This is a genomic window from [Micrococcus luteus] ATCC 49442 (assembly GCF_010367585.1).
GTDB lineage: Bacteria > Actinomycetota > Actinomycetes > Actinomycetales > Micrococcaceae > Arthrobacter > Arthrobacter luteus_A.
Map to the genome: position 1 here is coordinate 1 of NZ_JAAAXP010000001.1, position 57048 is coordinate 57048.

54 protein-coding genes and 1 tRNA gene (1 of these 55 only partly in view) are annotated in these 57048 nt (G+C 64.6%); 35 read left to right on the forward strand and 20 right to left on the reverse strand.

Translation table 11 applies throughout. From position 1 onward, the window contains the following. Nucleotides 1–177: 177 nt before the first annotated feature. Nucleotides 178–444 (reverse strand): FmdB family zinc ribbon protein, encoded by a 267-nt coding sequence (locus tag GUV69_RS00005; RefSeq protein ID WP_164198708.1) that lies wholly within the window; start codon nt 442–444, stop codon nt 178–180. A gap of 137 nt (nt 445–581) precedes the next feature. After that, on the reverse strand, nt 582–1202 hold the full coding sequence (locus tag GUV69_RS00010) for a 5-formyltetrahydrofolate cyclo-ligase (protein WP_164198709.1): 621 nt from the start codon (nt 1200–1202) through the stop codon (nt 582–584). A gap of 119 nt (nt 1203–1321) precedes the next feature. On the opposite strand from GUV69_RS00010, the gene galU reads away from it, so the two are divergent. From galU to GUV69_RS00030, 4 genes are all read left to right on the forward strand, one after another. After that, complete coding sequence (gene galU / locus GUV69_RS00015; RefSeq protein WP_164198710.1) at nt 1322–2227, forward strand: UTP--glucose-1-phosphate uridylyltransferase GalU; 906 nt, start codon at nt 1322–1324, stop codon at nt 2225–2227. A 5-nt stretch (nt 2228–2232) separates the two neighbouring features. Beyond that, nucleotides 2233–2850 carry a GNAT family N-acetyltransferase gene (locus tag GUV69_RS00020; protein ID WP_164198711.1) on the forward strand — a complete coding sequence of 206 codons (618 nt, stop codon included), beginning with the start codon at nt 2233–2235 and terminating at the stop codon, nt 2848–2850. A 132-nt stretch (nt 2851–2982) separates the two neighbouring features. After that, complete coding sequence (locus GUV69_RS00025) at nt 2983–3882, forward strand: hypothetical protein (RefSeq protein WP_164206057.1); 900 nt, start codon at nt 2983–2985, stop codon at nt 3880–3882. Nucleotides 3883–3964: 82 nt separating this feature from the next. Then, nucleotides 3965–4037, forward strand: a tRNA-Ala gene (locus tag GUV69_RS00030). A gap of 112 nt (nt 4038–4149) precedes the next feature. Here the strand turns inward: GUV69_RS00030 and GUV69_RS00035 are convergent. The 3 genes from GUV69_RS00035 to GUV69_RS00045 form a co-directional block, all read right to left on the reverse strand. Next, nucleotides 4150–4860 (reverse strand): DUF4397 domain-containing protein, encoded by a 711-nt coding sequence (locus GUV69_RS00035; protein ID WP_164198712.1) that lies wholly within the window; start codon nt 4858–4860, stop codon nt 4150–4152. Nucleotides 4861–5008: 148 nt separating this feature from the next. Beyond that, nucleotides 5009–5395 (reverse strand): Hpt domain-containing protein, encoded by a 387-nt coding sequence (locus GUV69_RS00040; RefSeq protein WP_164198713.1) that lies wholly within the window; start codon nt 5393–5395, stop codon nt 5009–5011. A gap of 214 nt (nt 5396–5609) precedes the next feature. Next, nucleotides 5610–6857, reverse strand: coding sequence for an NAD(P)/FAD-dependent oxidoreductase (locus GUV69_RS00045; RefSeq protein ID WP_164198714.1), 1248 nt, complete (start codon nt 6855–6857; stop codon nt 5610–5612). Between the two features lie 170 nt (nt 6858–7027). Here GUV69_RS00045 and GUV69_RS00050 point away from each other — a divergent pair, with 170 nt between their 5' ends. The 4 genes from GUV69_RS00050 to GUV69_RS00065 all read left to right on the forward strand — a co-directional run bounded on the left by GUV69_RS00050 (nt 7028) and on the right by GUV69_RS00065 (nt 10835). After that, the gene (locus GUV69_RS00050) at nt 7028–7486 is read left to right on the forward strand and encodes an Lrp/AsnC family transcriptional regulator (protein WP_244292575.1); all 459 of its coding nucleotides are present in this window, start codon (nt 7028–7030) and stop codon (nt 7484–7486) included. A gap of 78 nt (nt 7487–7564) precedes the next feature. Further along, entirely contained in the window at nt 7565–8401 is an 837-nt protein-coding gene (locus GUV69_RS00055; protein ID WP_164198716.1) for an alpha/beta fold hydrolase, read from the forward strand. A 148-nt stretch (nt 8402–8549) separates the two neighbouring features. Continuing rightward, nucleotides 8550–9038, forward strand: a complete 489-nt coding sequence (locus tag GUV69_RS00060) for a DUF805 domain-containing protein (protein ID WP_191079406.1) — start codon at nt 8550–8552, stop codon at nt 9036–9038. A 201-nt stretch (nt 9039–9239) separates the two neighbouring features. Beyond that, nucleotides 9240–10835 (forward strand): ABC-F family ATP-binding cassette domain-containing protein, encoded by a 1596-nt coding sequence (locus GUV69_RS00065; protein WP_164198717.1) that lies wholly within the window; start codon nt 9240–9242, stop codon nt 10833–10835. A gap of 19 nt (nt 10836–10854) precedes the next feature. Here the strand turns inward: GUV69_RS00065 and corA are convergent, their stop codons facing one another. Genes corA through GUV69_RS00080 form a run of 3 tightly spaced genes read right to left on the reverse strand, consistent with a single transcriptional unit; the run spans nt 10855 to nt 12772 of the window. Then, entirely contained in the window at nt 10855–11850 is a 996-nt protein-coding gene (gene corA, locus GUV69_RS00070) for a magnesium/cobalt transporter CorA (RefSeq protein ID WP_164198718.1), read from the reverse strand. Nucleotide 11851: 1 nt separating this feature from the next. After that, a complete protein-coding gene (locus tag GUV69_RS00075) occupies nt 11852–12277 on the reverse strand; it encodes a DUF1761 domain-containing protein (RefSeq protein ID WP_164198719.1) in 426 nt (141 codons plus the stop codon). A gap of 9 nt (nt 12278–12286) precedes the next feature. Next, on the reverse strand, nt 12287–12772 hold the full coding sequence (locus GUV69_RS00080) for an Lrp/AsnC family transcriptional regulator (protein ID WP_164198720.1): 486 nt from the start codon (nt 12770–12772) through the stop codon (nt 12287–12289). Nucleotides 12773–12943: 171 nt separating this feature from the next. On the opposite strand from GUV69_RS00080, the gene GUV69_RS00085 reads away from it, so the two are divergent. Then, nucleotides 12944–14188: an MFS transporter gene (locus GUV69_RS00085; RefSeq protein ID WP_164198721.1), complete on the forward strand. Its 1245-nt coding sequence runs from the start codon at nt 12944–12946 to the stop codon at nt 14186–14188. 24 nt (nt 14189–14212) lie between these two features. Here the strand turns inward: GUV69_RS00085 and GUV69_RS00090 are convergent, their stop codons facing one another. Further along, complete coding sequence (locus GUV69_RS00090; RefSeq protein ID WP_164198722.1) at nt 14213–14716, reverse strand: Lrp/AsnC family transcriptional regulator; 504 nt, start codon at nt 14714–14716, stop codon at nt 14213–14215. Between the two features lie 167 nt (nt 14717–14883). Next, entirely contained in the window at nt 14884–16140 is a 1257-nt protein-coding gene (locus GUV69_RS00095) for an MFS transporter (protein ID WP_164198723.1), read from the reverse strand. 104 nt (nt 16141–16244) lie between these two features. On the opposite strand from GUV69_RS00095, the gene GUV69_RS00100 reads away from it, so the two are divergent. Beyond that, nucleotides 16245–17267, forward strand: coding sequence for a LysR substrate-binding domain-containing protein (locus GUV69_RS00100; protein ID WP_164198724.1), 1023 nt, complete (start codon nt 16245–16247; stop codon nt 17265–17267). 4 nt (nt 17268–17271) lie between these two features. Then, entirely contained in the window at nt 17272–18246 is a 975-nt protein-coding gene (locus GUV69_RS00105) for an N-acetylglucosamine kinase (protein WP_208786560.1), read from the forward strand. 66 nt (nt 18247–18312) lie between these two features. On the opposite strand, the gene GUV69_RS00110 is transcribed toward GUV69_RS00105, so the two are convergent. Then, nucleotides 18313–19341 carry a pirin family protein gene (locus GUV69_RS00110; protein WP_164198725.1) on the reverse strand — a complete coding sequence of 343 codons (1029 nt, stop codon included), beginning with the start codon at nt 19339–19341 and terminating at the stop codon, nt 18313–18315. Between the two features lie 262 nt (nt 19342–19603). Here GUV69_RS00110 and GUV69_RS00115 point away from each other — a divergent pair, with 262 nt between their 5' ends. The 6 genes from GUV69_RS00115 to GUV69_RS00140 all read left to right on the forward strand — a co-directional run bounded on the left by GUV69_RS00115 (nt 19604) and on the right by GUV69_RS00140 (nt 25359). After that, nucleotides 19604–20692 carry an ABC transporter ATP-binding protein gene (locus GUV69_RS00115; RefSeq protein WP_164198726.1) on the forward strand — a complete coding sequence of 363 codons (1089 nt, stop codon included), beginning with the start codon at nt 19604–19606 and terminating at the stop codon, nt 20690–20692. Beyond that, the gene (locus GUV69_RS00120; protein ID WP_164198727.1) at nt 20692–21402 is read left to right on the forward strand and encodes an ABC transporter permease; all 711 of its coding nucleotides are present in this window, start codon (nt 20692–20694) and stop codon (nt 21400–21402) included. The genes GUV69_RS00115 and GUV69_RS00120 overlap by 1 nt, the downstream gene beginning before the upstream one ends. Continuing rightward, the gene (locus GUV69_RS00125) at nt 21399–22145 is read left to right on the forward strand and encodes an ABC transporter permease (protein WP_164198728.1); all 747 of its coding nucleotides are present in this window, start codon (nt 21399–21401) and stop codon (nt 22143–22145) included. Before GUV69_RS00120 ends, GUV69_RS00125 begins: the two co-directional genes overlap by 4 nt. Beyond that, nucleotides 22142–23101: an ABC transporter substrate-binding protein gene (locus GUV69_RS00130; RefSeq protein WP_164198729.1), complete on the forward strand. Its 960-nt coding sequence runs from the start codon at nt 22142–22144 to the stop codon at nt 23099–23101. Before GUV69_RS00125 ends, GUV69_RS00130 begins: the two co-directional genes overlap by 4 nt. A 133-nt stretch (nt 23102–23234) precedes the next feature. Next, nucleotides 23235–24455 (forward strand): pyridoxal phosphate-dependent aminotransferase, encoded by a 1221-nt coding sequence (locus GUV69_RS00135; protein WP_164198730.1) that lies wholly within the window; start codon nt 23235–23237, stop codon nt 24453–24455. 49 nt (nt 24456–24504) lie between these two features. After that, a complete protein-coding gene (locus GUV69_RS00140; RefSeq protein WP_164198731.1) occupies nt 24505–25359 on the forward strand; it encodes a polyphosphate kinase 2 family protein in 855 nt (284 codons plus the stop codon). A gap of 92 nt (nt 25360–25451) precedes the next feature. On the opposite strand, the gene GUV69_RS00145 is transcribed toward GUV69_RS00140, so the two are convergent. Then, the gene (locus GUV69_RS00145; RefSeq protein WP_164198732.1) at nt 25452–25670 is read right to left on the reverse strand and encodes an exodeoxyribonuclease VII small subunit; all 219 of its coding nucleotides are present in this window, start codon (nt 25668–25670) and stop codon (nt 25452–25454) included. Next, nucleotides 25651–26976, reverse strand: a complete 1326-nt coding sequence (xseA, locus tag GUV69_RS00150) for an exodeoxyribonuclease VII large subunit (protein WP_164198733.1) — start codon at nt 26974–26976, stop codon at nt 25651–25653. Before xseA ends, GUV69_RS00145 begins: the two co-directional genes overlap by 20 nt. A 220-nt stretch (nt 26977–27196) precedes the next feature. Here xseA and GUV69_RS00155 point away from each other — a divergent pair, with 220 nt between their 5' ends. Continuing rightward, nucleotides 27197–28048: a hypothetical protein gene (locus tag GUV69_RS00155; protein ID WP_164198734.1), complete on the forward strand. Its 852-nt coding sequence runs from the start codon at nt 27197–27199 to the stop codon at nt 28046–28048. 9 nt (nt 28049–28057) lie between these two features. Continuing rightward, nucleotides 28058–29137: a 4-hydroxy-3-methylbut-2-enyl diphosphate reductase gene (locus tag GUV69_RS00160; protein WP_164198735.1), complete on the forward strand. Its 1080-nt coding sequence runs from the start codon at nt 28058–28060 to the stop codon at nt 29135–29137. 14 nt (nt 29138–29151) lie between these two features. Here the strand turns inward: GUV69_RS00160 and GUV69_RS00165 are convergent, their stop codons facing one another. Continuing rightward, the gene (locus tag GUV69_RS00165; RefSeq protein WP_164198736.1) at nt 29152–30384 is read right to left on the reverse strand and encodes a DNA recombination protein RmuC; all 1233 of its coding nucleotides are present in this window, start codon (nt 30382–30384) and stop codon (nt 29152–29154) included. A 152-nt stretch (nt 30385–30536) separates the two neighbouring features. Here GUV69_RS00165 and ychF point away from each other — a divergent pair, with 152 nt between their 5' ends. Together ychF and GUV69_RS00175 are read left to right on the forward strand one after the other, a co-directional pair. Further along, nucleotides 30537–31622 (forward strand): redox-regulated ATPase YchF, encoded by a 1086-nt coding sequence (ychF, locus tag GUV69_RS00170; protein WP_164198737.1) that lies wholly within the window; start codon nt 30537–30539, stop codon nt 31620–31622. Between the two features lie 172 nt (nt 31623–31794). Next, a complete protein-coding gene (locus GUV69_RS00175) occupies nt 31795–32448 on the forward strand; it encodes an SDR family NAD(P)-dependent oxidoreductase (protein ID WP_164198738.1) in 654 nt (217 codons plus the stop codon). Nucleotides 32449–32709: 261 nt separating this feature from the next. Here GUV69_RS00175 and GUV69_RS00180 read toward each other — a convergent pair whose 3' ends face one another. Next, a complete protein-coding gene (locus tag GUV69_RS00180; protein WP_164198739.1) occupies nt 32710–33750 on the reverse strand; it encodes an LLM class flavin-dependent oxidoreductase in 1041 nt (346 codons plus the stop codon). Between the two features lie 176 nt (nt 33751–33926). Here GUV69_RS00180 and GUV69_RS00185 point away from each other — a divergent pair, with 176 nt between their 5' ends. The 5 genes from GUV69_RS00185 to GUV69_RS00205 all read left to right on the forward strand — a co-directional run bounded on the left by GUV69_RS00185 (nt 33927) and on the right by GUV69_RS00205 (nt 41382). After that, a complete protein-coding gene (locus tag GUV69_RS00185; RefSeq protein ID WP_164198740.1) occupies nt 33927–35690 on the forward strand; it encodes an ABC transporter family substrate-binding protein in 1764 nt (587 codons plus the stop codon). 276 nt (nt 35691–35966) lie between these two features. Then, nucleotides 35967–37652: a peptide ABC transporter substrate-binding protein gene (locus tag GUV69_RS00190; RefSeq protein ID WP_164198741.1), complete on the forward strand. Its 1686-nt coding sequence runs from the start codon at nt 35967–35969 to the stop codon at nt 37650–37652. A 133-nt stretch (nt 37653–37785) separates the two neighbouring features. Next, a complete protein-coding gene (locus tag GUV69_RS00195; protein ID WP_164198742.1) occupies nt 37786–38715 on the forward strand; it encodes an ABC transporter permease in 930 nt (309 codons plus the stop codon). Continuing rightward, nucleotides 38705–39655, forward strand: a complete 951-nt coding sequence (locus tag GUV69_RS00200; protein ID WP_164198743.1) for an ABC transporter permease — start codon at nt 38705–38707, stop codon at nt 39653–39655. The genes GUV69_RS00195 and GUV69_RS00200 overlap by 11 nt, the downstream gene beginning before the upstream one ends. Nucleotides 39656–39666: 11 nt before the next feature. Further along, nucleotides 39667–41382, forward strand: coding sequence for a dipeptide ABC transporter ATP-binding protein (locus GUV69_RS00205; RefSeq protein ID WP_164198744.1), 1716 nt, complete (start codon nt 39667–39669; stop codon nt 41380–41382). Nucleotides 41383–41455: 73 nt separating this feature from the next. Here GUV69_RS00205 and GUV69_RS00210 read toward each other — a convergent pair whose 3' ends face one another. Then, on the reverse strand, nt 41456–42304 hold the full coding sequence (locus GUV69_RS00210; protein WP_164198745.1) for an SGNH/GDSL hydrolase family protein: 849 nt from the start codon (nt 42302–42304) through the stop codon (nt 41456–41458). A 275-nt stretch (nt 42305–42579) separates the two neighbouring features. Here GUV69_RS00210 and typA point away from each other — a divergent pair, with 275 nt between their 5' ends. Continuing rightward, nucleotides 42580–44508 (forward strand): translational GTPase TypA, encoded by a 1929-nt coding sequence (typA, locus tag GUV69_RS00215; protein WP_164198746.1) that lies wholly within the window; start codon nt 42580–42582, stop codon nt 44506–44508. 1054 nt (nt 44509–45562) lie between these two features. Here the strand turns inward: typA and GUV69_RS00220 are convergent. Then, on the reverse strand, nt 45563–45805 hold the full coding sequence (locus GUV69_RS00220) for a putative acetyltransferase (RefSeq protein ID WP_244292576.1): 243 nt from the start codon (nt 45803–45805) through the stop codon (nt 45563–45565). 135 nt (nt 45806–45940) lie between these two features. Here GUV69_RS00220 and fdxA point away from each other — a divergent pair, with 135 nt between their 5' ends. From fdxA to GUV69_RS00235, 3 genes are all read left to right on the forward strand, one after another. Then, on the forward strand, nt 45941–46267 hold the full coding sequence (fdxA, locus tag GUV69_RS00225) for a ferredoxin (protein WP_013601705.1): 327 nt from the start codon (nt 45941–45943) through the stop codon (nt 46265–46267). Between the two features lie 13 nt (nt 46268–46280). Continuing rightward, entirely contained in the window at nt 46281–47417 is a 1137-nt protein-coding gene (gene dapC / locus GUV69_RS00230; protein WP_280113730.1) for a succinyldiaminopimelate transaminase, read from the forward strand. A gap of 229 nt (nt 47418–47646) precedes the next feature. Further along, a complete protein-coding gene (locus tag GUV69_RS00235) occupies nt 47647–48933 on the forward strand; it encodes a citrate synthase (RefSeq protein WP_164198747.1) in 1287 nt (428 codons plus the stop codon). A 67-nt stretch (nt 48934–49000) separates the two neighbouring features. Here GUV69_RS00235 and galE read toward each other — a convergent pair whose 3' ends face one another. Then, nucleotides 49001–50014 (reverse strand): UDP-glucose 4-epimerase GalE, encoded by a 1014-nt coding sequence (galE, locus tag GUV69_RS00240; protein WP_164198748.1) that lies wholly within the window; start codon nt 50012–50014, stop codon nt 49001–49003. Nucleotides 50015–50079: 65 nt separating this feature from the next. On the opposite strand from galE, the gene GUV69_RS00245 reads away from it, so the two are divergent. Then, nucleotides 50080–50691 (forward strand): TetR/AcrR family transcriptional regulator, encoded by a 612-nt coding sequence (locus tag GUV69_RS00245; RefSeq protein ID WP_164198749.1) that lies wholly within the window; start codon nt 50080–50082, stop codon nt 50689–50691. A gap of 93 nt (nt 50692–50784) precedes the next feature. Further along, nucleotides 50785–51396, forward strand: a complete 612-nt coding sequence (locus GUV69_RS00250) for a hypothetical protein (RefSeq protein WP_164198750.1) — start codon at nt 50785–50787, stop codon at nt 51394–51396. Between the two features lie 40 nt (nt 51397–51436). Here the strand turns inward: GUV69_RS00250 and GUV69_RS00255 are convergent, their stop codons facing one another. Both GUV69_RS00255 and dapD read right to left on the reverse strand, forming a co-directional pair. Next, the gene (locus GUV69_RS00255) at nt 51437–52261 is read right to left on the reverse strand and encodes a transglycosylase SLT domain-containing protein (RefSeq protein WP_431197082.1); all 825 of its coding nucleotides are present in this window, start codon (nt 52259–52261) and stop codon (nt 51437–51439) included. A 40-nt stretch (nt 52262–52301) separates the two neighbouring features. Further along, nucleotides 52302–53330 carry a 2,3,4,5-tetrahydropyridine-2,6-dicarboxylate N-succinyltransferase gene (gene dapD / locus GUV69_RS00260; protein WP_164198752.1) on the reverse strand — a complete coding sequence of 343 codons (1029 nt, stop codon included), beginning with the start codon at nt 53328–53330 and terminating at the stop codon, nt 52302–52304. 51 nt (nt 53331–53381) lie between these two features. On the opposite strand from dapD, the gene dapE reads away from it, so the two are divergent. From dapE to GUV69_RS00275, 3 genes are all read left to right on the forward strand, one after another. After that, on the forward strand, nt 53382–54518 hold the full coding sequence (dapE, locus tag GUV69_RS00265; protein WP_164198753.1) for a succinyl-diaminopimelate desuccinylase: 1137 nt from the start codon (nt 53382–53384) through the stop codon (nt 54516–54518). A 318-nt stretch (nt 54519–54836) separates the two neighbouring features. Then, the gene (locus tag GUV69_RS00270; RefSeq protein WP_164198754.1) at nt 54837–56114 is read left to right on the forward strand and encodes an Nramp family divalent metal transporter; all 1278 of its coding nucleotides are present in this window, start codon (nt 54837–54839) and stop codon (nt 56112–56114) included. 31 nt (nt 56115–56145) lie between these two features. Then, on the forward strand, nt 56146–57048 hold the 5' portion of the coding sequence (locus GUV69_RS00275) for an L-idonate 5-dehydrogenase (protein ID WP_164198755.1). 141 nt of this gene lie beyond the right edge of the window; the window shows 903 of its 1044 coding nt (coding positions 1–903); the start codon lies at nt 56146–56148; the stop codon falls past the right edge of the window.

A 57048-nucleotide genomic window follows, 5' to 3' on the forward strand; every position in this document is an offset into this window, starting at 1 on the left:
TGGGGCGGAAAAGGGTGGCGGGCATGGCACCCACGCTACGTTCGCGGGGCAGCGCCAGACAGCAGCAATGGTGCCTATGTGGACAACTCTCCCGGCGGCGTCGGACGCGTCCTTCCGGAGCGCGGAGGCACCAGCCTTAGCGCGGGCTGATCAGCCCGCGCCAGAGTGGGTGAAAGGTCAGCTGGCGGCGGCAGCAGCGGCGGGTGCCGGTGCAGCTGCCGGGGCGGGTGCCGCGGCCGGGGCAGCGGAAACGGTGCTTCCCTTGGCGTCCCGGGAGTCCGTCCGGTAGAAACCGGAGCCCTTGAACACCACACCAACGCTGTTGAACTTTTTGCGCAAGGCTCCCTGGCACTCCGGGCAGGACGTCAGGGTGCTGTCCGTGAACGACTGGAAAACGTCGAAGGCGTGGCCGCAATCCTTGCAGGCGTAGGCGTAAGTGGGCACTGATGCTCCTCCTCTTGGGCAAACGAGAGGTCCTGTGTTGCCGTGAACGGACGGGTCGTCCATTAGCAGTCGCAGGGCCTGAGTGCCAATTCTATCACCCCCGGCGCGTGGCCCTCCAGAGTGCCGCGGGGCGCCCCTCAGGAAGGGACGGTAAGTGCCACCAGGCCTGAGGGGGTCAATGCCAAAGGGATCTTCCGGTCAAACTCTTCGGCGGGAATTGTTCCGGCGGGCAGCACTTCGGATTCAAAGACGATAGCGGCCAGCGGGATGTCCAGCCCCCTGCTGTCCAGGGAGCCCAGCAGGACATCGTAATAGCCGCCACCCTGGCCGATCCGGTTCCCGCTGCGGTCCAGCGCGGTGGCAGGGATGAAGAGCCCCGCCACGGAGGCCAGGATGTCGTGGTCGTGGCGGGTGCCGGCGGGTTCCATGACGGGGGCGTAGCGGCTTCGGACCAACTCGGCTTCCGGGGCCCAATGTGCCCAGCTGAGCCGCCGGCCCGGCTCGCAGACAGGGAGCAGGACGGTGTGGCCGTGGCGGTGGAGTTCGCGGATCAGGGGCAGGGTGGGAGGCTCGGGTTCCACCCCAAAGTAGGCGCAAAAGGTCGACGGCGTTCCACCCGTCAGCTGATTGGCCCAGGCGGCGCCGTGGGCCGCAAGGGCGGCACCTGCCTCATCGCGCTGGTCAGGGTTGGTCGCGGTGCGGCGCTCGCGATGGAGCGCACGGATGCCGGCCTTTGCCGCCCTGTCGCCGTCGGACATGCCGTTCCCTCTTTCCTATGCCGGCGCCGCCGTGCCAACCGGGGGTGCGCTGATGCAGTGTGCCAGGTTTGGGTGGCCAACAATTATTGAATGACCAGCCCCTCCGTTAGATTAGTCCAGTGACTACCTCTCAGCAGACTGTACGCAAGGCCGTAATTCCCGCCGCAGGGCTCGGAACCAGGTTCCTGCCAGCCACAAAGGCGATGCCAAAGGAAATGCTCCCGGTGGTGGACAAGCCAGCCATCCAGTACGTGGTTGAAGAGGCCGTCAATGTTGGTCTCAACGACATCCTGATGATCACAGGCCGCAACAAGCGCGCCCTGGAGGACCACTTCGACAGGGTTCCCTCACTGGAGGACACCCTCGAAGCCAAGGGTGACCTGGCCAAGCTTGAGTCGATTCAGGCAGCAAGCAACCTCGGCGACATCCACTATGTGCGGCAGGGCGATCCCAACGGCCTGGGCCACGCTGTCCTTCGTGCAAAGCAGCACGTGGGCCGCGAGCCCTTTGCTGTCCTGCTCGGCGACGACCTGATCGATGCCCGGGACGAACTCCTCAGCACCATGATTGAAGTCCAGGCCAAGACTGGCGGATCCGTGGTGGCCCTCATTGAGGTTGAGCCCTCCCAGATCAGTGCATACGGCTGCGCGGACGTTCAGGCCATCGACGGCGAAGGGTTCGTCAGGATCAACAAGCTCGTCGAAAAGCCTGACGCGGATGAGGCACCCTCCAACCTCGCAGTCATTGGCCGCTACGTTCTCCACCCTGAAGTTTTCGAGGTGCTTGAGCGGACCGGTCCAGGCCGCGGCGGTGAAATCCAGCTGACCGACGCGCTGCAGGAACTGGCAGCCGGAAGCGGTGAAGGCTACGGCGTTTATGGAGTGGTCTTCCGCGGCCGCCGTTACGATACGGGCGACAAACTCAGCTACCTTAAAGCCTGCGTCCAGCTTGCCATTGACAGCGACGACCTCGGCCCGGGCCTGCGCGACTGGCTCCCGAGCTTCACTGCCGGCCTCACTAAATAGCTGCCGTGCGTTCCGGACCCGTCTGGCCCACAACCCTGGAATGCGGTGACCTGGTCCTGCGTCCCATCAGGTACCGGGACAAGAGGGAATGGACAGAGGTCCGGTCACGCAACCGGGACTGGCTGGCACCATGGGAAGCTTCCAACCCGGCTCCCGGCGGGGTGCTTCCGGATTACCGGCAAATGGTTCGGTCCCTAAAAATTCAGGCCGCCCAGGGCACCGCCTTGCCGTTTCTTATCACCGAACGCACGCCGCGCTCGGCGTCACCGGTCATCGTGGGCCAGCTGACTGTCTCATCGATTGTGTGGGGCTCCGCCATGATGGCAACGCTGGGGTATTGGGTTGACCAGGCCCGGGCAGGTCATGGCATTGCGCCCACAGCCGTGGCCCTGGCCACGGATCACTGCTTCCAGGCGCTGGGCCTGCACCGGATGGAGATCAACATCCGGCCTGAGAATGGTCCCAGCCTGCGGGTGGTTGAAAAGCTGGGTTTCCGCGACGAAGGCTACCGGCCGCGCTTCCTTCATATCAATGGGGAATGGGCTGATCACAGGTCTTTTGCCCTGACGGCGGAAGAAGTGCCGGAGGGGTTGCTGAACCGGTGGCTTGCAGCCCGGTCCTGACCTGCAAGGGCCCTTCCCGAGTCATAAATCCATTGATTTGCCACGTTGCCCGCGACACACCGAGGCTAATGCCGCAGCGGCCGGTCGAATGCTCATACGGTTTTGATTGTGGACATCCCCCTCAGCAGCTCAGTGATCCTTGTGGTTGCCGTCGTGCTCTGGATCGTATGGGTAGCGCCGTACGTCCTGCGAAACCGCCGGCACCAGGCCCAGGCCGCCGGCGAGTATTTCGCGGACGTCCCAGCTGTTGAATCATCGGACCCGAGAGCCGGGACGGTCATGAACATCACCGCCCAGCAGGAGAAAGCCATGGATATCAGGAAGAGCCCAGGAACCGCAGCCGAAACAGCCGGCCGTGCGACGACAGGCGGGTTCCGGATCCGATATGGCCGAACTGGCATCGCCCTCGTTGGAGTTGTCGCACTGCTGACTGCCTTTGTGTCGGGCGTTCTGCTGCTCTTCGGACTTGGGGCGGCATGGCTGCCCGTCACCGGGCTGGCCATTACTGTTTTTGCCGTGGCGTTGCTGCGTTTCCTGGCTGTGCGTGACCGCAAGGCCAAAATGAACGCCGCCTTCCGCGCCGCGATGAGCGCTCCCGTGCGCCGCCAGTCTCCTGTCACGCCGGCCGTGGCCACGCCACAGCCGGCCGCCCGGCCGGAAAGCCGGCTCTTCGACGCTGAAGCGCACCAGCCCAAGCCAAAACCCCTGACCGCCATGGAACTCCGGGAAGCGGCTTTGGCTGTCGCTGTTGCGGCGGGGGACACCAGCGCTGCAGCCGCCGAAAAGCCTGCTGAAACTACGTGGGAACCTGTTGACGTGCCGAAGCCCGTCTACGTCGAGGCCGCGAAGGCCGAGCGTCCGGCGCCCCGGCCGCTTGACCTGCCTGAAGCGCCGAAGGCCACGGGCAAGCCGTCCCTGAAGCAGGGCGCACCGGCAACCGCACCGGCTGCCGCACCTGCCGACAAGCCCCTGACGAAGGCGCAGAGCGCCCTCAGCACCCTCGACGACGTCCTGCAGCGCCGTCGCGCCTGATTCTCAATTGGTAATGGGCAGGGAATATTTGTAGCCTAAGTTCAACCGGCCCTGCCGTTCCTTCCGGGACTCAGGCTGTTCCGGGGCTATAGCTCAGTTGGTAGAGCGCTTCGTTCGCATCGAAGAGGTCAGGAGTTCGAATCTCCTTAGCTCCACAAAGTCCTTGCGTCACCCCGGGGTGGCGCACAAACAGCGGGGCCACCCGGAGGTGTCCCCGCTGTAAATGCCGGCGAGTGCCGGCGCATTGAGTTGCTGCGTACGCCGTTGTCAGTGGCGGCCACGCTTTTGCTTCTCGGAGTCAACAACTTGGACAGCGGTGGCCAGGGTGCCATCTGCCAGACTTCCCCAGGCGTACACGATCGTGTTTTTGCCGCCCTCAACCGTGAAGTCGGCCGGCCCGATGACCGGGGCGGTGGTCCCCGCTGCGGCGACGGAAGCTGAAACTGTTCCGGCCTTCAGCTTCAGGGTGGCCTCGTCAGGATTGCTGAGCCCCTCAATTACTGCCGTATCACCGGCGAGGACGTCGACTGCCGGGGCTGCGGCTATGTGCCTGACCGTCAGCTTGCCTTTGTTGTCGTTGCGGGGAGCCCTAGTGTCGTTAGTGAAGAGCGTGGCTGTGGGGGCGCCGTCAGCGTCGAGGTGGGCTGCCGCGGTGTAGTTCTTGCCCTCATCGAGTTCAACGGTGACCGGTCCGATCGCCGGGTTGTCGGCGCTGGTGGCGTCCGAGGCGGTGATGGCGATCTCGTACTCACCGGCTTCGAGTTCCAGCGGACCGGCCAGGTCCCCGGGCTTGAAGTTGTCGAGTGTGAGGTTGCCGTCCACCCAGACATCCACGATCAGGCCGGGCACACCGTGGAGGACCGAGAGCTTGGCGGGGTCATCGCCGTGGTGGTGCCAGCCGCCGGCCTGGGCTGGAGCAGCGAAGGCCAGTGCGGCCGCGAGCGACAGTGCTCCGGCGGCGTAGGTTGTTTTGCGCATTTCAAACTCCTCATAGGGACGCCCGGGGGACGGGCTGTGCTTGTGCTGACACCTGTACTACCGGCGGAGCGCCCCTTGTGGATGCACGTCGTGAAGTCTTTTTTGGCGGAACATTGTTGGCCCGCCAACCAGAAGATCTTGCCGCGGTTTATGACAGGTACTTCAGCAGCAGGTCTGTGGTCTGGCGGCTGCATCGCGTGATCCGGGGGAGATGGTCCGCCGCAAGCCGGGGCAGCAGCCTCTCCGGTTCAGCGTGGCGGGTGTCGAGCCGGATGGAACGCTCCAGCCCCGCCGCAAGGTCCGCCAGGCGTTCGGCCCCGACCATCTGGCTGGAGGTTTTGAGGCTGAGCACAGCATCCAGGGCGCCGCTCAGGTCCCCGGTAGTCAGGGCAAGCCGGAGTTTCTGGAGCCGGGTTGGCAGGAGAGCGATGAAATTGTGGATGAACACCTTCCACACTCCGCCATCGTCATCGAGCCCCTCCCGCAGCCTGTCCAAAACCGCGGGGTCCAGCAGTGGCAAGGCATTGCCGCCCATAATCCATCCCGAGAATCGTTTTCACCGTCAACGTCCCCCAGGACTTTTTATTGACGATACGAGGCAGGGCGGGTGAGCGCACGAGTAGCCGGTACTCGAATTTCCCGCAGCCACGCCTCCGGCTCATTGCACAGCCGGAGGTGTGGCTGCCGGGCTTGGTCCGGCGTCCCGGCACAGTGCCGGAGGCGGGGCAACGGACATTCCGGGCTGACAGTTACCGGAGCGGGTCGAAGGGGCGGATCTGCTCAGGAATGTGGCCGGTGGCGATCTGCTCGGCCAGCAGCTTGCCGGTGGCCGGACCAAGCACGATGCCCCACATTCCGTGACCGCCGGCAACGTAAACACCGGGGGAGCGGGTGGCGCCGACAACCGGCAGCCCGTCGGGAGTGACGGGGCGCGCGCCCACCCAAATGTCCTCCAGGTTCTCCAGGTCCATGTTGGTGAACAGCGGCCGGACCGAAGCCAGGATGGCATCGATGCGTCCCGTCTGCAGTGGCTCGTCCGGGCCGCGGAACTCCATGGTGCCGGCAATCCGAAGCCGCCCCTGATATGGCGTGCACGCTACGCGGCGGGCGGGGAAATAGATGGGGAACTCGGCGGGATGGTCGGTCGCGACGCTGAAGGAATAGCCACGTCCGGCCTGGATCATGGTCTTCACTCCGAGCGGTTTGGCCAGCGCCGGAAGCCAGGCACCGGTGGCCAGCACCACGACGTCGGCGTTAACCGGTTCCTGCCCGTAACTCTCCACGGAAATCCCGTTCGGGCCGTGACGCAGTGATCGTACGTCCATTCCGCTCAGGATCCTTCCACCCCGGGCCCGCACGGCATCTGCCAGCGCCTGAACGAATGGCCCGGGTTCGATGAAGCGCTGTTCGTCCATCTCGTAGACCGTTGAGACGCCGGCCGAGAGCTGGGGCACCTTGACTTGCGGGTTGTCCAGCCGTGTAAGGGGTACCCTCTGGCCGGCTTTCTCCACCTGCTGGATCTCGTGGATGAACGGCCCGCTTTCTTTTTCTCCCTCGAATCCGATGATGAAGGGTCCCTTGCGGGTCCATGCGTCCACGCCGCTGGAAGTCAGTTCATCGAACGCGTCCAAGGCCATCCGGTCGATCGGCGTCAGGGCTGCCATGGCCTTCCTCCAGGCCTTAGCAGTGGCATGGAGGCCGAAGCGGGCCAGGAATGCCCACAACTTCGGATCCAGCCGGGCCGGGATGTGCAGCGGGGCAGTGGCATCGAGCAGCGCCTTCGGGGCATAGGACCACAGTGTCGGATCCGCGAGCGGCATGGCCATGCCCGGCGTGAGCCAGCCGGCGTTGCCCCACGAAGCGCCGGCGCCGACGCCGGAGCGATCCAGGACTGTCACCTCGATGCCGCGTTCCTGCAGATGCCAGGCCGTAGCCAGGCCAACCATTCCAGCACCGGCAACGACGGCGGTGCGCGGCGACTGTGCGCGTGAATACATTCGACTCTCCCTCACCATGACTTATGCCACCTGGCATTGGCACCAGTGTGAAGAATATTAAAACGAAGCTCAATTGATTCGGCGATGATTCTAAGGAATGGTTGCTTATGCCAATTGATTCAAATACTGGCGGAGTTTTGACTCGTGGTCCGAATAACGCTCGGCCTTCCGTGCTGGACGAAACGGACCACCTCATCGTCCAGATGCTGCAGGCCGACGCGCGGACGCCGAACAACGCCGTTGCCGCGGCAGCCGGCATCGCCCCCTCCACATGCCACGGCCGCATCCGCTCCCTTCAGGAGCGGGGCGTCATCCGTGGGTTCCATGCGGACGTGGATCCGGCGGCGGTAGGGCGCGGACTTCAGGCCCTGATCGCCATCCGGCTGCAGGCCCACGCGCGGGCCAACCTGACCAGGTTCGAAAACTACCTGGCCGGACTCCCCGCGGTGGAGAGCATCTTCTTCGTCACCGGGGACCGGGACTTCCTCATCCATGTCGCCGTCGCGGATTCAGCCGCGCTCCGTACACTGGTGGCCGACAACCTCAGCCTCAGGCCGGAAGTGGCCGGCACGAATACCACCGTGATCTTTGAATACTTGCGACGCGCCGACAGTTCCCTCACTGCTTGAGAGCATGGAGTAGCTGGCCGCTGCACCACGTGCAGTGTCAGGATTGAAGCCCACGCGCAGGCCAAAGGAGGCCCGGACATGACCGACCTGACAGCAGCGGCACCCGAAACCGGCTACGCCCGGGTCAACGGGCTCCAGATGTACTACGAGCTGCACGGCGAGGGCGGTACCCCGCTGTTGCTCCTGCACGGCGGGCTCTTCGACATCGGGCAGCAGTTCGGCTCTCTCATCCCGAGCCTTTCGGAGGGTCGGCGGGTCATCGCCACGGACTTCCAAGGGCACGGACGCACCAACGACATCGATCGGCCGCTGGGAACTCACCACCTGGCGTCCGATGTCATTGGGCTTCTTGGGCACCTTGGTGTCGACAACGTGGACGTGTTCGGCTTCAGCATCGGCGGTGCGGTCGCTCTGGACCTGGCGATCAACCACCCCGAACTCGTGCGGAAGCTCATCGTGTCGTCCGTGTCGTTCCGGCCGGAGGGGGAGCGCGGCGGAAATGCTGAAGCGGTGGCGGAGATGACGGTGGATATGATCGCGGGCACACCGATGGAAGGACGCTATCTCGCCGTGTCGCCGCACCCCGATCGCGGGCACCTGCAGGGCCTGCTCGACAAACTCGCCCGCTACGGGGCGGGTGAAAGCGGATGGAGCGACGACGAGATCCGCGGGATCGCCGCACCGACGCTCATTACCGTGGGTGACTGTGACATGGTCAGGCTCGACCACGCAGTAAAGTTTCTCCAACTGCGCGGTGGAGACGTGAACGGCGACTTCGAGGGTGTGCCCGCATCGCAGCTGGCAGTTTTCCCGGGCACAACGCACTTCTTCGGGCTTGCGCGGACCGGCCTCGTACGCGACGTCGTCATCACGTTCCTGGATGCGCCCCCGCCCACCGGCTGGGCCGATCGGTGACGCGTGCCGGTCCGAAGTTCCGCCGCCCGGAACCAAGCCTTGCGGTCTTAGGAAAGAATTCAGCCACAGTTTATCCATCGGATGGAGTTTTGACGCTGCCGCAGCATAGGATGGGCCCGTCTCATACATCAAATTAACTGGGGGAACCTTGAGCTATCCGCAATACCCGCAACAGCAGACGCCGCCGCAGACCATGCCAGCCGGCGAGCCGCCTCTCTGGGCACCGCACTACGGTGCATCGTTCCCGGTAGCCGCCAAGCGCTTCTTCACGAAGTACGCTACGTTCTCAGGCCGGGCGAGCAGAAGCGAATACTGGTGGTGGACCCTGGCCGCAGTCGCCGTCAGCATCGTCCTGAACATCATCATCGGATTGGGCACAACCACTTCGAGCCTCAGCAGCACCCCGGACTTCGGCCCGGCTGCCATCTTCGGATACGTACTGCTGGGAATCTGGGGCCTGGCCACGCTGGTTCCCTCACTGGCGCTGTCAGTGCGCAGGCTGCACGACGGAAACTTCAGTGGCTGGCTGCTCCTGCTTCTGCTGATCCCCTTCCTGGGTGCGATTGCCGTCCTGGTTTTCATGATTCTGCCGTCCAACCCGGCCGGACAGCGGTTCGACCGGCCCGCCGGCTACTAAGGGCACTGCCGGTCCAGCCATTGCTGGCACCATTAAGCAACGCCAAAGGGCCCGTCATATGACGGGCCCTTTGTGCTGCGCGCTGAGGGCCGATGGCAGGAACGTGCGGTCGGGCCAGGGCGGGCACCGGTTTCATGAGAGAGTGGATGCGGCCGAATCGCTGGCCTGCCGCCACTAACAAGACTGGATTGGACAGCACCGATGAGTTTGATCCGGCTGAATGACGTCAACGTCAGCTTCGACAACACCCAGGTACTCCGCGAAGCCTTCTTCAAACTTGAGGCCGGAGACAGGGTGGGGCTGATCGGGAAGAACGGATCCGGCAAGTCCACCATCCTCAAGCTGATCCAGGGCCAGGTTGCCCCCGATGCCGGAACGGTCGCCGTCGAGCTCGGAACCAGGACAGCCTACTTTTCCCAGTTCTCGGAGCTCAACGGCGAATCCACCATCCTGGAGGTCCTGGACGGACTATTCGCCCACGTCAAGCAGATCGAAGCCGAGCTGGCCCATATTGACGCAACCATCGCCGCTGACTCCTCCGACGCCGCCCGCCTGGATGAGCTGATCCACCGCCAGTCAGAGCTCTTTGAGGCCATGGACCGGCTCGATGGCTGGGACTACGCCCGCAGCATCGACAAAGTCCTGACTACCCTGGGATTCAGCGACCACCACCGCACCTGCGCCATCGACGAACTGTCCGGCGGCTGGCGCAACCGGGCCGCCCTGGCAAAGATCCTGCTCGAAGCCCCGGACGTGCTGCTGCTGGATGAACCCACGAACTACCTGGACGTGGCCGGCGTCGAATGGCTGGAAGGGTGGTTCCGGACGTTTAAGGGTGCCGCGATCATCGTCTCGCATGACCGGAAGTTCCTGGACTCCGTTGTCACCCGGATCATCGAGGTGGAGAACTTCCACCTGCATGAGTACCCGGGGAATTTTGCCGAGTACGTGGTGGCCAAGCAGTTCCGGCTCAAGAGCCTTGAGAGCCAGTTTGTGCATGAGTCCGAACTGCTTGCCTTCGAGGCAGAGGGCATTTCCGACCGCCGCGAGGCAGCCAAGGCAGCCGGCAAGGGACTGGCAAACCAGCTTGCCAGGATCAAGAAGAGCAGGACGCCCCGGCCCGTTGACCAGATCATCACGGAGATCTATGGAGGCCTCTACGTCAAAGACGTCCTGTGCCGCGTGGAATCACTGAGTAAGGCCTACGGCGGCAGGACACTGTTCAGCGGCCTCAGTTTCGAAATCGGGCGGGGCCACCGGATCGCCGTCATCGGGGCCAACGGCAGCGGCAAGACCACACTGCTCCGCGCGCTGACGGGCGAGGAACCGGCAGACTCGGGCACCGTGGCATGGGCCAAAGGGGCGGGAATGGTCTCCTACAACCAGGTCCTGGCCGAACTGGACGACGCCGATACAGTCACCCATGCGGTCAACGCGATGCCGGACAGCCTGGCCCTGACGGCGACGAAAAAGTCCGTCAACAGGTTCCTGGCGATGTTCCAGTTCTCCGAAGCAGACCTCAAGCAGCGGATCGGCAACCTTTCGGGTGGCCAGCGTGCCCGGGTGGCCATGGCCCAGTGCTTGCTTTCAGGCGCCTCCGTGCTCCTGCTTGATGAGCCCACCAACCACCTCGACCTCTCCAGCACCCAGGTTATGGAGCGCGCACTGCTGCATTTCCCGGGCGCGGTGGTGGTGGTCAGTCACGACCGCTTCTTCACGGACAAGATTGCCAACCGCCGGCTTGTCTTCAGTGCTGCCGAGTCGGGGCACGGCGCCGTCGCCCTGCAGGCCAGCTGACTCCTGGAGTCCAGCCGGGTCAGAGCCAGCCCTTCTTCTTGAAGATGATGTACATCAGGGCGGCGGTACCTGCCATCAGGCCGATGGCGAAGGGGTAGCCGGCAGTCCAGTGGAGTTCGGGCATGTGTTCGAAATTCATACCATATATCCCCGCCACAATGGACGGCGCGAAGAAGATCGCCGCCCAGGACGAGATCTTCTTGACCTGTTCGTTTTGTTCAGCGCCGGCCTCGTTCTGGCGGTTGGCAGTCAGCGTCCCGTCCAGTGTGAGGGCGTTCTGAAGCAGGTCGCGGAAGGAGTCGGCACGGGAAATGACCCGGGCCACGTGGTCCTCCACGTCCCGCAGGCTGTGTTGCAGCTCGGAATTCACCCCATACTTTTCGAAGCCGCGCTTAAGTTGGTGCATCATCTCCGGCAGGGGATGGATGGCGCGCTGGAACTGGATGACTTCACGCGCAAGTTCATAGATCCGGCGTGAGACTGTGCTGTCGCCGCTGAACAGTTGGTCTTCAATCTCGTCGATATCGTTTTCCAGCCCGGCAACAACCGGCGCGTAGTCATCCACCACCATGTCCAGCAGGGCATACAGGACGGCTTCGGGACCGTGCCGGAGCAGGTCCGGGCGGTCTTCCAGACGGCGCCGCACCCGGGCCACCCCTGCCGTTTCGGCATGGCGGATGGTGACGACATAGTTCTTGCCGGTGAAGATGTGCAGCTCCCCGAACTCCACGGTTTCGGTCGCATCCAGGTACCGGGCCGGACGGAGAACGGTGAACAGGTGGTCCGGATAGCGCTCCAGCTTGGGGCGCTGGTGCGCTGAAATGGCGTCCTCCACCGCGAGGTCATGCAGTCCGAATTCGGCGGCGACCGCTGCCATCTCCGTCGCCGTGGGCCTGTATAGCCCGATCCATGCCATCCCGCCATGGTGGGCGAGCACCTCGAAGGTCTGTTCGAGATTCTCCGGTTCAGCACTGCGGACGCCATCCACGTATACGGCGTTATCGATGATGGTCACGTCAGGACATGGCTCCGATAATGGCACCGGCCACCGTCATGGCGAGCACGTCGTGCCCGGAATCAATAAACGTAACGGCCGCTGGCCTTCCGGCGAACCCGTTGTGGATGACATGGCCGCCGGCGCGGAACACCAGTGCCAGCACCAGGGCGAAAAAGCCGCCTGCCACGGCAGTGTCCAGTCCGAGCTTGCTGATCAGGACAGCAAGCAGGACTGCGGTCAGCGCGGCGGCCACCATCATGGGAACCCAGATTCCCGGGCCGCCCTCGATGTTCTTGAGGTCCTCTTCAGTCTTGCCAATGGCTGCCATCCACCGTTTACCAAGGACTGCAGGCATGTACCAGACAAAGCCGATGAGCATGGTCGAAACGAAGGCTAAAAGTACGGCGAGCCAGTTGATCTGTGAGATGTGTGAGAGCCAATCCATCCTCGAATCCTAGCCTTTGCCCGGTACAGCCTGAGCGAGGCGGCTGATGAGCGGCTCGGTCCGGTAGGGAATGTGCGTGTGGAGCGCCAGCACCGTCTCGGTCCGGATAACACCCTTGATGCGGAGGATCTGGCGGAGCGCGGACTGCAGGTTATGCGTGTCGGTGGCCACCACCCGGCACCAGACGTCGCCCCTGCCGGAAATCTCGTGAACCTCCAAAACCTGCGGCAGCAGGCGGAGGGCCGCCACCACTCCGTCCAGCTCCCGGTGGGTCACCTCGATGGTGACGAACGCGACGACGTCGTAGCCCACCGCCGCGAGATCCACCTCGCGTCCGCCGCTGTGGAGTAAGCCGGCGCGGAGCAGGCGCCTGACGCGCGACTGCGCTGTGTTGCGGGCTATGCCCAGCGCCTCGGCGATCTCACCGATCTGTATGCGGGGATCGCGGATGAGTCCCAGCAGGATCTTCAGATCAGTGGAGTCCAGACTATTCAAATTGTTGCTTTCGGCTAGCAGTGCTCTAACTTCTTGACTGTTTTGCTCAATTCTTTCATAAGGAACAGCTCCATCCAGCAGGATTGGCCCAGAATTTGGTTATCCCTATTTACCCCCGGAGCGGCGTCCCACAAGGAGTTTCCCGTTCCGGCAGATGCCAAGGCAGAGCGAATGACAGTCTTCAGTGAACTCCGCATGCGCCCGGTTACCGCCGGTCGCCGGGGCTGGAACGCATCCACCACCGCACGGCTGGTGATGGCCGGCGCCGTCATCTCCCTGCTGCTGGTGGGTGCAAACCTGGCCACACCCCTCTATCCGCTGCTCCAGGCAAACCTGGGACTCTCACCGCTCGGGGTTACGGCGGCGTTTGCCAGCTATGTCCTGGCACTGGTGGCCACGCTGATGCTGGCCGGCCACTGGTCGGACCATATCGGCAGGCGGGCCGCCCTTATCCTGGCCGTCCTCGCAGGCCTGGCAGGAGGCTGGGTGTTCTCACAGGCGGAGACCCTCCTGGCGCTATCGGCCGGCCGGGCGATGCAGGGTGTAGCAGTCGCCCTGGCCACCGGCGCCAGTGCTGCCGCGCTGCGGGAGCTGCTGCCGTCCCGCCCGGAATGGGCGTCCCGTTTTACGCTGCTGGCGACGGCAGGCGGCGTGGCGGCAGGCCCCGTCATCGGCGGCCTGCTTTCCCTGCTGCCGGGACCCACCACCGCGCCGTACTACGTTCACTCGGTGGTGCTGGCCGGAATGCTTGTGCCGCTGTTCCTGTTGAACGCCCGGCCTGCCATCAGGCCACCTGCCGGACCGCGGCCCATCCTGGTCCTGGCTCCACGCCGGCCATCGGTGTCCACTGAGGCCCGGGGCGCGTTCTGGCTTGCAGCCGGTGTCGGCTTCCTGAGCTTCTCCGTATTTGGTTTCTGCCTGTCGCTGGCACCCGGCTACTTTGCCCAGATCGTGGATACGGGCTCGCGTCCGGTGATCGGCGCCCTGGCAGGGATGACGCTCGGGGCTTCGGCGCTGAGCCAGCTGATGGCGGTGCGGGGCCGCTTCGTGGTTCCGGCCGGTCTGGCGGTCCTGGGTATCTCCGTCCTGCTGCTGGCGGCAGCAGCGTCGTGGCACAGCCTGCCGCTGCTGGTGGCGGCCAGCGTCTGTGCCGGCCTGGGGCAGGGTGTCGCCTTTCGCACTGTTTTCAACGACGTGGCGGCCAAGGTGGAGGTTTCGCACCATGCGCAGGTCATCAGCACGGTCTACGTCATCACGTACCTGGGCAGCGCGGTACCGGTCATCGGGCTGGGATGGGCAACCTCAGCGTTCGGGCTGCAGGCAGCGGTGTTGGGCTTTGTCCTGGTGTGCTGTGCAGCGGCGCTGACGCTCGCCGCCCTCACCTTCAGGACCGCGCGGCGCCAGCGGACTGCCTAGCGGAGTTCTGCCCGGGTGCGGCTCCTACTCCGGCAGCGGGCCGTGGTTGCCCTGGATGTGCTCGAAGACGAGGGTGGTTTCGGTGTGGCCCACCACGGGGTCGGTGGCGAGGTTGTCGAGCACCCAGTCCCTCAGGTCCTCGGTGCTTCCGACGGCGATATGCAGCAGGTAGTCCACGGAACCTGATGTGTGGAACGTGGAGAGAACCGCTGGCAGGTGCGGCACGCGTGCGGTAAAACGATCGATCTGGTCCCGGTCGTGGGCCCGGAGCCGGACAGCCACGAGGGCCTGGACCGACCTGCCGATTGCCGAGAGGCTGAGCTTGGCTTCAAAGCCCTGCACGATGCCGCGCTCGGACAGGGCGCGGGTCCGCATCAGCGCGGTGGACGGGGCGATGCCCACCAGTTCAGCGAGCTGTTTGTTAGAGATCCTGGCATCGTCCACCAGGGCGGCCAGAAGCCGCTCATCAATGGCGTCCAGCGGTTCGAAGTGGCTGCCCGGCCGGATGTTTTTGGGGTTGGTGCTCATGGGATCTCCTCACGTGTCCTTGAGTTCATCCTAGACGCCTGATTCCGTCCCATCACCTCCGCTCGAGCCGTTTGGCCGAATAATCGCCACGGGCAGGGCCGGTTTCCTGGCGGATTGTTCTGCGGGTGAGCATTTCGTGACCAGCCGCGGCTCTGCACCGGAGTTCGTCAGAGCGGGGCGGGCGTCTCACTTTTCCTGGAGGGATGTACGACGGCGACTGTCACCGCCGTGATGCCTGCCAGGGCCACGATGGCCAGGCCGAGTGCCGTCCAGCCCCAGGCCTGGAAAACAAGGCCGCCGGCCCAGCCGATGACACTTGAGCCCAGGTAGTACGCAAGGTTGTACAGGGATGCCGCCTGGGCGCGGCCGGTTGTGGCAATGCTCCCGGTCCAGCCTGACCCGATGCTGTGGGCGGCAAAGAACCCACCGGTGAAGATCACCAGGCCTGCCAGGATCAGGGCGAGCAACTGCGTGAGCGTCAGGGCCAGACCCGCCGCCATCAGGATGAGACCCGCCAGCAGGACGGTCCGCCGGCCAAAGCGTGCCGTCAGGCCGCCCGCCCACCGCGAGGTAAGGGTTCCCGACAGGTAGGCGAGGAAGATGAGGCTGATCAGGGTTGCCGGCAGCAGAAAGGGTTCGGCGGACAGACGGAAGCCCAGGTAGTTATAGACAGCCACAAAGCCGCCCATCATCAGGAATGCCTGGATGTAGAGGGCCAAGAGCCGGGGGTTGCGCAGGTGGCCGCCGAGCGTGGCGAAGGCGCCGCGGAGCCCGGCAGCTTTTGTGGCGGTGAACCCTCTGGCCTTGGGAATCAGGATCAGGAAAAGTACGGCAGATACCGTTGCCAGCAGGGACACTGCCAGGGCGGCCGTCCGCCAGCCCCACAGCTCACCTGCCGGGCCTGCCACGAGCCTGCCGGCTAATCCGCCCAGGGTGGTGCCGGCAACGTAGCTGCCGGCCGCCATGGCAGCATGCGCGCGGTTCACTTCCTCGTTCAGGTAGGCGATGGCGATCGCCGGGATTCCGCCCAGGGCCATTCCCTCCAGCAGCCGGAGGGCGAGCAGCATGCCGAAACTGGGGGCCAGCGGGACCACGAGTCCCAGAACTGTTGCTGCCGATATGCCCCAGGTCATGGCTTTGACCCGGCCTATCCTGTCCGCAAGGAAGGACCAGGGAATGACGGTGACTGCCAGGCCTACTGTGGCGAGCGAGATGGTCAGCGCTGCCTCTGCCGCCGTGATGTGGAGATCGGTGGCAATGAGTGGCAGGACCGCCTGGGTGGAGTACAACTGGGCGAACGTCGCTACCCCCGCGAAGGCCAGCCCGGCCAGGATCTTGCCGTAGGCGGCGGAGCCTTTGGGGTGGCCTTCCCAGCTGTTCCGGTGGACCGCGTTGGAACCCGGGGCGGCGGCATTAAGTGGCATACCTCAAGGGTAGGCAGTTCCAATCCATGCTTCCAATGCATACTTTAGGTACAATTGATAGCAAATACGGAACGTTTTGCATTGAGCGCCGGAAGGGTGGACGCATGCTTACCGATCATCAGCGGTTAGCCAGGCTCCTGCCGTTGCTGCCCATCCTTGCCGAGCTGGGCCGCACGCAGCACGTCACAGAAACGGCCGAACTGCTCGGAGTACCCCAGTCCACGGTGAGCAGGGCGCTGTCCAGGGCAAGCGCCGTCGTCGGAACTGAATTGCTCATCCGGGACGGACGGGGCGTGCGCCTTACTGCAGCCGCCCGGACCCTGCTGCCTTACATCGACTCGGCCCTGACGGAATTCCAGGCCGGGCTGGACCTCGTCCGGCACGAATCGGACGTCGTGCGGGGGAAGGTCTCCGTGTCCTTTCAGCACACCTTCGGCGAGGCCACCCTGCCGCTGCTCATCAGCGCCTTCCGCAGCCGCCATCCGGAAGCGGGCTTCACCCTCCGGCAGGGGTCCCGCGATGCCTGCCTCGCGGAACTTGCGTCGGGACAGTCGGACCTTGTGCTGACGGCCCCTGTGTCTGCGGCCAGCGGCACCATAGCCTCCGCGGCACTGTACCGGGAGCCGCTCCGCCTGGTGGTGCACCATGGCCACCCCCTGGCAGGCCGGAAAAAGGCGGGGCTCCAGGACATCCGCCGGGATCCCTTCGTGGCGCTGGAGCCGGGATACGGCATGCGGTCGCTGACCGACGCGCTGTTCCGTGAAGCCGGATTCCGCCCCAGGATCGCTTTCGAAAGCCAGGACACCCACACCGCCCGCGGCCTCGTTTCCGCGGGGCTTGGCGTCAGCATCCTGCCACCCGGCGGCAACGGGCCGGGGCGTCATGTCAGCCCCGAGACGGGAAATCTTGGCTGGGTTGAGGTTGCCTTGGAATCGGGCCTGGCGTACCGCGAAATCGGGCTCGGGTGGCGCCGCCGGAAGCCAGGTCCGGATGCGGAACCTGATCCCGTGAGGCATTTCCGGGAGCTGGTCCTGCAGGAAGGGCCCGGGCTGCTGGCAGGCCTGGTGGCAGCGCGCTCGCAGGTTGCCGGGCGCGTGGGACACGGCGACGGCCTTTCAGTAGGCTGAGGACGTGACTGATACCGAGCACTCCCAGGCCTCATCTTCCGGAATCCAGCCCGACGACGGCGGCGGGGCCAAACCAGTTTCCCCCTCCGTGGCGGGCATCATCATCGGCCTGGACATCGGCGGCACCAAGACGCGCGGCGTCCGGTTCGAGGATGGCGTGGCCGTGGCGGACCAGTCAGCCGGCAGCGCCAACGTCCAGAACGTCACCCCCGAGCAGGCGGCGTTGAACCTCGCCGACCTGTTCGCCCGGATCGGCGGCGGCAGCGTGTCGCAGGTGTATGCGGGAGCGGGGGGCATCGATACCGACGACGACGCTGCCGCCCTCGCTGCGCTGATCGAGCCTCATGTGCCGGGCGCAAAAGTCACGGTGGTCCATGATTCGAGGCTGCTGCTCGCGGCCGGCGGCGCCAGCACCGGTGTTGCCGTGATTGCCGGGACGGGTTCTGCGGCCTGGGGCCGGAATGGTGCAGGGGAGGAGGCCCGGGCCGGAGGCTGGGGCTACCTGCTCGGTGATGAGGGGAGCGGATACTGGCTGGGCCGTGAGGCGGTCAGGCACAGCCTGCGCCGTATGAACCAGGGGCTCCCGGTCGATCAGCTCACGGCCGTTCTGCTTGCAGCCTGCGGAGTTGACCACCCCAACAGGCTGATCGCACTCTTCCACTCCCCGGAGACCGGCCGCCGGTTCTGGGCCCAGCAGGCCCGCCTGGTGGTGGATGCAGCCGCTGCAGGGCACGAAGCCAGCCAGGTGCTGCTCGACCAGGCCGGCAAGGATCTCGCGGATCTCGCCGCGCAGGCACTCCGGAAACTGGGAATCGAGGGCCCGGTCATCCTGGGCAGCGGGCTGGGCATGAATGTGGTCCCGCTGCAGGATGCCTTCCGGAAGTACCTCGCGGCTGCCGGCATCACCGACGTCAGCGTCCTCGACAGGGATCCGGTGTTCGGCGTCCTGCAACTGGTCAAGGATCCGTCCGGCGAGTGATGGATCCGCCCGGTTCGTGAAGGGCCTGTCCGGTTCCTAAGGTGCCTGTCCGGTTCTGCGGTCCTGTCAGGGACCGGGTGACCGCCGCCTCGGGGCGAGCCTGACTGCCGGCATCGGGGGAGCCGGGATACGGCCCGCTTCGGCGCCTGCATCAGGTCCGTGTCCTTCGACCAGCCCGTAGCGGGCCCCCCGGGCCTCATCGTCGGCCAGCGCCGCCTGCGCTTCCCAATCCTCGCGGGCCTGCTCCACCTCATCATGGGTGCGGCCCACGAAGTTCCACCACATCAGCAGTTCCTCCTGGAACGGCTCGCCGCCGATGAGGAGGAACCGTGTGCCCGGCAGGGCGTCCAGGACGAGCGCCGACCGTCCCGCGCCCAGGTAGCCCAGCGGACCTGGCGGAACGTCCTGCCCGTCCAGCGTCAGCCCGCCGTCGAGCACCAGGACGGCATGTTCGAAGTCCGCGTCCAGGGGCAGGTCCACCCGGCCCTCGCAGGAAACCTCGGCCCCCACGATAGGGGAATACATGGTGGCCGGTGATACGGCACCCGCGAATTCGCCCACCATCACGGTGGCAGTGAAGCCCGGCCCTGTTGCCGTCGGCAGATCCCGGTGCTGCTCGAACGCGGGCTCCCGGTGGCGTTCACCGTCAGGCAGCGCAACCCAGAGCTGAAGTCCCCTCTGCAGCGGCAGCAGCCCGCCGTCGTCGGGATCCGGCAGGACCGCAAACTCGGAGTGCGAAACGCCGCGCCCGGCGGTCATGATGTTCAGTTCCCCGGGCCGGACCACCACGTCGCTGCCCACGCTGTCCCGGTGCCGGATGGTCCCCGCGAGCGGCCAGGTGACCGTCTGCAGTCCGGTGTGCGGGTGGGGGAGTACTGACATGGCGGTGCGGTCCGGGCCGAAACTGTCCAGGAAGCACCACGCACCTATAGTGGGCAGGCCGCGCTGCGGGAGGGTGCGCTGGACATTCATGGCCCGTACACCGCCCAGCGGAACTTCACGCTCGGGCCACAGTTGAAGACAAGGGCCTGACGTCCCGTCAGCTGCGGCGGGCGGACATAGTTCCTCTGCTGGTGCCACTTCCAAGTTCGTCACCCTCCCACTCTAGGACCGGTTCGGGTGAGGTGTCAGCGCCGGAGCCGCGCCAGCCCATGCAGGTCGGCGCCGGGACCCATCCCGGGAGGGCCCGGCCACGAATGGTTACAGTAGGGATTCGCTTGCCCGGAATGGCGGCCGATTCTGGTTACGCTGGGAACTGATTGCGCTACGGTAATTATCAGCGAGCTTACGACCCCCCCCATCTGCACCGTCCGATGCCGTCCAACAGAACAGGTACGTCCGGGAATGGACCCCAGCCATGATTGAGTTCCAGAGCGTTACCAAGCAGTATCAGGGCGGGCATCCTGCCGTGGACCAGCTCACCATGTCAATCGACAAAGGGTCGATCACCGTTTTTGTGGGGCCCTCGGGCTGCGGCAAAACCACGTCGCTCCGGATGATCAACCGTATGGTCGAGCCGACGTCCGGGGTCATTACCGTGGACGGACGGGACGTCACCACCGTTCCTGCCGCCGAGCTTCGCCGGTCCATGGGCTACGTCATGCAGTCCTCGGGACTGATGCCGCACCGCTCCGTGCTGGACAACATCGCCACGGTGCCCCGGCTCAACGGTGTCTCCAAGGCGGAGGCCCGCAAGCGTGCAACGGAACTTCTCGACGTCGTCGGGCTGGCTTCAGCGCTCGGCAAGCGGTACCCGTCCCAGCTCTCCGGCGGCCAGCAGCAGCGCGTCGGCGTGGCACGGGCGCTCGCAGCTGACCCTCCCATCCTGCTGATGGACGAACCCTTCAGCGCCGTGGATCCGGTGGTGCGCGACGAGCTGCAGCAGGAACTCTTGCGGCTGCAGCAGGACCTCGCCAAGACCATCGTCTTCGTGACACACGATATCGACGAAGCAACCATTCTGGGCGACAAGGTGGCGGTGTTCGCCGTCGGCGGCAAGCTGGCCCAGTACGCCACACCCGAGGAAATCCTGCGCGCACCGGCCAATGACTTCGTGGCCTCCTTCGTCGGGCGGGACCGCGGCTTCCGTCACCTCGGGTTTACCGCGTCCGACGCCGTAGCAATCCACCCGGTGCCGACACTTGTGTCCCGTGCCGGGCAGTTCGACGGCGATCCCGACGCTGTGTCGGACTGGCAGCTTGTGGTGGATGCGGACATGCGGCCGCTGGGCTGGGCACGGCCCGGAACCGACACCGACCTGATCCCCGGTGGATCTCTTTTCCACCCCGGTGACTCCCTGCGGCGGGCCCTTGATTCAGCGTTGTCGTCTCCTTCCGGCCAAGGCGTAGCAGTGGATGGGGAAGGCCGGGTCCTGGGCGCCATCCGCGCACAGGAAGTCCTGGCCGTCGTTGAAGCGGCCCGCCAGGTCAGGCAGGCTGCGCTCTGATGGAGTGGTTCCTGGCAAACAGCGGCATGGTCCTGGAACGGGCCGGGCAGCATATTGTGCTTGCACTGGTGCCCATGGTCCTGGGGCTGCTGATCTCCATTCCGCTGGCCCAGTTTGCACGGGTCCATCCGGTGCTGCGGTCAGTGGTGGTCACGGCCAGTTCGTTGCTGTACACCATCCCGTCGCTGGCGCTGTTCATCATCCTGCCTTCCATCCTTGCCACTCGGATCCTGGATCCCCTCAATGTCATTGTTGCGCTGACCATCTACGCGGTGGCGCTGCTGGTGCGCGCCGCCCTTGATGCCTTCGACTCTGTTGAAGAGGACCTCCGGCAGGCCGCGACCGCCATGGGTTACAAACCCTGGCTCCGCTTTGTCCAGATCGACCTGCCGCTGTCCCTCCCGGTGATGTTTGCCGGGCTCCGAGTCGTCTCCGTCAGCAATATCTCCCTGGTGAGCGTTGCTGCGCTCCTGGGCGTTGGCAACCTGGGGATGCTGTTTACTGACGGCCTGCAGCGGAACTTCGTGACCGAAGTGGTGGTGGGGATTGTGGCCATCCTGCTGCTGGCGCTGCTGATGGATGCGGTGCTGGTCCTGCTTGAGCGGCTGCTGACACCGTGGACCCGCGCCGCGAAAGCGGCAGGCCCGTCCGTGCCCGTCAGCGCACGTTATGTTGCCGATGCCAACGTGCACGCGGGGGCCGGCTCATGAGCAACGTTTTCACGGAAACCCTCGGCTGGCTTGCCGATCCCGGCCACTGGACCGGCAGTTCCGGCATTCCGGTCCGGTTGCTGGAGCACCTCCAGTACAGCGGGCTGGTCCTGGTGATAGCGGCAGCCATCGCGGTTCCCGTGGGCCTCTATATTGGGCACACCGGGCGCGGCCGCGTGGTAGCCGTTGCTGTGGCGGGCGCGCTCCGCGCACTGCCGACTCTGGGGCTGCTGGTTCTTTTCGCCCTCCTTGCCGGGACCAGCCTGTGGCCGCCGGTCTGGGCACTGGTGATCCTTACAGTGCCGCCGCTCCTCGCAGGAACATACGCAGGTATCGCCAGCGTCGACAGGGCCGTGGTGGACGCGGCCCGGGCCATGGGCATGACGGAGCTGCAGATACTTTTCCGCGTCGAGCTGCCCAACGGCCTGCAGGTCATGTTCGGCGGTCTCCGGACTGCCGTGCTTCAAGTTATCGCCACAGTATCCGTGGTGGCATACCTGCCCCTGGGCGGGCTGGGCCGCTACCTGTTTGACGGGCTGGTCCTGCAGGACTTCCCGCGCATGCTGGCCGGGTCCTTGCTTATCGCCGGGCTGGCCATCGTTATTGACCTGATCCTGGCTGCGGTGCAAAGAACAGTTCTTTCCCCGGGCCTCAAAACCGATCCCCGCGGTGGCCGGACGGCCACCGCTGATCTCCCAGCTGCCGCGCCCGCGCCAGCTGCTGTTCAAGGAGGCACTCCATGAAAGACAACATCCGGACCACGCTGACCCGCCGGGGACTGGCAGGCCTGGCCGCCGGCGTCGGCCTTGCCGTGGCACTGACAGCATGCGGCGGCGGCGATCCGCTGGCCACCCCCAGCACCAGCGCCACAAGCGGCGGCACCGGGGGCGGCTCGCTGATTGTCGGCTCTGCTGACTTCCCTGAAAGCCAGATCGTGGCGGAAATCTACGCCGGTGCCCTGGGCGCCGCAGGCATCACCGCCACCACCAAACCCAATATCGGGGCCCGGGAAATCTACTTCAAGGCTGTCCAGGACGGGTCGGTCGACCTGGTCCCGGACTACTCCGGCAACCTGCTGTCGCACGTTGATCCGGAGGCTGCCGAGGTCTCGGCCGAGGACATTTACAAGGCGCTGCCGGAAAAGCTGCCTGCGGGACTGGCCGTCCTGGAGGCATCCAAGGCAGAGTCCAAGGACGCCATGGTGGTCACCAAGGCCACAGCGGAGAAATACCAGCTGAAGTCCATCGAGGACCTTGCCAAGGTCTGCAAGGACCTGACCATGGCGGCGCCGGCGACGTTCGAAACGCGGGCTTATGGCTTCCCGGGGCTCAAAGCCAACTATGGCTGTGAACTGAAGGCCCTGAAGCCGTTCAGCGACGGCGGCGGCAACCTGACCCTGCAGGCCCTGCTGACCGATGATGTCCAGGTTGCGGACATCTACACCACCACGCCGTCCATCGCCGACAACGACCTGGTGGTGCTGGAAGATCCAAAGAACAACTTCAAGGCCCAGCAGGTCCTGCCGCTGTACAACACGGCAAAAATGACCGACAAGGCCAAGGAAGCCCTCAATGCAGTATCGAAGATCCTGACCACCGAGGACCTGGTGAATCTCAACCGTGCGGTCAGCGGCAGCCAGAAGCAAAACCCCAAGGACGCTGCTGCCACCTGGCTGAAGGATAAGGGCATCGTCAAATAGCGTCGGGCCTTTTCAGTGATTACGACGGCGGCTGCCGGACCCACAAAGTCCGGCAGCCGCCGTCGTCCGGTGGCTGCTGTTCTGTGTCCGAGGTCTCAACGGAAGTACATCCTTCCTGTGGCATATTTGATGGATGGCAGAATTCAAGCAGTCCACTAAGCTTCGCAACGTCCTTTATGACATCCGTGGACCGATTCTTCAGGCCGCCCAGCAAATGGAGGCGGAGGGTCACCGGATCCTCAAACTGAACATCGGAAACCCTGCACCGTTTGGATTCGAAGCCCCGGACGCCATCCTGGTGGACATGATCCGCCACCTGCCGCACGCCCAGGGTTACAGCGACTCGCGCGGAATATTCTCCGCCCGCACGGCCGTCTCGCAGTACTACCAGACCCGCGGGATCCAGAACATCCACGTGGACGATATCTACCTGGGCAACGGCGTCAGTGAACTCATCACCATGTCCCTGATGGCGCTGCTCGACGTCGGAGACGAAGTGCTGATCCCGACGCCGGACTACCCGCTGTGGACCGCCTCCGTTGCCCTCGCAGGCGGCAAGCCCGTCCACTACCTTTGCGATGAGGAGTCAGGCTGGCAGCCGGACCTCGAGGACATGGAAGCAAAGATCACACCCCGCACCAAGGGCATTGTGGTGATCAACCCCAACAACCCCACCGGTGCTGTTTACCCGGCGGAGACGCTGAAAAAGATCGTGGCGCTCGCCGAAAAGCACGGCCTGGTGATCTTCGCGGACGAGATCTACGAGAAGATCCTCTACGAGGACGCCGTACACATCAACCTGGCCGGACTCACTGGCGACGACGTCCTCTGCCTTACGTTCAGCGGACTCTCGAAGGCATACCGCGTCTGCGGCTACCGTGCGGGCTGGATGGCCATCTCAGGGCCGAAAAAGGATGCTGCAGACTACCTGGAGGGCATCAGCCTGCTCGCCAATATGCGCCTGTGCGCAAACGTCCCGGCCCAGCACGCCATCCAGACTGCGCTCGGCGGCTACCAGAGCATCAACGACCTGATCCTGCCCGGCGGACGGCTGCTGGAACAGCGCAACAAGGCCTACGACATGCTCAACGCCATCCCCGGCGTCAGCACACAGCAGGCGCGGGGCGCCATGTACCTCTTCCCGAAGCTCGATCCCGAGGTCTTCCACATCCGCGACGACGAGAAGTTCGTCCTGGACCTGCTGCGTGAGCAGAAAATCCTGGTCTCCCACGGCCGGGCCTTCAACTGGGTCCGCCCCGACCATTTCCGGATGGTCACCCTGCCCTTGGTAAAGGACCTTGAGGAGGCCATCAACCGCATGGGGGACTTCCTGAGCAGGTACAAAGGGAACTAGCCTGTGGTGACGCGCCTGTTGGCGCGGACACTGCGGACAAAGGAATCCCATGGCCGGCCTGGTTGAGTTCAAAGAGCATCCGTCCTTGACGCTGAAGGCCGGGGGTGGCTTTGTCCTGGCAGATGTTGACCCGGATGACACCCCGGGCTTCGCGGGCAACAAAGTTGACGGGCAGGCACTCCTGGCGGACCTGGACGACAAACTGGCCCAGTTTCAGGAGCAACTGTTCGCCGAGTCCAGGTTCGGCGGTACGAAGCGGATCCTGCTGATCCTGCAGGCGATGGACACTGCAGGCAAGGGCGGCATCGTCAATCACGTTATGGCCGCCATGGATCCGCAGGGGGTCCAGTTCAAGGCTTTCAAGGCGCCCACGGAGGAGGAAAAGTCCTACGACTTCCTTTGGCGGATCGAGAAGGAAGTTCCGGCCGCCGGCATGGTTGGCGTTTTTGACCGGTCCCACTACGAAGACGTCCTCATCCACCGTGTCCACGGCTGGGCTTCTCCGGAAGAGCTGAAGCGCCGGTACGTGGCCATCAACGAATTTGAGGCCCGGCTGACGGACTCCGGCACCAAGATCGTCAAAGTGATGCTCAACATCAGCAAGGACGAACAGAAAGCCCGGCTTACCGCCCGCCTGGATGACCCGGCCAAGCACTGGAAGTACAGCCGCGGTGACCTGACCGAACGGGCGTTTTGGGACGACTACATGGCCGCCTACCAGGCCGCCATCGATAACACGAACACCGAGGCGGCCCCTTGGCACGTGATCCCGGCCAACAAGAAGTGGTTCGCTCGCATCGCAGTCCAGCAGCTTCTGCTCGCCGCCTTTGAGGACCTTCACCTCCAGTGGCCCAAAGCGGACTTCGACGTCGGCGTGGAGCGCGAGCTCGTCCAGAGGTCCTGACCGGTCATCCGGGCTGCGGTGCAGGTCTAGCAGGACGCAAGGCCTAGCGGGACTCCGGGCCCGGCAGGGAAGCGGGCCCGGCGGGGAGCAGGTTACAGCGGCTGGTCGCGGGCTGCGGCGAGGCGTTTCCGGGCACCCTCCAGCCATTCCTCGCACCGCTTGGCCAGCGCTTCCCCGCGTTCCCACAGCGCCAGGGATTCTTCGAGGCTGGCACCGCCGGCCTCGAGTTTGCCCACTACCTGGACCAGCTGCTCGCGGGCTTCCTCATAGCTGAGGGCTTCGATTTCGGGGTCAGGCTTCGACTCGGGCATGTGCTTCTCCTTGTGTGAGTTCGCCGGTGGATGTTGCCCCGAACCGGCCGTGGGCCACCTGGACTGACAGGGCGGTTCCGGCAGGGGCCTCTGAAGGCTCGCGGACCACGGCATGGCCTGCAGGTTCTGTGGGCCGGGCCGGCCGGCCATCCGCGAGTTCCACCACGGCGTAGCCGCGGTCCAGGGTTTTTTGCGGTGACAGGGCGCGCACCTGGGCCTGCAGGTGGACCAGCTGGTCAGCAGCCCGCACCACCGTTGAGCTGACGGCCGCGGAGGAGCGCCTCAGGAGACGCTCAATTTCCTCAGCCCGTACCGTCACCATACCTTCCGGGCTGGCCAGGACAGGCCGCGAATGGAGTGAGGCCAGCCGGTCCGTCTCCCGGTCCACCAACCTGCCGATGCAGCGGCGCAGGTGTTCCCGGGCCTGACGGACATTCGACAGTTCCTCGGCTACGTCAGGCACAATCCTCTTGGCAGCATCGGTGGGCGTGGACGCGCGGAGGTCGGCAACGTCGTCGAGCAGTGGCCTGTCTGCTTCGTGCCCAATGGCACTGACGACAGGCGTGGCGGCAGCCGCCACGGCCCTGACCAGTTCTTCGCTGTTGAACGGCAGCAGGTCCTCCAGGGCGCCGCCGCCCCGGGCGATGACGATGACGTCCACGTCCGGGCGGCCGTCCAGCTCCCGGAGGGCGCGGACGATCTGGGATACGGCTGTGTTCCCTTGGACGGCGACCTCCCGGATCTCGAACTCGACGGCGGGCCAGCGGAGGGCAGCATTTTGAAGGACGTCCTTTTTGGCGTCCGAGTCCCGTCCTGTGATGAGACCGATCCGATGGGGGAGGAGCGGCAACGGCTTCTTCCGCGAGTCGGCAAAAAGCCCTTCCGCGGCGAGAGCCTGCCGGAGCCGTTCGATCCGTGCCAGAAGGTCGCCGAGGCCAACGGGCCTGATGTCCCTGACCTGCATGTTGAGGCGGCCGGTCTTCAGCCAGAACTCCGGCTTGAGCAGGGCAACGACGCGGGAACCGCGCTCCAGCGGCATGTTCTGGCGGTCAAGGACTTTCGTCCAGACGGATGCAGGCAGGGAAACCTCGGCGTCCACGTCCCGGAGCGTCAGGTAGGCGTTGCCGCCACGGCGGTTCATCTCAATGACCTGGCCCTCCACCCAGGCCGCCGGTGCGCGGTCGATGTGGACCTTGAGCTTTTGGGACAGCAGCTGCAACGGCCAGGGATTGTCGGGCGTCGTTTCAGCGGCGGTGGCAGGCAGCGTGGTGGCAGCAGTGCCTGGCAGGGCAGCCTGTTCAGACATGCGCGCTGCCCCCGAAAACTGTGGCTGGCAGCATGGTGGTCCTTTGTTTGGAAGGTGCAGAGGCAAACGTTCAGATAGGGCTGGATGGCGGCTTTCATTCAAGTGAATGGCGGCGGTCATTCAACCTTATCCATAACCTGTACCACCCGGGGCTGACATCCGTTGTCCGGTAACCAGCCCTATGATGGCTTTGCCGACGCCAACCAGTGAGGACCTTTTTTTGCGCACCTTTGTCTCTGCCCTGGCCGCCGTCCTGGGTCTCCTGCTTTCCGCCGTGGCCATTCCGGCGATCTGGGCTGACCGCAATATTGTCCAGGAGGACGGCTTCGTGGCGCTTGCCGCACCGCTGGGGCAGGACGCCGGGTTCCAGCAGCGGCTTGCGGTGGCCACGGTGGGCACCATCGACACCGGTGGCATCCCCGACGCCCTGGCCGGCCTGGTGAGGCCGGTGCTGGAGGCCGCCGCCGGTAAGCTGACAGGCCTGCCCGGGTACCCGGCGGCATGGGAGGAGACGCTCCGTAAGAGCCACCGGCTTAGTTTTGCCGATCCGGCGTCGCTGCCTCCTGAAGCGGATACGTCCTCGTCCCTGACCCTGGACGTGGCACCCCTCGTGGCCTTGGCGACGGAAGAGCTCTCAGGCCAAACGGGACTCCCGCTGGATCCGCCGGAGCAGACGCTGATCAATGTCGGGCAGTCGGACCAGCGCCAGCTGATCGAGCGAGTGACAGCGTACGCTCCGCTGGGGTACCCGCTCGCCGTAGGGGCAGGCATCGCCTTTGCGCTGGCGCTCGTGGCCGCGCGCCGTCGGTGGGCAGTGCTGGTCAGCGTTGGCTTTGGTGCCTTGCTGCTGGCCGCAGTCTGGACCCTAAGCTCCAGCATGGCGCGCGATGCCGTGCTGGGAACAGCAAGCGGAAACGGGATTGCGGACATGTTCAAGGAAGCATTCGTGGCGGCGGCTTCCACCAGCTTCGGATCCTGGATCACGGGCACCCTCGTTGTTGGCGGGTTGCTCCTGGTGGCGGGCTTTGTGACCAGGGTCGCCTCGCCGGGACAGCGACACCCAAACCGGTAGCATGGAGGCATGACTTCCTCTGCAGTTTCCCTTTCGATGCCAACTGTCCCGCGAAGGCGGCGCTCACCTGAGGAAGTACTCGCAGCATCCCCGGTGTCCGGCCCCAAGCGGGTCCTCCTCGCTGCTCCGCGCGGCTACTGCGCAGGCGTGGACAGAGCTGTGATCGCCGTGGAAAAGGCATTGGAACACTATGGCCCGCCCGTCTATGTCCGCAAGCAGATCGTGCATAACGTCCACGTGGTCAGCTCGCTCGAGGCGCAGGGCGCCATCTTTGTGGACGAGACGGATGAGGTACCGGAAGGCGCCCTGGTCATCTTCTCCGCCCACGGTGTATCGCCCGCAGTTGTCCAGTCCGCCGAGGATCGTGGCCTGCGCACCATCGATGCCACCTGCCCCCTGGTGACCAAGGTCCACAAGGAAGCGGTCAGGTTCGCCAAGGACGACTTCGACATCCTGCTGATCGGACACGACGGTCACGAGGAAGTTGAAGGAACCGCCGGCGAGGCGCCGGAACACATCCAGATCATCAACGGCCCCCACGAAGTGGACAAGGTGACCGTCAGGGATCCGGAAAAGGTCATCTGGCTGTCCCAGACAACGCTGAGCGTGGACGAGACCATGGAAACCGTCCGGCTGCTGAAGGAGCGTTTCCCGACGCTCCAGGATCCGCCCAGCGACGACATCTGCTATGCCACCACCAACCGCCAGGTGGCCATCAAGAAGATCTCGCCGCAGGCCGACCTGGTCATTGTTGTGGGCTCAGCCAATTCCTCGAACTCGGTCCGGCTTGTCGAAGTTGCCTTGGAGTACGGTGCCAAGGCGTCCTACCGCGTGGACTTCGCCAACGAAGTGGACGAGGCCTGGTTTGAGGGCGTCGCCACTGTGGGTGTCACATCCGGAGCCTCCGTTCCCGAAGTCCTGGTCACCGACGTCCTGCGCCTGCTGGCCGATTACGGCTATGGTTCGGTGGAAGAAGTTGTGACCGCCGAAGAGGACCTCCTGTTCTCGTTGCCCAAGGAACTCCGGGCAACGCTGAAGGAGGCCGGCGATGTCAGCCGCGCCCTCGGCGGGCGCCGGTCCCGCGACTGACAGGCCGCCCCCCGTCAGGCGGCCTCGTTGTCCTGCTGCAGTTCGGGGGCAGCCAGCGAACGCGGCGTCACCTCGAGCGCTGCGGGGGTCAGCAGTCCTGACTCCTCCATGGCGTTGAGCTTGCGGGCAGTGGGCAGGATCCGTGCCTCGAGCGTGCCCACCATGGAGTTATAGCGGTCCACCGAGGACTTCAGCGACGAACCCAGCTTCCCCACGTTCTCGCCCAGGGTCCCCATGCGTTCGTACAGCTGGCGGGCGAGGTCAAACAGTTCGCGTGCGCTGTCCGTCAGCACATCCTGGCGCCACGTGAAAGCGACCGATTTCAGCACAGCCAACAGCGTGCTTGGCGAGGCCAGCACCACGTTCCGTGAAAGCGCATGGTCCAGGAGCGTCGCATCTGCCATCAGCGCCGCAGCCAGGATGGATTCCGCGGGCAGGAAGCAGATCACCAGCTCGGGGGAGTTGCCGGGAATGTCCCAGTACTTCTTGTTGCTGAGCGCGTCCACGTGGGCACGCAGGGCCTTCGAGTGGGCTGCGAGCAGCGCCTGCCGGGAAACGTTGCTCCTGGCAGCACCCTGACCGTTGAGGCTGGCGTGGTCCGGGCCTGAGGCTGAGCCGAGTTCCTGGGCTTCGAGATAGGAGGACAGGGGAACCTTCGCGTCAACCACCAGCTGCTTCCCGCCCGGCAGCTGGACCACGAGGTCGGGCCGGATGGTTGAGTCGCCGCCGGCACTGTGGACCTGCTCCAGGAAATCGACGTGCTTCAGCATTCCGGACGCTTCGACCACGCGGCGCAGCTGTACCTCGCCCCACTGGCCGCGGGCGCTGTTGGACCGCAGAGCGGATTCAAGGGCATGGGTTGACCGGATCAGCTGGGCATCGGACTGCCGGGCCTCCTGCAGCTGCTGTGCCAGCTGGCCGTACTGCTCGAGGCGGTCGCGCTCCAGCAGCGCCACCTGCTGCTGTACCGCAGTCAGCTTCTCCGCAACCGGAGCGAGGGCACGCAGCACGCTGCCGTCCTGGCTGCGTGACTCACCCAGCTCCCGGTTCTGCGCGCTGAGAAGCCGGCGCTCGGCGTCGGCCGCTGCGAACTGTGCGTTCACCTCCGAAAGGCGGGCAGAGACGGCGTCGAAATCCTCTTCCAACGCATTGCTGCGCCTGCGAAGGATCAGGTAGGTGGCGGCGGCACCGGCGAGGGCGCCAAGCAGCAGCATGAACAGGGCAAGAATCAGGGCAAAAGCATCCATAGCCTCACTGTGGCATGGCCCTCTGACATTTTACGGAAGCGACATATCCGCCGGGTGTTCCGGCGCCCGCCGCAGCCTCCGCTTGGGCATCCGCACACTGCTGGCGGACCTGTTGGGGCCCGGATGCCGCATAACCGGTAGAATCAATGTCCGTGGCTCTTACTATTGGCATCGTCGGACTGCCCAACGTCGGCAAATCAACTCTCTTCAACGCACTGACCCGCAACCAGGTCCTGGCGGCGAACTATCCGTTCGCTACCATCGAACCCAATGTCGGCGTCGTGAACCTGCCGGATCCCCGGCTCCAGAAGCTCGCGGAGATCTTCGGCTCCCAGCGCCTGTTGCCCGCACCGGTGTCCTTCGTGGACATCGCCGGCATCGTGAAGGGCGCGTCCGAAGGCGAGGGCCTGGGCAACAAGTTCCTCGCCAACATCCGCGAGGCCGAGGCCATAGCCCAGGTGGTCCGCGTGTTCGATGACCCCGATGTCATCCACGTGGACGGCAAGGTGGATCCCCGCTCGGACATGGAGACCATCAACACCGAGCTGATCCTGGCTGACCTCCAGACCATCGAAAACGCCATTCCCCGGATCGAAAAAGAAGTCAAGATCAAGAAACGGGAAGCCGCCGAGCTGGCAGCCATCAAGGCAGCCCAGGCGGTCCTGGAACGCGGCGACACCATTTTCTCCTCGATCAAGAGCGACAAGCTGGAGATGGAGCACCTCAAGGAGCTCAGCCTCCTGACCGCCAAGCCGTTCATCTACGTCTTCAACGCTGACGAAGGCATCCTGGGCAGCCCGGAGAAGCAGGACGAACTGCGGGCACTGGTCGCCCCGGCGGACGCTATCTTCCTCGACGCAAAGCTTGAGTCCGACCTCGTGGAGCTGGATGAGGAAGAGGCCCGCGAGATGCTGGAAATGAACGGCCAGGATGAGTCCGGCCTCGACCAGCTGGCCCGCGTGGGCTTCCACACGCTGGGCCTGCAGACCTACCTCACGGCAGGTCCCAAGGAAACCCGTGCCTGGACCATCCACCAGGGCGACACCGCACCGCAGGCCGCCGGCGTGATCCACTCCGACTTCCAGCGCGGTTTCATCAAGGCCGAAGTGGTTTCCTTCAATGACCTCATCGAGGCCGGCTCCATGGCTGAAGCCAAGTCCCGGGGCAAGGTCCGGATTGAAGGCAAGGAATATGTGATGGCCGACGGCGATGTGGTGGAGTTTAGATTTAATGTATAGCTTCTGACCTGTTGATCTCTTTGGCGCAGGGCAAGAAGTGCGCAAGGACAGGTTACGGACGGCTTGAGGTTTTCGATGCGGAGAACTCCGGGCAGAGGAGTACCGCATCCGTCCAGCCTCTGGAAACCGAGCCGCGCGGGGTTGCCTGCAGCGCGTGACCTAGGATCTACCCATGATGACTCTTCAGGGTGCGGTTGTTCTGGTGGTCGGCGCCACTGGCGGACTCGGTTCGCGCATCGCCGCTCAACTGGAGAGCGCCGGCGCTATCGTCGCCCGTTCGTCAAAGTCTGCTGGGTACGATCTGCGCGAACCCTCCGTGATCCGGGAAGTCCTGGAAGCCACAAATGCGCAGCACGGACGCCTCGACGGGCTGGTCGTGGCGTCCGGGGTCGTCGCCTTCGGCGCCGCATCTGATCTCGAACCCGCCACGGTGGACGAACTCTTCGCTGTGAACACGATCAGTCCGATCCAGCTCATTACCCAGAGCCAGCCCTACCTCGCGGCCTCGGCACGTGAGGGTCGGGAGCCTTTTGTGGTCACACTGAGCGGCGTTGTTGCCGAGGCACCCGTGGCTGGTCTGGCGGCCTACTCGGCGTCGAAGGCTGGGCTTGCGTCCTTCGTCGTCGCAGCGGCGCGGGAGTATCGCCGCGCGGGCATCCGAATCCTGGACGCCCGCCCAGGTCACACTGGTACCGCGCTCTCCGAGCATCCGATCGCCGGGTCAGCGCCGCGATTCGGAGCGGGGCTGGATCCGGACGTGGTTGCAGCGCGGATTATCACCGCGATCGTCGATGGCGAGAAGGATCTACCCAGCACGGCCTTCTAGGCTCGGCCAAGGTCCTGTCATTGAGCGCTAACGAAGCTAATGGATCCCGAAGTGGGTTCATTGCGGACGGCAGGGGAGTCGAAGCCACCTTGCCCTGCGTCGGAACCGACTCGAAGCGGCTGGCGGATCTGAGCCCGGCAGTGAGGAACTGGTCACGGAGTAACTGCAGAGGTTGTTCCGTGGCGGAACGTGGTGGAGCTCCGCTTCAACGTCAAGTCCCGTCTTCTAAAATCGCGTCTCGGCTCGGCCGGGGCGCGGTTTTCAACCCGCCGGGGTCCACCCCAGGGCAGGGCCCAATGTGGTGGCGATGTCGCTGAGGATCTGGACGTAGTCATCGTGGTCGAAGCTGAAGGGCAGCGCGAACGCTACTTCGTCGACCTCCTGGAACCCTGCGTGTGCGTAGAGCAGTTCTGCGATCTGCTCGCTGGTGCCGATGAGATCAGGGGCGAAGAGCATCCTTTTGGGCCCCTGCGGCGCGCGGGTGCGGGGCGTGCGCTCATCGACGTATCGCTGGTACTTTTCCCGCTGTGTCGCTGACGCCGAATCAGTGGGGATCACCACCAGGCCCTGAGAGACCCGGGCTCCTCCGTTCCCTTGTGCTGAGGCGGCCGCAGCTGCACGGTAGGCGCGGATCTGGGACTGCTGGATGGCGGCAAACGCCGGTTCCTGATTGGCTTCCGGAAAGATCACACTGCTGGAGAGCAGATTGAATCCGTTCGCCCCTGCCCAAATAGCCGATTTATAGCTCGCTGCCCCGTACCAGAGCCGATCGCGCAGGCCGGGGGAATGCGGCTCGACGCGGTTGGAGAATTCTTCGACGACACCTTGCTTTCCGGAAAACTCCCGGACCCGTTCCCCGGCAATTAAACGGGCCAGCCGATCCACCCGTGCGTAGCTGAAGTCCTCCAGCTCTGCGGAGTCCGGGTACAACTCGTGCTTGACCGCGTCATAGTGCATAGGTTCGCCCACGCTCAGCCCCGGATTGATGCGTCCGCCGGCAAGCAGATCCACAGTGGCCAGATCCTCCGCGAGCCGCAATGGGTTTTCCCAGCCCATCGGGGTCACGGCTGTTCCAAGCTCTATCCGGGACGTGCGCTGGCTGGCTGCGGCCATAACCGCAACGGGGGAGGAGATTCCGAACTGCAGGTGGCGGTGGCGCAGCCAGGCGCTGTCGAATCCGAGCCGCTCGCCCAGTTCGATGACCTGCAGCGTCGACTCGTGCCCCGCGGCCGGATCCGCCGGATCAAACAGGCCAATGGTGAGGAATCCAAGCTTGCGTAACGGCTGTGAAGAGTGGGGCATTGGCTTCCCTCAGGGATCGGCGAACGGATGATCCTCATGATATGCGGGGCCGGAGCCTGCTCCTTGGAAGCATCCCGGAACCACTAGAATTCAAGGAAAACAAGGAGATTCAACGTCGTGCGCGTATTTGGGGTAGGTTCCGCCGGTCTGGTTCCGGAAATGGCAAAGGAGACGGCATGCCGCTGAGGCGACTGATTCAGCTCATCACCGGGGCGGCTGCGGCGGCCCTGGTCATCTCAGGATGCTCCGGCGGCGGCGGAGCGGCGCCGGTTGCAGTCGGGGAAACCAAGCGCGGTGGGAGCGCAACGGTGGCCGAGGTGAACGCCTTCACCTCCTTCAACCCGTTCAGTGCCGCCGGCAACACGGACATCAACACAAAGATCGGCCACATCACCCATTCGGGGTTCTACTACGTGGACAACACCGAACAGGTGATCCGCAATGAGAAGTTCGGCCGTATCGAAAAGGTTTCCGACAGGCCGCTGAAGGTTAAATACACCGTTAACGAGGGTGTGAAATGGTCTGACGGCGAAGCAATCGACACAGGGGACCTCCTCCTCGCCTGGGCTGCCGGTTCAGGCTACTTCGACGACGCCGACGCCCGGGCGGGCACCGGCACAAAGTATTTCTCCGCCGCTTCTGACACGTCCGGCCTCGCCGCGACCGGCCTCCCGGAGACCGGAAGTGACGGCCGTTCCATCACCCTCGAGTACGCCGCCCCGTACGCGGACTGGGAAGTGGCGTTCGACGTCGGACTCCCGGCCCACGTGGTGGCCACCAAAAGCGGCCTCAACGACGAAGATGACCTCATTGAGCTGATTCAGGATTCGCCGCGCGGCGACGCCGACGAACCTGCAGTCAACGCCCCGCTGAAGCGCGTCAGCGATTTCTGGAACTCCGGCTTCGACACGAAGACCCTGCCTCAGGACCCGGCCATGTATCTCTCCAGCGGCCCGTACATTGTCAGGGACATCGTGCCGGACACCTCGATCAGGATGGTCCGGAACAGGGACTACGTCTGGGGAGCCGAGCCATACCTTGACGAGGTCACTGTCCAGTTCACCGGGGACGTCCCGGCAGCAGCCGCAGCGCTAAGCGCAGGCCGGGCGGACATCATTGCCCCGCAGCCGTCCGCCGCTGCCGAGGGCCTCTTCGAGCAACTGGCCACCCAGGGCAATACTGTGGAGCAGTACAGCCAGTCAGGATACGACCATCTCGATCTGAAGTTCTCCGGCCCGTTCGCTGACAAGGCCGTTCGCGAAGCCTTCCTTAAGACAGTTCCACGGCAGGAGATCGCAGAAGACGCGGTGGGGGAACCGGCAACGGACGTGAAACCGTTGGACTCGCACGTCTTCCTGCCGTCGCATCCCAAGTACGCGGAGACGGTGAAAGACAACGGTTCCGCGAAATATGCAGAAGTGGATATCCAGGGGGCCCGGTCTCAGCTGCGCGGTGCTGCCCCTACCATCCGGGTCCTGTACAACAGGGACAATCCGAACCGTGCGCGGGCCTTTTCGCTTATCCGGGACTCGGCGCGCCTTGCGGGCTTCACCGTAGAAGACGCGGGTCTTGGCAATGCGGACTGGGCGGCGGCGCTCAGCGCCGGGTCCTACGATGCTGCCATCCTCGGCTGGGTCGGCCCCAGCGTCGGCGTCAGCCGCGTCCCGCAGATCTTCAAAACCGGCGGCGGCAGCAACTTCAACGCGTTTTCCGACGCCGAGGCTGACAATGCCATGGAGCAGCTGGCCGGCACGCCGGACCTGGCAAAACAGGACGAACTGATGGCTGACATCGACAAACGGGTGTGGGAGAGCGCCTACGGCCTGCCGCTTTACCAGACCACAGGAGCGGTCGCGTTCAGCCCCCGCGTCGCCGGAATCAAGCCCAGTTCAGGTCCTCTCGGTGTGTGGTGGAATGTGTGGGAGTGGCGCCTTAAATAGGGCTTTGACAGGCCGGGGAAACGCCCATGAAACATGGCCGGAAGCTCGATTTCGCCGTGCTCCTACTAGCGAGTAGCATGTGACTTGCGCAACTTCCGGGTTCAGGCTAGTTACTGACGATTAACTGATTACGGTTTGGCAACGGTGTACCAGTATTTGGACTTTGTGCGGCTAGGCTACTCGTATATGCGCTGCGTCACAGTCTGAACCTGTGACGGGCGTACCGGGGGGCAAACGACTTCCCCGGAACTTCTCCCACAACTCATAGGAGGCGGAATGCGTTTCACGCGCACTTCCAAAGCACTCGGCATGGTGGCGATCGCTGCCCTTGCCCTGACCGGCTGCGGCGCTGGAGGCGGCAGCAATGACGGTGCCAGCGAATCAGCAGGTGACCCCAATAAGGTCATCACCGCGTACAGCAACGAACCGCAGCACCCGTTGCTGCCGGCCAACACCAATGAGGTGTACGGCGGCCGCGTTGTTGAACTCCTGTTCGAGGGCCTGACCAGCTACGACCCCAGCGGCAAGTCGGTCAACGCGCTGGCTGAGTCCATCGAATCCCCCGATGGCCAGAACTACACCATCAAGGTCAAGAGCGGGACCAAGTTCACCAACGGTGAGGAAGTCACCGCCAAGAGCTTCGTGGACGCCTGGAACTTTGCTGCACTCAGCACCAACGCACAGGGCAACAGCAGCTTCTTCGATTCGGTCGAAGGCTACGCCGATGTCAGCGCCACCACTAAGAGCACCGGTGCCGACGGCAAGGAAGTTGAGACCCCCGCGCCCACCGCCCAGACCCTGTCCGGCCTGGTGCTGAAGGACGACACAACCATCGAGGTCAAGCTGAGCCAGCCGGAGGCCGACTGGCCCCTGCGCCTGGGTTACTCCGCCTTTATGCCGCTGCCCTCCGCAGCACTGGCGGATCCCAAGGCTTACGGCGAAAACCCCGTGGGCAACGGCCCGTACAAGATGGCCAAAGAAGGCGCATGGCAGCACGACAGCCAGATCGAACTGGTCAAGAACGCTGATTACAAGGGCACCCGCGAGGCCAAGAACGGCGGCGTGACCTTCAAGTTCTACACCGATCCTGCCCCGGCTTACACGGACATCCAGGCCAACAACCTTGACGTCACGGATGTGCTGCCCACCAACGCGCTGCAGACCTACACCACGGACTTTCCGGATAACCACCTGAACAAGCCGTACGCAGGCAACTCCACGCTGAACATCCCGTCCTACCTGCCGGAGTTCACCGGTGAAGCCGGCAAGCTGCGCCGCCAGGCCATCTCCATGGCGATCAACCGCGACGAGATCACCAAGGTCATCTTCAACGGCACCCGCATCCCGGCCAAGGACTTCACCTCCCCGGCTGTGGATGGCTACAACGACAACGTTGAAGGCTCCGAGGTCCTGAAGTTCGATGCTGCCAAGGCCAAGGAAGCATGGGCCAAGGCAGACGCCATCAGCCCGTGGCCGGCCGACAAGACCCTTCAGCTGGCGTACAACACCGATGGCGGCAACAAAGAATGGATCGACGCCGTTGCCAACAACCTGAAGAACAACCTGGGTATCAAGGCTGAGGGCCAGGCATTCGCCAAGTTCGCCGAAATCCTCAACCTGCGCACTGCCAAGACCCTCCCCGGCTTCACCCGTGCAGGCTGGCAGGCCGACTACCCCTCGCTGTACAACTTCCTGGGCCCGCTCCTGAAGACCGGCGCCAGCGCCAACTACGAGGAATACTCGAACCCCGAGTTCGACAAGCTCCTCAACGAAGGCCTGGCCGCCAAGTCCACGGACGACGCCAACGCCAAGTTCACCGAGGCACAGGAAATCCTGTTCCAGGATCTCCCCAACCTGCCGCTCTGGTACTCCGCACGGCAGGCGGTCTGGAGCCAGAACGTCACCAACGTGGACTCCGGCTGGAACGGTGTTCTGCAGTACTACAACATCACCGCCAAGTAGTCCTCTGAACCCGTCCAACTCAAAAAGCTAATGGGGGTCCGGCCTATGGGCCGGGCCCCCATAGCATTGACACCGGCAGGAAGCTGTTCGCAATGATTCCGTTCCATCACCTATCCGCCGCCGAGGACCTGCTGTGATCCAGTACATCCTCCGTCGCCTGTTGCAGGTCATCCCCGTGTTCCTGGGGACCACGCTGCTCGTCTACTTCATGGTCTTTGCCCTTCCCGGCGACCCCGTCCGCGCGCTCTTCGGCGACCGGCCTCCCAGCGAAGCCGTTATTGCGGCGATACGCCAGCAATATAACCTCGACCAGCCTTTCTACATCCAGTACGCGCTGTTCCTGAAGAACCTCTTCACTTTCAATCTGGGCGTCGACTTCACCGGCCAGCCCATCGCTGCGACCCTTGGCCGGATCTTTCCCGTGACAGCCATGCTGGCGGTGGAAGCCCTCATCATCCAGGCCGTCTTCGGAATCGCCTTCGGCCTGGTTGCCGGCCTCCGTAAGGGCAAGATCTTCGATGCCACTGTGCTGGTGGCCTCGCTCGTGGTTATCGCCATCCCCACATTCGTCCTTGGTTTTGTCCTGCAGCTGTTGGTGGGCGTCCAGCTGGGCTGGGCCAAGCCGACCGTCGGGGCGAACGCAGACTGGGGAAACCTGATCCTCCCGGCCACGGTGCTGGGGCTGGTTTCCTTCGCCTACGTCCTCCGCCTGACCCGCGCTTCCGTCATCGAAAACATGAATGCCGACTACGTCCGGACAGCCACAGCCAAAGGCCTGTCCCGTCCGCGTGTGGTGATCACCCACATTCTGCGCAACTCGATGATTCCGGTTGTCACGTACCTGGGAGCCAACCTCGGCGGACTGATGGGCGGCGCGATCGTCACGGAGTTCATCTTCAATGTGCCCGGTGTTGGCCAGAAGCTCTACCAGGCCATCATCCGCAGCGAAGGCCCCACCATCGTGGCAATTGTGAGTGTCCTGGTACTCGTTTTTGTGATCGCCAACCTGTTGGTCGATCTGCTCTATGCCTGGCTTGACCCGAGGATCCGCTATGAAAAGTAACCGCGCAATCGAACATTTTGTCGCCCCGGTAGAGGAAACCCCGCTCCTGGCGACCGATGCTGTCAAGACGGACGAAGCACCGCTGAGCCTGTGGGCCGACGCGTGGCGGAAGCTCCGCCGTCGTCCGCTGTTTATCATTTCCTCCATCATGATCGTCCTGTTGATCATCGTGGCGGCATTCCCGGGCCTGTTCACGCAGGTGGAGCCCAACAACGGCTGCCAGCTGGCCAATTCCAACGGCGCACCGTCTGCGGGCCACCCGCTGGGATTCACCTTCCAGGGCTGTGACATCTACTCCCGCATGATCCACGGAACCCAGGCGTCCATCACGGTTGGCGTCCTGTCCGTCCTGTGTGTGCTGATCATTGGTGTGACCCTTGGTGCACTGGCCGGATTCTACGGCGGCTGGGTTGACGCCGTGATTGCCCGCCTTGGTGATATCTTCTTCGCCCTCCCGCTCATTCTTGGTGCGCTGGTCATCACGCAGCTCCCGATCTTCCGGGAAAACCGTGGCGTCCTGACGGTTGTGATGGTGATCGTTGTGCTCGGCTGGCCGCAAATGGCCCGCATCACCCGCGGCGCAGTGATCGAAGTACGGAACGCGGATTTCGTGATGGCAGCCCGTTCGCTGGGTGTCTCATCGATCGGATCCCTGGTCCGGCACGTCCTGCCCAACGCACTGGCACCCATCATCGTCCTGGCCACCATGGAGCTCGGTGTGTTCATCGTGGCCGAAGCCACCCTGTCCTTCCTGGGGATCGGGCTGCCCGGCAGCATCATGTCCTGGGGAAATGACATTGCCGCGGCCCAGACCTCGATCCGCACCAACCCGACGATCCTGCTCTACCCTGCTGCCGCCCTGTCCGTTACAGTCTTGAGCTTCATCATGCTGGGGGATGCCCTGCGCGATGCTCTTGACCCGAAGAGCCGACAGCGATGAAGGATGCATACATGACAACGTCTGACGTCAGTTTCAACGAGGCAGGAGCACCTGCCGACCGGCCATTGCTTGAGATCAGGGACCTCGCCATCACCTTTGACACCAGCGGCGGTGAGGTCAAGGCGGTGCGCAACGCACACCTCACCATCATGCCAGGCGAAACGGTGGCAATTGTGGGTGAGTCCGGTTCGGGCAAATCCACAACAGCCCTGGCGGCCATCGGCCTCCTTCCCGGCAATGGCCGGGTATCCGGCGGGCAGATCCTGCTCGACGGCGAAGACATCTCCAATGCCTCCGAGAAGCGGATGATCGAGCTTCGCGGCAACACCATCGGCATGGTCCCGCAGGATCCGATGTCCAACCTGAACCCCGTGTGGAAAATCGGATATCAGGTCAAGGAAACGCTGAGGGCCAACGGCCAGCCCAGCGGTCCCGAGGACATTGCCAAGGTGCTGGCTCAGGCCGGCCTGCCGGATGCCCACCGTCGCGCCAAGCAGTATCCCCACGAGTTCTCCGGCGGCATGCGTCAGCGCGCCCTGATCGCCATCGGCCTGTCCTGCCAGCCGAGGCTGCTCATCGCCGACGAGCCCACATCCGCACTGGACGTGACGGTGCAGCGGCAGATCCTCGATCACCTGGAGAGCATGACCGCCGAACTGGGAACATCCGTTCTCCTGATCACGCACGATCTTGGCCTCGCGGCCGAACGTGCCGACAAGGTGGTGGTGATGTACCGCGGCCAGGTGGTTGAGGCGGGACCGTCACTGGAACTCCTGCGCAACCCGCGCCACCCGTACACCCAGCGGTTGGTGTCCTCGGCGCCGTCCCTGGCTTCCCGCCGCATCCAGGTGGCGAAGGACCTCGGCATCGAAACGGACGAGCTCCTTGCCCCCACTGAAGCCGTCGTGGAGAAAGACCTGCCGGACGAGGTCCTGCAGATCCAGGACCTGACAAAGGTCTTCAAACTCCGGTCCGGAGTGGGACGGGCAACGGATTTCACTGCCGTGGACAAGGTCTCCTTCAGCGTCAAGCGGGGAACCACCACGGCGATTGTGGGGGAGTCCGGTTCGGGCAAGTCCACGGTTGCCCAGATGGTGCTGAACCTTCTGCCTCCCACATCCGGCAAGATCATTTTCGACGGCGTGGACACGTCCACGCTGAACAGGAAAGAGATCTTCGCCTTCCGGCGCCGTGTACAGCCGATTTTCCAGGATCCGTACGGCTCGCTGGACCCGATGTACAACATCTTCCGGACCATCGAAGAGCCCCTGCGCACCCATAAGGTGGGAAACAAGGCGAGCCGGGAGAAGAAGGTCCGGGAACTGCTCGACCAGGTGGCGCTGCCGCAATCCACAATGCGGCGGTATCCCAATGAACTTTCCGGCGGCCAGCGCCAGCGCGTCGCCATTGCGCGGGCCCTGGCACTGGACCCGGAAGTGATCATCTGCGACGAAGCCGTTTCTGCCCTTGACGTGCTGGTCCAGGCCCAGGTGCTGAACCTGCTTGCGGACCTGCAGTCGAACCTTGGCCTTACCTATCTCTTTATTACCCACGACCTGGCGGTGGTCCGGCAGATCGCGGACCATGTCTGTGTCATGGAAAAGGGAAAGCTGGTTGAGACCGGTTCCACGGATGACGTTTTTGATTCCCCGCAGCAGGACTACACCAAGGCACTGCTCAACGCTATTCCCGGTGCCCGCCTGATGCTGCCGCCCGAGGTGGCCTGACAGGACCGGGTTCTGGCACCGGTTAAACAGAGGATGGAGCCAAACCCTGCGGGGTTCCGGCTCCATCCTCCATTTAAGGAACCGGCACGAGCTGCAATTGCCGAAGCCGGGACCCGAGCAGTTCGCCCAGGGTTTTGCGGCCGGCGGAGTCCATGTGGACGGAGTCTGCCAGGTTCCTGGCGAGATTGTATGTAGTCAGCCAGTCGCCGACGCCGACGAACGGGATGCCTTGCCTGGCGGCGACGGTACCAATCAGTGCATCCACCTGGGTCCTGCGCCCGCCGCCATGGCTGGCTCCCCGCGCCAGTGTTCCGATCATGGCGAACCTCGCGCCCGGATACCGCTCCTTCAGCACGCCGATCAGGCGCTCGGCGTTGGCCACGATCTGTGCGTCCGTCGCCCCGCGGGCGGCATCGTTGCCGCCGCCCTGGATGACAATCAGCGCAGGTGTCCCGTAGGGCAGCTTCCAGTCACCCCGGAGGAGCGCATCAAGATAATTCCCGGTCTTGCCGTTGTCGGCCACATACCCGGTTCCGCCGAGCCCGCAGAAGTGGACTTTGTAGCCCACGGAGGCAAGGCCGAGCCGGGGCCACCCGTCAGCGGGTTCGGATTGGGAATCACCGATCAGGAGGGCGGTATGGCGCATGTCCGGCACGATCACTTCGTCCCGGCCGCTGGCCGGGTTCCGAAAAACAGAACCTGCCGCCAGGAGCTCCGGATCCGTCCCCGGAGATATGGACCGCCCTGGCGCGCCACCGGCCGCCCCGGGCCCGGCCACAACAGCCGGCGCCCCGGCCCCGGGCGCGGCAGCCTGGATGGTGGACGACGCTGGTGGCGCAGGTGGCTGCCCGCAGCCGGTGAGGAGGACGCCTGCGGCGATTCCCGATGCGACTAAGCAGGACAGAGCCGAGGCTTTTCGCATCAGTAGTTCTCCGGGCTTGAAGTGTCACAGCCATGATGCTGCATCAGCCCAGGAAAATCCAGTGACTTTGATCACAGGAAATCGGTGTCGCAGCCGGTACGCCACGTCGGTCCGACGCAACGTCCGACCGGATGGCTGTACGATTTTTAGGCGCTTTTAGATGGCAGCGATTAGACTAATGGAAGGCGCCCTGTGTTAATGGGCCAATCCGTCGTGGACTCCGGTTGGACATGCGGCGATACGTACAGCTTACCCACTGAATCGAGCAATAACGCATGTCTGAAACCACCACCAACACTGCGGTAGCCACTGCATCGCGCAGTGACCTGCGCAACGTCGCGATCGTGGCCCACGTTGACCACGGCAAGACCACCCTGGTCGACGCCATGCTCAAGCAGACCAACTCCTTTGCCGAACACAACCACCTCGAAGACCGTGTGATGGACTCCGGTGACCTGGAGCGCGAAAAGGGCATCACCATCCTGGCCAAGAACACCACGGTGGCCTACAACGGACCGTCCTCCAACGGCGAGACAATCACCATCAACGTCATCGACACCCCCGGCCACGCCGACTTCGGTGGCGAGGTGGAGCGCGGCCTGTCCATGGTTGACGGCGTTGTGCTGCTCGTTGATGCTTCGGAGGGCCCGCTGCCCCAGACCCGCTTCGTGCTGCGCAAGGCCCTGGCCGCGCACCTGCCGGTCATCCTCCTGGTGAACAAGACGGACCGTCCCGATGCGCGCATCGAGGAAGTTGTCCACGAGTCCATGGACCTGCTCCTGGGCCTCGCCTCGGACCTTGCTGACGAAGTTCCGGACCTTGACCTGGACAAGATCCTCGAAGTTCCCGTCGTTTACGCCGCCGCCAAGGTGGGCCGCGCGTCCCTGGACCAGCCCGCCGACGGCTCCGCTCCGGAAAACGAGGACCTTGAGCCGCTGTTCAAGACCATCATCGAGCACATCCCGGCCCCGACGTACAACCCGAACGGCGTGCTGCAGGCACACGTGACGAACCTTGACGCCTCGCCGTTCCTGGGCCGTCTCGCCCTGCTGCGCATCTACAACGGCACCCTGCGCAAGGGCCAGACCGTTGCCTGGGCCCGCGCCAATGGCGAGCTCAAGAACGTCAAGATCACCGAACTGCTGGCCACCAAGGCCCTGGACCGCGTTCCGGCCGAGTCCGCCGGTCCCGGCGAGATCGTCGCCGTCGCCGGCATCGAGGAAATCACCATCGGTGAGACCCTCACCGACGTCGACAACCCGCAGCCGCTGCCGCTGATCACCGTGGACGATCCCGCGATCTCCATGACCATCGGTATCAACACCTCCCCGCTGGCCGGCAAGGTCAAGGGCGCCAAGGTCACGGCCCGCCAGGTGAAGGACCGCCTGGACAAGGAACTGATCGGTAACGTCTCCCTCAAAGTCCTGCCCACCGAGCGTCCTGACGCCTGGGAGGTCCAGGGCCGTGGTGAGCTCGCGCTGGCCATCCTCGTGGAGCAGATGCGCCGCGAAGGCTTCGAACTGACCGTCGGCAAGCCCCAGGTGGTCACCAAGACCATCGACGGCAAGATCCACGAGCCGATGGAGCACATGACCATCGACGTGCCCGAAGAGTACCTCGGCGCTGTCACCCAGCTGATGGCAGCCCGCAAGGGCCGCATGACCAACATGGCCAACCATGGCACTGGCTGGTGCCGGATGGAATTCATCGTCCCGGCCCGTGGCCTGATCGGTTTCCGCACCAAGTTCCTCACGGACACCCGCGGCGCCGGTATCGCGGCATCCATCGCCGAGGGCTACGAGCCCTGGGCCGGCCCGATCGAATACCGTACCAACGGTTCGATGATCGCGGACCGTGCCGGTGTGGTGACGCCGTTCGCCATGATCAACCTGCAGGAACGTGGCTCGTTCTTCGTCAAGCCCACCTCCGAGGTCTACGAGGGCATGATCGTCGGCGAGAACTCCCGTGCTGACGACATGGACGTGAACATCACCAAGGAAAAGAAGCTCACCAACATGCGTGCCGCTTCCTCGGACACCTTCGAGAACCTGACGCCGCCGCGCGACCTGACCCTCGAAGAATCCCTCGAGTTCGCCCGCGAAGACGAGTGCGTCGAGGTGACCCCGGAGTCCATCCGTATCCGCAAGCTCATCCTGGACACCAACGAGCGTGCAAAGGCCAACCGCGCCCGCGCCAAGGTCTAACCGCCCGGAGTTTCCCAAGAATGCCACCGGCACCTCGCCGGTGGCATTCTTGCGTTCCGGCTGCGCGCTGAAGCCTGGTTCCGATGCGCAGGAACGCTCCCGGCGCGCTCATGCCGGGCGTCGTGGCACTCACGGGTTGCCCACATAGCAGCCCCCATTGCTGCGTCCGGGCCTTGGCGGACGGCAGTATGCAACCATGCGAACCCTTACCGATGCGCTGGCTGCCCTGGGTGGCGTCGCCAGTTCCAGTTCATTGCGGCAGGCCGGAGTCTCCCGCCGGAACATTGAAGCCGGCGTGCTCGATGCGTCGGTCCAACGGGTGGCCCGGGGCGTTTATGCGCTGCCCGACGCAGCGCCCTGGCGCATCCACGCCGGGCGCCATTACGCCGTCCCAGGCTGCGTCACGGCTGCAGCGGAAGCGGGGTTGTGGGTTGTCCGGGCTCCCCACATGCCGCATCTGGCCGCACGGCACGGCAGGCCCCTAGCTGGATGCGTGGTCCATCGAAGCAACATTCCGTTGACGTCCCTGGATATTGTGTGCCAAACGCTCCGCTGCCTGCCGCCGCTTGAGGCCTTGACCATCGCGGAATCTGCGGTGAAGAAGGGGCTGGTTCAACTTCCGGCCCTCAGGGAACGGTTTCCGGCGCTACGTGAAAAGAGCATTCTGGGCCTGGTGGCAAGGATCCGGCCTCAATCCGGGTCCATAATCGAGACGATGGCCCGGTATCTGTTGGAAGAAGCGGGGCTCACGGTCGAGCTGCAGGTCAACATTCCGGGGATGGGCCACCTGGACCTTCTCGTTGATGGGCTGCTGGGTATTGAGACGGACGGATATGCCCACCACAGCACGCGGTCAGCGTACAGGGAGGACAGGCGGCGATGGAACGTTACCGTTGTCCGTGGTTTCCCCACGCTCAGGGTGACCTTCGAGATGCTGGTCAGCCAGCCGGGGAGTTCGTGCGGATGGTGCATCAGGCCCTTGCAACGTACCGCTCTGCGCGTTGACACCCCCGCTCCGTGTGCCCGGGAGGTCCCTGCGCAGCGACCGGCGCCGCTACTGCGCAGACGGGCGGCGCCGCTTGGGGGCGGGCGGGACTTCCTTCGCGGCGACCACGAGGTCCAGGGGGATCACGACGTCGGCCTTCCGCGTCCTGACTGTGCACTCGCCGTCGTCCGTGGCCACCAGATGGCCCACAGCGTCTGTCAGCCCGCCGTCGATCCGGTAGCGGACCACAACCCGGGTTCCGGGCGTGGCGGCGGCCAGGAATTCGCGGGGCGTAGGCTGGGCGGGACTCACCAGTTCATACTAAGGCGGCCCGCTAGGTTCGCGGGAACGGGCTGGGGGATAATAAGCTCAGAAGTCAACAGTCCGGATTATGTGCCGGATTCAAGTGCCGGCGGTCGCCGGAAACAACGTGGAGAGGCAAGGGACGTGACGTACGTAATCGCGCAGCCGTGTGTAGATGTCAAGGACAAGGCATGTATTGAGGAGTGCCCGGTCGACTGCATCTACGAGGGTGAGCGTTCGCTGTACATCCACCCCGATGAGTGCGTCGACTGTGGTGCCTGCGAGCCTGTGTGCCCGGTTGAGGCCATCTACTACGAAGATGACACTCCCGAGGAATGGGCCGATTACTACAAGGCCAACGTCGAATTCTTCGATGACCTGGGCTCACCCGGCGGCGCCGCGAAGATTGGCAACACGGGCAAGGACCACCCGATGATTGCCGCCCTGCCGCCGCAGAACCAAGACCACTGAGCCGGGCAACCCGGTGACCTCTTTTGGCCTGAGCCTGCCCGATTATCCGTGGGAGGCCATGGCCCCGTACCTCGCCAAGGCTTCCGAGTATCCTGGCGGGGCGGTCAACCTCTCCATCGGCACGCCTGTGGACCCTACGCCGGCCCTGATCCAGGAGGCCCTCAAAGCCGCCGCTGACGCGCCCGGATACCCTACGGTGCACGGTACGGCCGGGCTGCGGGAAGCCATTGCGGCGTGGTTCGACCGCCGCCGTGGTGTCCCCGGCCTGGACCCGAAGAACGTGATGCCGACAGTTGGTTCCAAGGAACTGGTGGCGTGGCTGCCGCTCCTGCTCGGACTTAAGCCGGGCGACGTTGTGGTCCGCCCCAAGGTGGCGTACCCCACCTATGACATCGGGGCAACGCTGGCCGGTGCCACGTCCGTGGCCACTGACCACCTGGACGAGCTCGACGCCGACACCCGCGCCAGGGTGCGCCTCATCTGGGTCAACTCCCCGGGGAACCCCACCGGAAGCGTACGCGACGTTGAGTCGCTCAAGACGCTGGTGGCGCAGGCACGCGAACTCGGCGCGGTGGTGGCATCGGATGAGTGCTACGCCGAGCTCGGCTGGGGTGCCTGGGACGTGCAGCGCGGAGGCGATCCGGTTCCCAGCGTCCTGGATCCCCGTGTTGCCGGCGACTCCCAAGAAGGCCTGCTGGCGGTTTATTCGCTCAGCAAGCAGTCCAACGTTGCGGGCTACCGTGCAGCCTTCGTTGCCGGCGACCCCGCCATCATGGCCAACCTCGTGAACAGCCGCAAGCACGCCGGCATGATTGTGCCGTACCCTGTCCAGGAAGCCATGCGCGTTGCGCTGGGCGACGACACCCATGTCCTGGCCCAGAAGGACCTTTACAGGGGACGGCGTGAACGACTGGTGCCCGCGCTGCAGCGCTTCGGTCTGGAAATCAAGGATTCCGACGCCGGACTCTACCTCTGGTGCACCGCCGGGGAAGGCACGTGGGAAACCGTGGCCCGGTTGGCGGACCTTGGCATTGTGGTGGGACCGGGCGTCTTTTATGGCGAAACCGGCAACGGTTACGTGCGCGTCGCCCTCACCGGAACCGACGAGCGGATTGACGCGGCAGTGGCCCGGCTGGCCGCAGCGCCGTAACAATCGTGTGACTCGTACCACAAACGCCCTGTTTTGTGGGGACTTCGACGGCCGCCGATTAGTGACACCTGCCATGGGGACGGTACTTTTTAAGTGACTATCAATGGTGGCTTTCTACAAGAAGGCAGCCCGTGCGTTGGAATCCTGAAGGAACAGGACCCGTGCGCGGCTCACCGGATGTTGGATCAAGCTTTCGACAGAGGCCCAGACGCCTCATGAAGGGGACTCCATGACTGAGACCAACAACAGCGCAACCCTGCACCATGCAGGGGGCGAGCTCAAGCTCCCGCGCATCCAGGTTGTTGAAGGAAACGAAGGCTACGACGTTTCCAAGCTCCTGAAGCAGACGGGCGCAGTCACCTTTGACCCCGGCTTCATGAACACCGCAGCAACCACCTCTGCGATCACCTACATCGACGGCGATGCGGGCATCCTGCGCTACCGCGGGTATCCCATCGAGCAGTTGGCGCAGCACTCCAGCTTCCTCGAAGTTTCCTACCTCCTGATCTACGGCAACCTGCCCAGCCCCACGGAGCTGGAAGAGTTCGACCAGAAGATCCGCCGCCACACCCTGCTGCACGAGGAGCTCAAGGGCTTCTTCAGCGGCTTCCCGCGCGACGCCCACCCGATGCCTGTGCTGTCGTCGGCCGTGTCGGCCCTGTCCACGTTCTACCAGGACTCCCTGGACCCGTTCAACGCCGAGCAGGTGGAAGTTTCCACCATCCGCCTCATGGCCAAGATGCCGGTCATCGCTGCCTATGCGCACAAGAAGTCCATCGGCCAGCCGATGCTGTACCCGGACAACTCCCACAACCTCGTGGAAAACTTCATGCGCCTCAGCTTCGGCCTGCCGGCAGAGCAGTACGAGGTGGACCCGGTAATTGCCAAGGCCCTGGACCTGCTGCTGATCCTTCACGCGGACCACGAGCAGAACTGCTCCACCTCCACGGTGCGCCTGGTGGGCTCCTCCAACGCGAACCTCTTCGCCTCGGTCTCCGCCGGCATCAACGCCCTCTTCGGCCCCGCCCACGGCGGCGCCAACGAAGCGGTCCTCAAGATGCTCCGCCAGATCCAGGCCGACGGCACCAAGCCCGAGGATTACATGGAGAAGGTCAAGAACAAGGAAGACGGCGTCCGTCTCATGGGCTTCGGACACCGCGTCTACAAGAACTACGATCCGCGCGCCAAGATCGTCAAGGCCACGGCCCACGAGATCCTCAGCAAGCTCGGCGGCAACGACGAACTCCTGGAGATCGCCCTGCGCCTGGAAGAGAAGGCGCTGAACGATGACTACTTCATCCAGCGCAAGCTCTACCCGAACGTGGACTTCTACACCGGCTTGATCTACAAGGCCATGGGCTTCCCGGAGAAGATGTTCACCGTGCTGTTTGCCATCGGCCGCCTGCCGGGCTGGATCGCCCAGTGGCGTGAAATGATCAGCGATCCCAACACCAAGATCGGCCGCCCGCGCCAGCTCTACATCGGCGAGCCGGAGCGCGACTACCCGGTCCGCTGACCTGATCTGATTGACTCGACGGCGGCCGGTCACCTTCTTCGCGAAGGTGGCCGGCCGCTGTCGTGCTTCAGGCGTTGTAGCCCTGGGGGTTGTTTTTCTGCCAGCGCCAGTGGTCCTCGCACATTTCGTCAACGGTCTTGGTGGTGGACCAGCTGAGGTCTGCCAGGGCCGACGTGGCGTCCGCCCAGAAGGCCGGGAGGTCACCGGCGCGGCGTTCGGTGATCTCGTAGGGGATGGGCTGTCCCACGGCCTTCTCGAAGGACCGCAGGACCTCCAGGACGGAGGAGCCCTTGCCGGACCCAAGGTTCCACCGGAAGACGCCGGTGCGGTCCGCGACGTGGTTCAGTGCGGCGACGTGGCCTTCGGCGAGGTCGACGACGTGGATGTAGTCGCGCAGGCACGTTCCGTCAGGAGTGTCGTAGTCGCCGCCGAACACCATCAGCTTTTCGCGGCGCCCAACGGCCACCTGCGCGATGAACGGCACCAGGTTGTTGGGGATGCCCTGGGGATCCTCGCCGATGCGGCCGGACGGGTGAGCGCCCACGGGATTGAAGTAGCGCAGCAGGGCGATGTGCCAGCGGCTGTCCGCGGCGCCCAGGTCCGCAAGGATGTCCTCGATCTGTTCCTTGGTGCGGCCGTACGGGTTGTTGGCGCCGATTTCCATTTTCTCCACATAGGGGACGGGGTTGTGCTCGCCGTAGACGGTGGCGGAGGAGCTGAAGACGATGGAACGAACGTCATGGCGGTCCATGACCCGGATCAGGATCAGCGTGCCCACGAGGTTGTTGTAGTAGTACTTGAGCGGTTCGCGCACGGACTCGCCCACGGCTTTGAGGCCGGCGAAGTGGATGACGGCGTCGATCGACTGACCGGCGAACACTTTTTCCACCGCGGCCTCGTCCACGAGGTCCACGTTGTGGAAGTCGGCGGTCTTGCCGCTGAGCTCGGCAACACGCCGCAGCGATTCTTCGCTGGAGTTCACCAGATTGTCGATCACCACAACGTCGTGACCGGCTTCCTGCAGGGACAAAACAGTGTGCGAGCCGATGTACCCGGTGCCACCTGTGACCAGAATTTTCATGCCTCCCACGCTATCCCAATTCCGCCGATGGATAGATTCCAGCACGGGTGTGCTAAATAATAAGGGTGCCCAAAATTGTTGATGCCGTAGCCCGCCGTGCCGAGATTGTTGATGCTGTCTTCCGGATCATTGCCGTGGACGGGCTGGAACGGGCGTCCCTGCGCGAGGTGGCCGATGAGGCCGGGCTGGCCGTCGGTTCCGTCCGGCACTATTTTGCCGGCAGTGACGAGCTGCTCAGGTTCTCCTTCGCCGCCGTGGTGGACCGGATCCTGGCACGGCTCACCGCAGCCCTGCCGGACATGGCGGCGAGCGAAACGGGATCGGACGCCCGGCACAACGCTGTTTTAACTCTCCTGGGTGAATTCCTGCCGCTGGACGAAGAGCGCGCCGTGGACGCGTGTGTCTGGATGGCCTTCAAGAACGCCGCCAGGATCCGGCCCTTCCTCGCGGCCGAAGCCGACCGCAGCCACCGCGAGGTGGCCGCCGTCGTCGGACAGGTTATTACGGCTCTGGTGAGGGACGACGGCGACGGGCAGCAGTCGCTGACGATCGAAGCAGAGCGGCTGCTGGCAACGCTGGACGGACTCTGCATGCACGCACTTCTGCAGCCCGAATGGATGACCGCGCAGATGTGCCATGATGTGCTGGACCGGCACCTCAGGAGCCTTGCCGCCTGACATTACCGTCCGCTGGCAACGGGAATAGACTGGGAGCCGGGGGAGCGGACCGGCCAACCAAGCCGGTCCAGGCAGGCCACAGGAGGAGATGGAATGCACAACACAGGTGGTTCCGGCTGGCAGATCACCACGGACACGTCCGGACCCCTGATGATCGCGCTGTTCGTCCGCGACGCGGCAGGTCTCGACGGCGCGGGCCACCCAGCACTTTCGCATGCGGCGCCCAAAGTCCGCCACGCCGACCATTCGCACCTCACCGCCGACGTCGGCGGAGTCAGCGCACTGAAAACGGAATGGGAGGCCTGGTGGGAACAGCTGCTCAAGGCGCATCCCCAGACGTCACCGGAACTGTCCCCGCCGGACTTTGAAGCCTTCGGCAATTCCCCGGCCCTCCAGCGCGTCCTGCAGGCGCACTTCGGTTCCGCCCTGACGTGGGCACGGGAGCGCCGCAGCGAATACGCGCGGCTGGAGGCTGAACGCATCGCGAGCGGCTCGGACCAGCTGCTGGGCGACATGGTGGACGACCGGCTGATGGAGATTGGCCGGGAGGCACGGGACTTTAACCTGACCATCATTGAGCTGCCGCTGAATGAACAGCGGGCGTGGTACCTGGAGCCGGACAAGATCATCATGAGCCACAACCTGATGTCCCAGCCGGAGCTCTTCCGCAGCTACGTCCAGCCGGTGGTGGAAATCCTCGCCTGAGGAGGCTGTGGGCAACGCGCCGGGCAGCGGGTCAGCTGGTTCAGTCCCCGGTGCCCGCAGGCGCCAGTGTAATCCGGACCTGGCCTTCCGGCGCGTCCGACGCCTGCCACCCACCCTGATCCTCCCGGAGCCAGCTCCGGCCGGCAACGTCCACCTGCGTCACGGCCAGATCCTTGGCGTTGGCAACGGCCCAGTGCGCCACGGACCAGGCCTGGCTGCCGCCGGCCTCAACAACCAGCGAGTCGCCGTCCGGGAAAGTCCCCAGCGCTCCGTAGGCCTGGGCCAGTTCCGCTCCGACGCTGCCGGGCTGGCCCGCTTCCTGCGGTGCACGCAGTGTGCACTCCATCGCTTCCGGCGTTTGGCCGGACAGTGCGGAAGCGAACGCGCGGCCCATCACCTCGTGCTGGGCGTAGGCGGTGGGGAACGCCGAGCGCTGGACGCGCTGGGCGGCGTCGGTGATCTCCAAAGTCTCATAGCCGGGAATCTTGACCAGGGCATCGTAAAAGGCGTTGGCGGCGTAGTACGGATCCATGACCTGTTCCGTGGTTCCCCACCCCTGCGACGGGCGCTGCTGGAACAGGCCGCGGGAATCCGGCCCGGCCAGGTCTCCGTGGTCTATGTTGCGCAGCTTGGATTCCTGCATGGCCGTCGCCAGGGCGATGCTGGCGGCCCGCGGCGGAAGCCCGCGCTGAACGGCCACCGCCGTGATCAGCGACGCGTTAGCCGCCTGGTCCGTTGCGAGTTCCGCGTGCTGCGTCCCGACGTCGGCTGTGCAGCGCTCCGTCACGAGGGTTTCGGAGCGCTGCACAAACGCCATCACCGTATAGACGGCGCCGGCCAGCAGAGCCAGGGTAAGCAGGAGCACGGTGGCGCGCCGGAAACCACGTCCACGTGCTGCCAACGGGTTAGTTGGCGTGGAGGGCGTCGTTGAGTTCCACGGTCTGGCCCTTGCGGGGCAGGGCTTCGACGGCTCCCGTGGTGGAGTTGCGGCGGAAGAGGAGGTTGGGCACACCGGACAGTTCTGCTGCCTTGACGATTTTGGTGGTGTCCTCGCCTACTTCGTCCTTGGGGCCGGGAACCCGCACGCGCGTGCCGGCGGTGACGTAAAGGCCGGCCTCCACCACGGAGTCGTCCCCGATGCTGATGCCGACGCCGGAGTTGGCGCCGAGCAGGACCCGCTCACCCACGGCGATGCGCTCCTTGCCGCCTCCGGACAGGGTGCCCATGATGGAGGCGCCGCCGCCCACATCGCTGCCGTCGCCGGTGACGACGCCGGCGGAGATGCGGCCTTCCACCATGGAGGTGCCCAGGGTGCCGGCGTTGAAGTTCACAAAACCTTCGTGCATCACGGTGGTGCCTTCGGCGAGGTGGGCACCCAGGCGGACGCGGTCGGCGTCGGCAATCCGGACGCCGGAGGGCACAACGTAGTCCACCATGCGGGGGAACTTGTCGATCCCGTAGACAGTGACGGCGCCGCGGCGGCGCAGCCTGGCGCGCGTCAGTTCGAAGCCTTCAACAGCGGCAGGGCCGAAGTTGGTCCAGACCACGTTGGGGAGCTGGCCGAAGATGCCGTCCAGGTTAATGGTGTTGGGCCGGGCCAGGCGGTGCGAGAGGAGGTGCAGGCGAAGGTAGGCGTCGGCGGTGTCTGCCGGGGCCTCGTCGAGGTTGATCTGGACGAAGACCACCTTCTGCTCGGTGCCGCGGTCCGCGTCGGCGCCCTCTTCGGCAAGCTGGAGGAGCGTCGCGTCCGCGTTCTCCACGGCCCGCAGGCTTTCGGCCGCGATGCCCAGTGCCGGCGCCGGGAACCAGACGTCCAGGACGGTGGCTTCTCCGCCGGCAGCGGCGATGGTGGCCAGGCCGAAGCCGTAGGCGGAGCGGTCTTCGGAGGTTGCGTTCTGGTCTTCGGGCACGGCGGAAGTAGCGGTCTCAGTCATGCCCTCCAGTCTAGCGAGAGCCGGGGGCAGGGTTCGAACTAGACTGGCAACGTGACTGCCGAGACCGCCCCTGAACCAACCGCCGCGACGTTGAACCTGCGCCAGGACGTTGCCATGCTGACCGCCGCGCTGATGGACATCAACAGTGTGTCCGGGAATGAGACGGAGCTGGCGGACGCCGTTGACGCCGCCCTTCGGGCCATTCCGCAGCTCCGGGTGGTCCGCGACGGCGACTCAATCATCGCGCGCACCGAGCTGGGGCGGGCGGAACGAGTCATCCTTGCCGGGCACCTGGACACGGTCCCGCTGCCCGCAACGGAAGGCGCACGCGGCACCGTACCTTCCACCTGGGCGTCCGGCACGCCGGGGGAGGGTGTCCTCTATGGGCGCGGCGCCACGGACATGAAGGGCGGCGTCGCAGTCCAGCTCGCGCTGGCGGCCACAATGTTCGACGACGGCGCGTCGCCGGTGCGGGACGTCACCTTCGTGTTTTACGACCATGAGGAAGTGGAGGCCGTGAAGAGCGGGCTGGGCCGCCTGGTCCGCAGCCACGGCCACCTGCTGGACGGCGACTTCGCCATTCTCCTGGAACCGACGCACGGCACCGTTGAAGGCGGCTGCAACGGCACCAGCCGCTTCGAAGCCACCACCGTGGGGGAGGCCGCACATTCCGCCCGGGCGTGGATGGGCAGCAACGCCATCCACGCCGCCGCACCCATCCTGGCCAGGCTGGCGGCCTACGAACCCCGGACCGTCAACGTGGACGGCCTCGATTACCGGGAGAGCCTCAACGCGGTGAAGATCAATGGAGGCACGGCCGGCAACGTCATACCGGACCGCTGCGTGGTGGAGATCAACTACCGTTTCGCGCCGGATAAGTCCCCGGACCAGGCCGAAGCCCACGTCCGGGAACTGCTCGAAGGCTTTGATGTCGTCCGCACGGATGCTGCGGCCGGCGCGCGCCCGGGACTCAACCACCCCGCGGCGGCGTCATTCGTGGCCGCCGTGGGAGCCGAGCCCAAACCGAAATACGGCTGGACCGACGTCGCGCGGTTCAGCGAACTGGGAATCCCGGCGGTGAACTTCGGCCCCGGTGATCCGCTGCTGGCGCACAAGGACGAGGAACACGTCGACGCCGAAGCCATCCGGGAGTGCCTGCGGGCCCTGCGGAGCTGGCTCGCCGCCTGACCCGGGGGCCCTCCGGGCACGGCAATCTCAACACTTGTGGCAATCGGTTGTCAAAGTTGCCAAAGATCCTATTACACTAGCGAAGGCTTAAGGGCGCCTCATAGACGAGGTGCCCACCTCCGGCACTTCTCTGCTGCGGTGAGCCGTCCACTTCCGGCTGGTGCAGCCAGCTCGTTTCATAGGACCCGTATGTCAATAACAACGTCCGGCCCGGCCCACGCCACCAGCGAGATCGCCGATCCGTACGCGCTGGATCCATAGGATATCCAGGAGCCTCCCACAACATGGCGGGGCCGCTTCAAATTCCTCGGACCCGGAATGATCACATCGGCTGCTGTGGTGGGCTCCGGTGAACTCCTCACGGCAACCGCGCTTGGAGCCCAGGCCGGCTTCATGCTGCTGTGGCTGGTCCTCATCTCCACGTTCATCAAGGTCTGGGTTCAGATTGAGTTGGGCCGCCGGTCCATCTCCACTGGCAAGGTGGCCGTGACCGGCTACAACGAGGTGCCGCCCAAGATCGCCAAGCGCGGCTGGATGGCTTGGCTGGTGCTGCTGATGTTCGTTCAGTTCCTTACCAGCCAGGCAGGCGTGATCAGTGCTTCGGCCTTCGCGTTCTCCTCGCTGCTGCCCATCGGAGGCGAGCCCTACTCGTTCCTCTCCATCGGATGCTGGGTGGCCATCCTGGTGGTGATCGCAATCGCGATCCACCTGACCAACAGGTACACCGTCGTCGAGGGCGTCTCAACCTTGCTGGTGTTCCTCGTTACTGCCTTTGCAGTGGTTATGCTGTTCTCCCTGCAGGGCACCGAATTCAGCTGGAACATGGCCGACCTGGGCGACGGCATGCGTTTCCAGATCGCCTTGGGTTCGATGGGTATTGCGCTGTCCATGTTCGGCCTCACCGGCGTGGGTGCCGGAGAAATCACCGCCTACACATACTGGTGCGTTGAAAAGGGCTACGCCGCCTGGTCGGGCAAGAATGACGGGTCCGAGGCGTGGGCCAACCGTGCCCGTGGCTGGATTGCCGTGATGAAGCTCGACGCCTGGGTTTCCTGGGTTGTCTACACGGTCTCCACTGCTGCCTTCTACATGCTCGGGGCGGCTGTCCTGCACCCGCAGGGCATCGTGCCCAAGGGCGATGCTGTCATGAGCACCATTGCCAGTATTTTCTCCAGTACTGTGGGCCAGTGGGGCGCCGTGGTGTTCCTGGTCGGCGCCGGCATCGCACTGTTCAAAACCATTGTTGCCAATGTGCCGAGCCTTGGGCGTCAGGTTGGCAACACCCTGGCTGTGTTCGGTGCCTTTGACTGGAGCAACCAGAAACAGCGTGACCGCTGGATGCGCGTGATCATGATCGTGCTGCCCGTTGTGTGGGGACTCTTCGGAACTGTTGTTTCCTCGCCCCTTGCCCTTGTGGTCCTCGCAGGTATCCTCAACGCCGTGTTCCTGATGGGCGTCGCGGCGGCCACGATCTACCTCTCCCGCGTCCAAACCGATCCCCGGGTGAAGGACGGAAAGCCGTTCACTGTCATGCTCATCCTCAGCGCAGCGGCCATCTTCTTCGTCGGCGTTATGGGCCTGGTCAACATATTCTGATTCGCCGGCAGGCGCAGGGAGGACAACAGGCATGCAGGCAGTTGTAGTGCACGGCAAGGACGACCTACGGGTCGAAGAAATCGCGGAGCCCGATTGCGGACCCGGCGAGGTGCTCATTGCGATGGAATGGGGCGGCATTTGTGGCTCCGATATCGCGTATTGGAGGCACGGCGCCTCAGGCACTGCGGTTCTGCGCGACCCGCTAGTGCTGGGCCATGAGGTAGCCGGCAGGATCGCCGCCATCGGAACAGAAGCGGCGTCGGAACTGGCCCGCCAGGGGATCGGGATCGGCGCACCGGTAACGGTGCATCCGGCAACCTTGGTGGGCGACCACCAGGTGCCGGCCGAAACCGCCCACCGAAGCAACCTCTGGCCCGAGGTACGCTACCTTGGCTCCGCCGCGTTCGCGCCGCACGAGCAGGGCGGATTCAGTCGCTACCGCGCCGTTCGCCCCGGGCAACTGCGCGTAGTTCCGGACGGCGTCAGCCTCAAGCAGGCAGCCCTCGCCGAGCCGTTTGGTGTAGCACTGCACGCCCTGGCGCGTGCCGGTGACGTGACCGGCAGGACAGTGTTGGTCAACGGGTGCGGACCTATCGGTGCCCTGGCCGTTGCGGCGGCCAAAGCTGGCGGTGCTGCCCACGTGGTGGCCTCGGACCTGTCCGCCGCTGCGCTGGGGATCGCCCGCCGGATGGGTGCCGACGCCACAGTGAACCCGGCCGATGGCGGTGTCCTCCCGGCCGACGTCGACGTCGCCATCGAGGCCTCCGGAGCACCACGCGCGCTGGGCGGCGTCATCGCTGCCGTCCGGCGCGGCGGCGTTCTGGTCCAGGTGGGTAACCTCCCTGCGGGCGAGGTCAACGCTGCCCTGGGCAATATCGTGACGCGGGAGATTGACTACCGGGGATCGTACCGGTTTGTCGACGAAATCTCCGCT

Bases quoted from the DNA above. Each gene is read 5' to 3' on its own strand.
- GUV69_RS00010 (WP_164198709.1), bottom strand. From the start codon at position 1,202: ATGTCCGACGGCGACAGGGCGGCAAAGGCCGGCATCCGTGCGCTCCAT.
- GUV69_RS00035 (WP_164198712.1), bottom strand. From the start codon at position 4,860: ATGCGCAAAACAACCTACGCCGCCGGAGCACTGTCGCTCGCGGCCGCA.
- GUV69_RS00040 (WP_164198713.1), bottom strand. From the start codon at position 5,395: ATGGGCGGCAATGCCTTGCCACTGCTGGACCCCGCGGTTTTGGACAGG.
- GUV69_RS00045 (WP_164198714.1), bottom strand. From the start codon at position 6,857: ATGTATTCACGCGCACAGTCGCCGCGCACCGCCGTCGTTGCCGGTGCT.
- GUV69_RS00055 (WP_164198716.1), top strand. From the start codon at position 7,565: ATGACCGACCTGACAGCAGCGGCACCCGAAACCGGCTACGCCCGGGTC.
- GUV69_RS00065 (WP_164198717.1), top strand. From the start codon at position 9,240: ATGAGTTTGATCCGGCTGAATGACGTCAACGTCAGCTTCGACAACACC.
- GUV69_RS00075 (WP_164198719.1), bottom strand. From the start codon at position 12,277: ATGGATTGGCTCTCACACATCTCACAGATCAACTGGCTCGCCGTACTT.
- GUV69_RS00085 (WP_164198721.1), top strand. From the start codon at position 12,944: ATGACAGTCTTCAGTGAACTCCGCATGCGCCCGGTTACCGCCGGTCGC.
- GUV69_RS00090 (WP_164198722.1), bottom strand. From the start codon at position 14,716: ATGAGCACCAACCCCAAAAACATCCGGCCGGGCAGCCACTTCGAACCG.
- GUV69_RS00095 (WP_164198723.1), bottom strand. From the start codon at position 16,140: ATGCCACTTAATGCCGCCGCCCCGGGTTCCAACGCGGTCCACCGGAAC.
- GUV69_RS00100 (WP_164198724.1), top strand. From the start codon at position 16,245: ATGCTTACCGATCATCAGCGGTTAGCCAGGCTCCTGCCGTTGCTGCCC.
- GUV69_RS00115 (WP_164198726.1), top strand. From the start codon at position 19,604: ATGATTGAGTTCCAGAGCGTTACCAAGCAGTATCAGGGCGGGCATCCT.
- GUV69_RS00120 (WP_164198727.1), top strand. From the start codon at position 20,692: ATGGAGTGGTTCCTGGCAAACAGCGGCATGGTCCTGGAACGGGCCGGG.
- GUV69_RS00125 (WP_164198728.1), top strand. From the start codon at position 21,399: ATGAGCAACGTTTTCACGGAAACCCTCGGCTGGCTTGCCGATCCCGGC.
- GUV69_RS00130 (WP_164198729.1), top strand. From the start codon at position 22,142: ATGAAAGACAACATCCGGACCACGCTGACCCGCCGGGGACTGGCAGGC.
- GUV69_RS00135 (WP_164198730.1), top strand. From the start codon at position 23,235: ATGGCAGAATTCAAGCAGTCCACTAAGCTTCGCAACGTCCTTTATGAC.
- GUV69_RS00140 (WP_164198731.1), top strand. From the start codon at position 24,505: ATGGCCGGCCTGGTTGAGTTCAAAGAGCATCCGTCCTTGACGCTGAAG.
- GUV69_RS00145 (WP_164198732.1), bottom strand. From the start codon at position 25,670: ATGCCCGAGTCGAAGCCTGACCCCGAAATCGAAGCCCTCAGCTATGAG.
- xseA (WP_164198733.1), bottom strand. From the start codon at position 26,976: ATGTCTGAACAGGCTGCCCTGCCAGGCACTGCTGCCACCACGCTGCCT.
- GUV69_RS00160 (WP_164198735.1), top strand. From the start codon at position 28,058: ATGACTTCCTCTGCAGTTTCCCTTTCGATGCCAACTGTCCCGCGAAGG.
- GUV69_RS00165 (WP_164198736.1), bottom strand. From the start codon at position 30,384: ATGGATGCTTTTGCCCTGATTCTTGCCCTGTTCATGCTGCTGCTTGGC.
- GUV69_RS00175 (WP_164198738.1), top strand. From the start codon at position 31,795: ATGATGACTCTTCAGGGTGCGGTTGTTCTGGTGGTCGGCGCCACTGGC.
- GUV69_RS00180 (WP_164198739.1), bottom strand. From the start codon at position 33,750: ATGCCCCACTCTTCACAGCCGTTACGCAAGCTTGGATTCCTCACCATT.
- GUV69_RS00185 (WP_164198740.1), top strand. From the start codon at position 33,927: ATGCCGCTGAGGCGACTGATTCAGCTCATCACCGGGGCGGCTGCGGCG.
- GUV69_RS00190 (WP_164198741.1), top strand. From the start codon at position 35,967: ATGCGTTTCACGCGCACTTCCAAAGCACTCGGCATGGTGGCGATCGCT.
- GUV69_RS00200 (WP_164198743.1), top strand. From the start codon at position 38,705: ATGAAAAGTAACCGCGCAATCGAACATTTTGTCGCCCCGGTAGAGGAA.
- GUV69_RS00205 (WP_164198744.1), top strand. From the start codon at position 39,667: ATGACAACGTCTGACGTCAGTTTCAACGAGGCAGGAGCACCTGCCGAC.
- GUV69_RS00210 (WP_164198745.1), bottom strand. From the start codon at position 42,304: ATGCGAAAAGCCTCGGCTCTGTCCTGCTTAGTCGCATCGGGAATCGCC.
- typA (WP_164198746.1), top strand. From the start codon at position 42,580: ATGTCTGAAACCACCACCAACACTGCGGTAGCCACTGCATCGCGCAGT.
- GUV69_RS00235 (WP_164198747.1), top strand. From the start codon at position 47,647: ATGACTGAGACCAACAACAGCGCAACCCTGCACCATGCAGGGGGCGAG.
- galE (WP_164198748.1), bottom strand. From the start codon at position 50,014: ATGAAAATTCTGGTCACAGGTGGCACCGGGTACATCGGCTCGCACACT.
- GUV69_RS00250 (WP_164198750.1), top strand. From the start codon at position 50,785: ATGCACAACACAGGTGGTTCCGGCTGGCAGATCACCACGGACACGTCC.
- dapD (WP_164198752.1), bottom strand. From the start codon at position 53,330: ATGACTGAGACCGCTACTTCCGCCGTGCCCGAAGACCAGAACGCAACC.
- GUV69_RS00270 (WP_164198754.1), top strand. From the start codon at position 54,837: ATGATCACATCGGCTGCTGTGGTGGGCTCCGGTGAACTCCTCACGGCA.